General features: G+C 54.9%; 40 protein-coding genes (1 of these 40 running past the window's edge). 20 read left to right on the top strand and 20 right to left on the bottom strand.

The features are described 5' to 3' along the window. Positions 1-117: 117 nt before the first annotated feature. Positions 118-1,062 (top strand): serine hydrolase domain-containing protein, encoded by a 945-nt coding sequence (locus tag F5984_RS04820; protein ID WP_152123089.1) that lies wholly within the window; start codon positions 118-120, stop codon positions 1,060-1,062. Positions 1,063-1,090: 28 nt separating this feature from the next. Here the strand turns inward: F5984_RS04820 and F5984_RS04815 are convergent, their stop codons facing one another. The 4 genes from F5984_RS04815 to lpxK all read right to left on the bottom strand — a co-directional run bounded on the left by F5984_RS04815 (position 1,091) and on the right by lpxK (position 7,999). Next, positions 1,091-4,060, bottom strand: a complete 2,970-nt coding sequence (locus tag F5984_RS04815) for a PD-(D/E)XK nuclease family protein (protein ID WP_152123088.1) — start codon at positions 4,058-4,060, stop codon at positions 1,091-1,093. 1 nt (position 4,061) lies between these two features. After that, a complete protein-coding gene (gene miaE, locus F5984_RS04810) occupies positions 4,062-4,649 on the bottom strand; it encodes a tRNA-(ms[2]io[6]A)-hydroxylase (protein ID WP_152123087.1) in 588 nt (195 codons plus the stop codon). 81 nt (positions 4,650-4,730) lie between these two features. After that, positions 4,731-6,785, bottom strand: coding sequence for a putative porin (locus F5984_RS04805; RefSeq protein ID WP_246168825.1), 2,055 nt, complete (start codon positions 6,783-6,785; stop codon positions 4,731-4,733). Positions 6,786-6,886: 101 nt separating this feature from the next. After that, on the bottom strand, positions 6,887-7,999 hold the full coding sequence (gene lpxK, locus F5984_RS04800; RefSeq protein ID WP_152123085.1) for a tetraacyldisaccharide 4'-kinase: 1,113 nt from the start codon (positions 7,997-7,999) through the stop codon (positions 6,887-6,889). A gap of 52 nt (positions 8,000-8,051) precedes the next feature. Between lpxK and F5984_RS04795 the strand changes: the two genes are divergently transcribed. Continuing rightward, complete coding sequence (locus tag F5984_RS04795; RefSeq protein ID WP_152123084.1) at positions 8,052-9,146, top strand: o-succinylbenzoate synthase; 1,095 nt, start codon at positions 8,052-8,054, stop codon at positions 9,144-9,146. 153 nt (positions 9,147-9,299) lie between these two features. Here F5984_RS04795 and F5984_RS04790 read toward each other — a convergent pair whose 3' ends face one another. Continuing rightward, the gene (locus tag F5984_RS04790) at positions 9,300-9,881 is read right to left on the bottom strand and encodes a hypothetical protein (RefSeq protein WP_185155416.1); all 582 of its coding nucleotides are present in this window, start codon (positions 9,879-9,881) and stop codon (positions 9,300-9,302) included. A gap of 131 nt (positions 9,882-10,012) precedes the next feature. Here F5984_RS04790 and F5984_RS04785 point away from each other — a divergent pair, with 131 nt between their 5' ends. After that, complete coding sequence (locus F5984_RS04785) at positions 10,013-10,450, top strand: nuclease A inhibitor family protein (protein ID WP_152123083.1); 438 nt, start codon at positions 10,013-10,015, stop codon at positions 10,448-10,450. Positions 10,451-10,576: 126 nt separating this feature from the next. Here the strand turns inward: F5984_RS04785 and F5984_RS04780 are convergent, their stop codons facing one another. The 4 genes from F5984_RS04780 to radA all read right to left on the bottom strand — a co-directional run bounded on the left by F5984_RS04780 (position 10,577) and on the right by radA (position 15,877). Next, positions 10,577-11,452, bottom strand: a complete 876-nt coding sequence (locus F5984_RS04780) for an alpha/beta fold hydrolase (RefSeq protein WP_152123082.1) — start codon at positions 11,450-11,452, stop codon at positions 10,577-10,579. Between the two features lie 261 nt (positions 11,453-11,713). After that, entirely contained in the window at positions 11,714-12,850 is a 1,137-nt protein-coding gene (locus F5984_RS04775; protein ID WP_152123081.1) for a glycerate kinase, read from the bottom strand. A 199-nt stretch (positions 12,851-13,049) separates the two neighbouring features. After that, positions 13,050-14,408 (bottom strand): sugar porter family MFS transporter, encoded by a 1,359-nt coding sequence (locus F5984_RS04770; RefSeq protein ID WP_152123080.1) that lies wholly within the window; start codon positions 14,406-14,408, stop codon positions 13,050-13,052. Positions 14,409-14,500: 92 nt separating this feature from the next. Further along, the gene (gene radA, locus F5984_RS04765; protein ID WP_152123079.1) at positions 14,501-15,877 is read right to left on the bottom strand and encodes a DNA repair protein RadA; all 1,377 of its coding nucleotides are present in this window, start codon (positions 15,875-15,877) and stop codon (positions 14,501-14,503) included. Between the two features lie 250 nt (positions 15,878-16,127). Between radA and F5984_RS04760 the strand changes: the two genes are divergently transcribed. Further along, entirely contained in the window at positions 16,128-16,829 is a 702-nt protein-coding gene (locus F5984_RS04760; RefSeq protein WP_019987222.1) for a porin family protein, read from the top strand. A gap of 180 nt (positions 16,830-17,009) precedes the next feature. Here F5984_RS04760 and F5984_RS04755 read toward each other — a convergent pair whose 3' ends face one another. Next, a complete protein-coding gene (locus tag F5984_RS04755; protein WP_152123078.1) occupies positions 17,010-17,423 on the bottom strand; it encodes a LytR/AlgR family response regulator transcription factor in 414 nt (137 codons plus the stop codon). A 228-nt stretch (positions 17,424-17,651) separates the two neighbouring features. Next, positions 17,652-18,083, bottom strand: coding sequence for a LytR/AlgR family response regulator transcription factor (locus F5984_RS04750; RefSeq protein WP_019987224.1), 432 nt, complete (start codon positions 18,081-18,083; stop codon positions 17,652-17,654). A gap of 416 nt (positions 18,084-18,499) precedes the next feature. Between F5984_RS04750 and pheS the strand changes: the two genes are divergently transcribed. The 5 genes from pheS to F5984_RS04725 all read left to right on the top strand — a co-directional run bounded on the left by pheS (position 18,500) and on the right by F5984_RS04725 (position 23,881). After that, on the top strand, positions 18,500-19,552 hold the full coding sequence (gene pheS, locus F5984_RS04745; RefSeq protein ID WP_152123077.1) for a phenylalanine--tRNA ligase subunit alpha: 1,053 nt from the start codon (positions 18,500-18,502) through the stop codon (positions 19,550-19,552). 94 nt (positions 19,553-19,646) lie between these two features. Then, the gene (locus F5984_RS04740) at positions 19,647-20,852 is read left to right on the top strand and encodes an exodeoxyribonuclease VII large subunit (protein WP_152123076.1); all 1,206 of its coding nucleotides are present in this window, start codon (positions 19,647-19,649) and stop codon (positions 20,850-20,852) included. Positions 20,853-20,856: 4 nt separating this feature from the next. Continuing rightward, positions 20,857-21,045, top strand: a complete 189-nt coding sequence (gene xseB, locus F5984_RS04735) for an exodeoxyribonuclease VII small subunit (RefSeq protein WP_019987227.1) — start codon at positions 20,857-20,859, stop codon at positions 21,043-21,045. Between the two features lie 139 nt (positions 21,046-21,184). Next, complete coding sequence (locus F5984_RS04730; RefSeq protein WP_152123075.1) at positions 21,185-22,540, top strand: OmpA family protein; 1,356 nt, start codon at positions 21,185-21,187, stop codon at positions 22,538-22,540. A gap of 258 nt (positions 22,541-22,798) precedes the next feature. Next, positions 22,799-23,881, top strand: coding sequence for an SDR family NAD(P)-dependent oxidoreductase (locus tag F5984_RS04725; RefSeq protein WP_152123074.1), 1,083 nt, complete (start codon positions 22,799-22,801; stop codon positions 23,879-23,881). Between the two features lie 107 nt (positions 23,882-23,988). On the opposite strand, the gene F5984_RS04720 is transcribed toward F5984_RS04725, so the two are convergent. Next, the gene (locus F5984_RS04720) at positions 23,989-26,268 is read right to left on the bottom strand and encodes a B12-binding domain-containing radical SAM protein (protein ID WP_246168824.1); all 2,280 of its coding nucleotides are present in this window, start codon (positions 26,266-26,268) and stop codon (positions 23,989-23,991) included. Positions 26,269-26,418: 150 nt separating this feature from the next. Continuing rightward, positions 26,419-26,841, bottom strand: coding sequence for an inner membrane protein YiaA (yiaA, locus tag F5984_RS04715; RefSeq protein WP_152123073.1), 423 nt, complete (start codon positions 26,839-26,841; stop codon positions 26,419-26,421). A 139-nt stretch (positions 26,842-26,980) separates the two neighbouring features. On the opposite strand from yiaA, the gene F5984_RS04710 reads away from it, so the two are divergent. The 3 genes from F5984_RS04710 to F5984_RS04700 all read left to right on the top strand — a co-directional run bounded on the left by F5984_RS04710 (position 26,981) and on the right by F5984_RS04700 (position 29,256). Then, complete coding sequence (locus tag F5984_RS04710; RefSeq protein WP_152123072.1) at positions 26,981-27,388, top strand: hypothetical protein; 408 nt, start codon at positions 26,981-26,983, stop codon at positions 27,386-27,388. 99 nt (positions 27,389-27,487) lie between these two features. After that, entirely contained in the window at positions 27,488-28,786 is a 1,299-nt protein-coding gene (locus F5984_RS04705; protein ID WP_152123071.1) for an alpha/beta hydrolase family protein, read from the top strand. A 71-nt stretch (positions 28,787-28,857) separates the two neighbouring features. Further along, complete coding sequence (locus F5984_RS04700; protein WP_152123070.1) at positions 28,858-29,256, top strand: Dabb family protein; 399 nt, start codon at positions 28,858-28,860, stop codon at positions 29,254-29,256. A gap of 153 nt (positions 29,257-29,409) precedes the next feature. Here the strand turns inward: F5984_RS04700 and F5984_RS04695 are convergent, their stop codons facing one another. The 7 genes from F5984_RS04695 to F5984_RS04665 all read right to left on the bottom strand — a co-directional run bounded on the left by F5984_RS04695 (position 29,410) and on the right by F5984_RS04665 (position 36,692). Then, the gene (locus tag F5984_RS04695) at positions 29,410-30,231 is read right to left on the bottom strand and encodes a mechanosensitive ion channel family protein (protein WP_152123069.1); all 822 of its coding nucleotides are present in this window, start codon (positions 30,229-30,231) and stop codon (positions 29,410-29,412) included. A 17-nt stretch (positions 30,232-30,248) separates the two neighbouring features. Continuing rightward, on the bottom strand, positions 30,249-31,199 hold the full coding sequence (gene corA / locus F5984_RS04690) for a magnesium/cobalt transporter CorA (protein WP_152123068.1): 951 nt from the start codon (positions 31,197-31,199) through the stop codon (positions 30,249-30,251). A 135-nt stretch (positions 31,200-31,334) separates the two neighbouring features. Next, positions 31,335-31,580 (bottom strand): hypothetical protein, encoded by a 246-nt coding sequence (locus tag F5984_RS04685; RefSeq protein WP_019987238.1) that lies wholly within the window; start codon positions 31,578-31,580, stop codon positions 31,335-31,337. Between the two features lie 176 nt (positions 31,581-31,756). After that, on the bottom strand, positions 31,757-33,061 hold the full coding sequence (locus F5984_RS04680) for an amidohydrolase family protein (RefSeq protein WP_152123067.1): 1,305 nt from the start codon (positions 33,059-33,061) through the stop codon (positions 31,757-31,759). Between the two features lie 5 nt (positions 33,062-33,066). After that, positions 33,067-33,351, bottom strand: coding sequence for a type II toxin-antitoxin system RelE/ParE family toxin (locus F5984_RS04675; protein ID WP_152123066.1), 285 nt, complete (start codon positions 33,349-33,351; stop codon positions 33,067-33,069). After that, complete coding sequence (locus F5984_RS04670) at positions 33,336-33,590, bottom strand: hypothetical protein (RefSeq protein WP_152123065.1); 255 nt, start codon at positions 33,588-33,590, stop codon at positions 33,336-33,338. Before F5984_RS04670 ends, F5984_RS04675 begins: the two co-directional genes overlap by 16 nt. Before the next feature lie 24 nt (positions 33,591-33,614). Beyond that, positions 33,615-36,692, bottom strand: a complete 3,078-nt coding sequence (locus tag F5984_RS04665; protein ID WP_152123064.1) for an amidohydrolase family protein — start codon at positions 36,690-36,692, stop codon at positions 33,615-33,617. Between the two features lie 184 nt (positions 36,693-36,876). On the opposite strand from F5984_RS04665, the gene F5984_RS04660 reads away from it, so the two are divergent. The 8 genes from F5984_RS04660 to F5984_RS04625 all read left to right on the top strand — a co-directional run. After that, positions 36,877-37,623 (top strand): hypothetical protein, encoded by a 747-nt coding sequence (locus tag F5984_RS04660; RefSeq protein WP_152123063.1) that lies wholly within the window; start codon positions 36,877-36,879, stop codon positions 37,621-37,623. A gap of 295 nt (positions 37,624-37,918) precedes the next feature. Further along, positions 37,919-39,241 carry a glycosyltransferase family 4 protein gene (locus F5984_RS04655; RefSeq protein WP_152123062.1) on the top strand — a complete coding sequence of 441 codons (1,323 nt, stop codon included), beginning with the start codon at positions 37,919-37,921 and terminating at the stop codon, positions 39,239-39,241. After that, complete coding sequence (locus tag F5984_RS04650) at positions 39,238-39,804, top strand: D-glycero-alpha-D-manno-heptose-1,7-bisphosphate 7-phosphatase (RefSeq protein WP_152123061.1); 567 nt, start codon at positions 39,238-39,240, stop codon at positions 39,802-39,804. The genes F5984_RS04655 and F5984_RS04650 overlap by 4 nt, the downstream gene beginning before the upstream one ends. Further along, on the top strand, positions 39,801-40,949 hold the full coding sequence (locus F5984_RS04645) for a glycosyltransferase family 9 protein (protein WP_152123060.1): 1,149 nt from the start codon (positions 39,801-39,803) through the stop codon (positions 40,947-40,949). The genes F5984_RS04650 and F5984_RS04645 overlap by 4 nt, the downstream gene beginning before the upstream one ends. Positions 40,950-40,979: 30 nt before the next feature. Then, positions 40,980-42,848, top strand: a complete 1,869-nt coding sequence (locus F5984_RS04640) for a carbamoyltransferase family protein (protein WP_152123059.1) — start codon at positions 40,980-40,982, stop codon at positions 42,846-42,848. Between the two features lie 33 nt (positions 42,849-42,881). Next, a complete protein-coding gene (locus F5984_RS04635; RefSeq protein WP_152123058.1) occupies positions 42,882-43,850 on the top strand; it encodes a glycosyltransferase family 2 protein in 969 nt (322 codons plus the stop codon). A 14-nt stretch (positions 43,851-43,864) separates the two neighbouring features. Continuing rightward, on the top strand, positions 43,865-44,893 hold the full coding sequence (locus tag F5984_RS04630) for a glycosyltransferase family 9 protein (RefSeq protein WP_152123057.1): 1,029 nt from the start codon (positions 43,865-43,867) through the stop codon (positions 44,891-44,893). A gap of 111 nt (positions 44,894-45,004) precedes the next feature. Further along, positions 45,005-46,472, top strand: partial view of a carboxylesterase/lipase family protein gene (locus tag F5984_RS04625; RefSeq protein ID WP_152123056.1) — the 5' portion only. The gene runs 194 nt beyond the window's last position; only the first 1,468 of its 1,662 coding nucleotides appear in the window; the start codon lies at positions 45,005-45,007; its stop codon lies off the right edge, out of view.

The raw sequence follows: 46,472 nt of genomic DNA, 5'->3' as shown, positions 1-46,472 counted from the left end.
AAAGTGGGAAACAAAAACCTACAACTGGAAGGAGGTCATCAACGACCTGACAAGTATCTTTGAAGAACGCATCAAACCGCATCGCTTCGACTAAAGCCCGCCTGACACAGTTTAAAAATCACTCCCGTTGGTCTCCCAGACACCGCCACTCTAAATGACCGATTTCATATCGGTTCTAATACCAAAGCAATGACAGCATTTATTATTGCTAAGTATGTGGAAAAAGGCAAATTGAATTGGTCTACCAAATTTTTTGATTTGTTTCCCGAATGGAAGGCCAAAAGCAAGCCTGATTACGAAAATATCACTCTGCAAGATTTACTTTCGCACAAAGCAGGCATACAACCATTTCAAGGAGAGGGCGACCCTCAAATACCCGAATTTAAAGGGACAAACCAAGAAAAGAGAAAGCAGTTCGGACAGTTTGTCTTAACGTTGGAGCCCATTAAGCTTGATGCCCAAAATCCATTTATTTATTCAAATGCTGGCTATACATTGGCAACATTAATGGTAGAAAAAGTAACCACAAAAAGCTGGGAACAGTTGGTTGAAAAAGTATTTAACAAAGATCTAAAGCTAAATGTAAAATTATCCTGGCCAGAAAATCAGAAGAGAAAGGACACGTGGGGACATAGCTTTGACCAAGGAAAACTAACGCCTGTCCCTTCAACTTTTGATTATCATTTAGATTACACCGAACCAGCAGGAGACATAAACATTAAGCTGAAGGACTACATCAAATTCATCCAACTTAACTTAAAGGGGCTTGAGGGCCAAGACAACTATCTGAATTCAGAAACTTATAAATTCATCCATACAGGTGTAGAAAATTATTCGATAGGCTGGTTTAACCTTTATGACAACGGAGAAGAGTTGTCTGTGCATTCGGGGACTGGTGCATTCACGTATTTCACCATTGTGCATATAGACCGACTAAAGCATATAGCCTATATTATTTTTACAAACTCATTCAATGAAGATACCCAAAAAGGAGTAAGACTACTGATGAGAAAACTGAAAGAAAATTACAAATTTAATCTCCACCCTGACCAAAAGCGTTGAAGCCCTACGTAGCATTTACTAATCTCCCTTACTCCCTTCCGCAGATCCGGCGGAAATCGCAGTAGGTGCAGGTTTCGAGCTTTTCGGTTTTGCGGAAGGGCTCGCCTGGGTCCAAAAGTCGCCGGAGCAGGGTGCGCAGGGTTTCCTCGCTCGCCCGGATAAATTCGTCGGGGCTCTCGGTGTTGCTACTAAACCAGACCGGGTTTTCCTTGAGGCCACCGTTGATGTCGCGGAACGAGTAAAATCCGGCCGTTACGGGCAAATCATGCGGATTTTTGCGTTTCCCCTGCTTCAGAAACAGGTATTTGTACAGCCACAACTGTCGGGCTTTATCCCATTTAGAGCCGGTTTCGAGGGGTAGCATCGTCGCCATGTCGGCCGATTGGCTGGGCAGTTCCACTTTACCAGTCTTGTAGTCGATAATGCGAATCTGGCCCTCCACCTGTTCAATCCGGTCTATTTTACCCCCAATCCGTACCGGTACTACCTCGCCCGTTTCGAGCGGAACATTTAGTTCTACAATGTACCGGTCTTCAGTGCCAATTACTTTAAGATCGGTGAGTTGGGCCTGCCGTTCCTGAAAATCGAGCATCAGACGCTGAGCTACATCGTAAAGCAGCAGATTAATACCAGACTCCATCACCCGGCCCTTCATTACCTCTTTGAAGGTTTCTTCCAGCTCGTCTTTCACCATCTGGAGCGATACCGCCCGGCCGTCCATGCGGTATTTTTTATCCAGATTTTCGAGCGTTTTGTGGAGCCAATCGCCAAATTCGGCCGCGCCCATTTTCTCTTCTACCTCTTCTTCCTCGGCGATACCCGCCACCCGGCTGAAGTAAAAGCTGAGCGAGCAATTGATAAACTGGTTCAGCGCGGTGGGGTAAATGCCCCGGGTAGCCAGATTAGTCCGCAGCTTTTCCATCACCTCCGGCGATTTGGCTACCTCCCAGTTGTGCATGAGCCCATCCTGACCGGTACGTTCGCGGCCGAACCGCACCAACGGGGTGCTCAGGGTAATGGCACCGGCCGACCGGGGCACAAGTTCGTGTTCGATCTGGCGGATAAACCGGCTTGGCTCACCCTTGCCATTGCCGTAGGCGTCGGGCGAGGTAGTATGAATGAGCACCACCTCACGGGCCCGCTGGAGCAACCGGTAAAAGTGGTAGGCCGTCACGGACTCCTGGTCGCGGTAGGTCGGTAGCTGAATCTGCTTGTCGATGCTGATGTCAAGCGGAATCAGCGAGCTTTGTTTGCGTGCCTGCGGCAACACCCCTTCGTTGACCGACAGGATAATGACCCGTTCAAAATCGAGCGCACGGGTTTCGAGCATACCCATCACCTGCAACGGGCTATCGCCCTCGCTCGTAAACGGGATACTCGTTTGCCGAACCAGCTCGTACAAAAACTGGCGCAAACTCCGCAGAGTAATGGGCGTACCATTAACAATCTGCGCCTGTTGCTCAATGGTGGTTTCGAGCTGCTGCAACAGCGTGTAGAACACGTACAGATACTCAATCTCGACGGCATCCTGCGTGTCGCTGTACACGGCCCGCAGCAGGTCGATCAGGCGGTACAGGTTGCCGATGATTTCGGTAGGCTGATCGGTAGGCCACCGCCAGAACAACGTCTTGAGCAGCCGGTCGTTATGACCCAACTGCCGGAGTTCACCTTCGGTGAGGTACACCCATTGTCGGGTCAAAATCTGCTCCTGAATATGCAGGAGCAGGGGCCGGGGTTGCTCCTCAGCCGACTCAGGCGCACTCATGAGGTTATTGAGCCGGGCGTAATGCTGCACAAATGGATGGTTGAGCACCTTCACCACATGCCGGTAATGGAACTTCGGAATCCGCAAGTCGCGTCCGTCGCGGGTTCTGAACTCGTGCACCGTCCGCTGCATCTCAAACAAGGTATCAACGAGCGTGAACAAGAGCGAGTCGCGCAGCGAAAGACCCATGGTGATGTTCAAGTCCGTCACCGACTCATCGAGGGCGTACAGCATGGGCACCAGCAGCGACTCATCAGCCAGAATAATAGCCGTTTTGGGCTGGGGAAGTCCACCCGGCCCGTCTCCTTCGCTCGTCTGCCGCCATTCCTTATAGATTTGCCCGGCCACCTTGGTTTGCATACTCGCGTTGGGTACACCCACCACCCGGATATGCTTGGGCAAGGTGGTCAGATTCGTACCGATCTGAGCGCGGTTTTCGCGGGTGAACAGATACCCATTTTCAGTGTAGCGACGCAGAAACAAACCCGCTTCCTGCTTTTTATCGTCGAGGTAATACCGGTCAATATCCCAGATCATTTCGGCCTTATTGGCCCGCAACAGCGACTCCATGATCTGCGATTCGGCCTTGCTAAGCGCGTTGAAACCGACAAAATAAACCTTCTCGTAGGCCGGGTTATCGAGTATTTTTTCGCGGACCTGCTCGGCCAGCAAGCGGTAAGCCATACCCCGATACGCCAATCCCTGACCGGTCAGCCGCTCGTGCAGGGCGTGATACGCCGTCTTGAGGTTTTCAAATAGCTTAAAGTACCGCGACATGGCGGGGGTGGGCGTCAGGCTCCGGCTGCCGGGCGGCAGTTCGAGTTGCCAGCGTTCGAGCGTTTTAGCCTCGGTCAGATAGTCGAACAGAAAATCAGCCTTGACCAGATACTGATCGATCCGGTCGAAGTCGATCAGCAGCACCGACGCCCAGCCGATAAACTGCTCAAACTCCACCTGCGGATCTATAACCCGGAACACCTCGAACAGCTCAAACAACAGCCCAACCTGATCAATCAGTTGTACGCCGGCGGCCTCGGTCACAAAGTCGTCGATGGCCATGGCGTGGGGCGCCAGAAACGGCTCGCCCGACAGTTTGCCCAGCTCATCGAGAAATACCGAAACGGCCCGGCGGGTGGGTAAAATGACCCAAACATGATCGAAACGGGCCGATTGACCCGCCTGTTTGGGGTGTTTATCGAATACGCTGCGGGCAGTTTGTTGAAGAAAATTCATGTTAATGCATTCGGTCCCCGCGCGTTTCGAGCGTTGCCATAATTCCGGCTTCTATATCCAGAATCTCTTTCCAGCGCTGGCGCACCCGCTCTTTGGGAACATACTCTTCGGCCAGTTCGATAAAGTTACGATAATGCCCAGCTTCGGACACCATCAGCTCGCGGTAGAATTTGCGCAGGCTCTCATCGGCAATGTTTTCCGAAAGCAGTTTGAACCGCTCGCAACTACGGGCTTCGATGAGCGCATTGAGCAGCAAGCGCTCCATCAACTGCTCATGGTAGTCGCTGGAGGTGCGCAATTGCGCCTGTAGGGCATTCACGTATAGGTCTTTGCGTTGGCGACCCAACGGAATATTCCGTTTGCGCAGCTCTTTGAGCACCCGCGTAAAATGGCCCCACTCCTCAGCTACAACGGGCGTGAGCACCTCCACGAGTTTTTCTTTTTCGGGGTACTGCACAATGAGCGAAATGCACGACGAAGCTGCTTTTTGCTCACAGTACGCATGGTCGATCAAAATCTCGCCGATGTTCATCTCGGCAACGTTGACCCAACGCGGGTCGGTAGGGAGTTCAAGTCCGAGGGTTGTCATTTTTCGTGGGAGAAAGGAACAGGGAGAAGGGAGTGTCCTGTTGCGGCTCTTTCACGCATCCCTTCTGTCCGTTCCAATTTTTTAATCAAACAAGTACCAATCGACCCCGAAGGCAAACGACCGGCGCATGGCCAGGTAATCGGGCGTTACGTAATAACCGGGCGCAAACACCCCCTGATTGGCATGGGCCATTTTAACGAATAACCGGGTTCGGTTGATACGCAGGTTAGCAAACACGTCGGCCACAACGTAGCCTTCGACCCGCTGCCGGTTTTGCAGGTAAAACTGCTGGGTGAGCGGCATGTAGGCGTCGGCATAGTACGCCGATTTGTAGTGCAGCTCCACCCCGGTCTGGATAAATAGCACCTTCCGGAAAATAAAGTCGTAGGTAGCCCGTGCATTCAGAAACAGCTGAGGTACCCGCAGAATATCGTCGCGCGAGACAAGTGTGTAATAACCCTGGGTTGTGGCTCGCCAGCGTTTTTTCCCGGCCGATGCCCCCAAGCCCACGCGCAGAATACTGAACGCGCTGCTCAACTGCCGGGGCCGGGCGTCTTCGTCGAAATAAATGTAGTTGTTCAGCAGATGATAATCGAGGCCCGGCTGCACCAACACGCCTTTGTAGCGCAGGTTGAGCATTCCGTAAGCGTGTTGTGTTCCGCGGAGCCCGAAGTTATTCGACCAGCTGTAGTTGTTGCTCTCAAAACGCTGCTGAAGCAAGGTAGGCGAGGCAAAAATACTCCGGTACCCTACCGTCCCGAAACGGGTTTCGAGCTGCCCCTCAAGCCGCAAATCCCGACCAACCAGATATTCGCCCTCGGCCGTTAAACGCGACAGGCTGTCGGGAAAATAATACCCCAGCCAAAGCCCCAGAAACGTTTCCTGCCGCAGTCGGGGGTTGTTATAACGCCCCCAGAACGACGAATCAGTCACGGAAATTTGTCGGTTGTAGCGACCCTGCTGCCCGTACAGGCGGTTGCGCAGGTAAGCCCGGTAATTGAAGCCCCGAAAATCACCTTTGAGGCCGAACTGGTTTTCGAGCAACCGATAGCTGTTGGTCTGAAACGTAGCCGAGCTGTCAAGTTCGGCCCGCCGAACCGGGTCGCCAAACTGGGTTCGGTCAACAAACGGATAGTAGCGGGTCAACGTCGAATCCTGCTGCAGGCTGTAGTCATTGAAACTATTGATCTGCCGCAAGTAATCCATTTTGTGAAATACCTGAAATCCTTCGGCCAGTTTGTACTGCTGGTAGAGGTGCCACATGTTGCGCCGTTCGTTGCCGTCGGCACGGGGCAGGCGCGGGTTTCCGTCGTAATAAAAAAGGTCGCGGGTGCCGTCGGCGCGGAGGTTTGGCACCAGCCCCCCCTGCTCGGGTTGGTCGTGGTTGAGGTGGTTAAAATGCAGCAGGAGCGTGTATTTCTCGTTTTTGGCCCGATAGCTGGTATGCCCCACAAAGGCCCAGCTCTGAATCAGAAAAATCTGGTTCGAACTGGCCGCAATGAGCCCGGAAGGTGGGTTGAGACCATACTGCTTCCGCGACGTAACCCGCTGCATGTTAAAACCGAAATTCCAGCGCGGGTTGATATTCTGACTAAAGTCGAAATTCAGCACGTTCTGGTTGCGGCCACCCAGCACAAAGTACATCCGGGTAAACGGCGACTTGGTATCATAGTACTTTACCTGATCGGTCTGGTACGCGTATGGCGCAAATACCGAATAGCCTGTTTGGGCACCAATCTGCGTGGGCGTCTGGTAAAATACCGGCCGCAGGGCTGTACCCAGATTCCCGAGGTCCTGATACAGGTTCTGGTTACGCTGCACAAAATTGTATTGATGTACCCCATCGAGCAGGGTATCGGTCGTGTACAGCGTTTTGCGGTTGTTCAGAATATCGTTTTCCAGAAAGTAGCGGGTGGTACGCGGGCCGTAAATGGCTTTGGTACTGTCGTCAATACCAGCCCGCCCCGAGCCTCCGCCACCACCACCGCCCGGTCGGCCGCCACTCTGCCCGCCAAAGCCCCCCATTCGGCCAGGTATCGTTGATCCGGGAAAGCTTTGCGCCTGTGCCAGCCCAATACCCGCAAGCAGCATGAGCAAAAGCATAGCCGTCGGCCCCGCAACAGGGCGTCGATTCATCATCAAAAAATAGAATGCTGGGGTGGTACGCAACGGAAACTACAGTTTATAGATCGCAAAAATAACCCAAAACGGCAGACGGGCCGTCCCGTGGGGTCAGGTTAGGAATTTTTAAGGAAGGCCGCCTGCTCAATTCGATCCCAAAAATCGGTTTCGTTGCCCAGGAGTTGCACCGCTATGGGCAGATAGAACACCCGCTCGCCCGCATCGGCCGGGAGTAGCGGCCGGAGTTTCACCCAGTCCTTTTCAGTAGTCATCAGTACAGCGTCGGCGGGCAAGCTCCCCAACAATTGATCGACCTCGGCGCGGGTGTACTCGTGATGGTCGTTGAATCGATGGTGCGCCCGCAGATTCCAGACCCGCCGAACATAGGCGTCGAGCGGATCGGCGTTGGCCAACCCCGACACCAGCACCACCGCCCGGTCGGCTGCCGCCGTCAGCGATTGGCCCAATCCGTTGCGGGGCTCACCATACCGAAGCCCGGCAAAGAAAACAGGCGTATCGGGGGCCTTGTAGGGCTCAATGGCCGCCCGAATGTGCCGTTGGTTGGCCTCAGACAGCCCATCGGGGCACTTGGTCACAATAATGAGGTCGGCCCGGCGGGCACCCTGACGTCCCTCGCGCAGACGGCCTTCAGGAAACGGGTGATCGCGGTAAAAAGGGCGGTTGTAGTCGGTCAGCAGAATATTCAGCCCCGGCTGCACGGCCCGGTGCTGAAAGGCATCGTCGAGCAGCACCAGCCGTATGTCGGGGTGCAGGCGGGCCAGTTCCTGCAAGCCCAGCGCCCGGCGTTCGGCTACGGCCACCACCAGCCGTTGGCCAAATTTTTGATACAGTTGCAGCGGCTCATCGCCAATGGTCTCGGCCGTATCGGCAGGGGTTGCTATGCGGAAGCCCGCCGTCCGGCGACCGTACCCCCGACTGAGCGTAGCCATAGGCCAATGGGTGCCGGGTTGGGCCAAACTGGCCGGACCAGTTAGTAACTTACCGGCCAGAAATTCGATCAATGGCGTTTTGCCAGTTCCGCCCACGGTAATGTTGCCAACGCTTATTGTACGCTGAACAGGGGCAAAAACGGAGTAGATCTCTTTATCATACAACCAGTTACGGACCGCCAAAATACGGCCATACAGGATGCTAAAAGGTCTGAGCAGGCGGGTCAGCACAAACAGAAAGTTACAATTGTGAGATTTCTTGCTTTTATTCGCGTTCAAAAGTAGTAGTTTTCGTCCCCACAAATACCCACTGACACCAGGTTCCGTTCGTATGGCTTTAGTTTCCGACTACCTGAAATATACGCTTCATTTTCGATTTGAAGCGGGGACGTCGAGGGGCGTATTGACGGAGAAAACCTCCTACATTGTTCGTATCTACGACAGCGAGAACCCGGCCGTGATGGGTTTGGGCGAATGTGGCCCCCTACCCGGCCTCAGCGCCGACGACCGGCCCGACTTTGAGCAGCGGCTCTCCGAACTCTGTCAGTATTTCAGCAAGCTCGATTTACAGCTTTTCTCCTGGAACGTGCCTATCGTTCTGAATCAGCTTATTAGTCAGGAGTTTCCGAGTATTTTGTTTGGCTTTGAAACAGCCATGCTCGATTACCTGTCGGGTGGTCAGCGGCTCATTGTCGACAATGAGTTTGCGCACGGCAAGCGTCCTTTACCCATCAATGGCTTGATCTGGATGGGTGATCGGGGGTTTATGCAACGGCAGATCGAAGAGAAACTACAGGCAGGCTACACGACCTTGAAACTGAAAATCGGGGCTATCGACTTTCAGCAGGAACTGGATTTGCTGGCTTCCATTCGGGAGCGTTTTTCGCCTGAGCAGATTACGTTGCGCGTCGATGCCAACGGGGCTTTTTCGCCCGCCGAGGCCATGCACAAGCTCGAAAAACTGGCGGCCTTTCAGTTGCACTCCATTGAGCAACCCATTCGGGCGGGGCAGCACGAACAAATGGCTGAGCTATGTGGACACTCGCCTATTCCGATTGCCCTCGACGAGGAGTTGATCGGACACATGGAATACGTCGACAAGTTCAAGCTGCTCAAAAAAATTAGTCCACAGTTTATAATCCTGAAACCCACGTTACTCGGCGGGCTACGTCATTGCGACGAATGGATCGAACTGGCTAACCGCCTGAACATTGGTTGGTGGGTTACCTCGGCGTTGGAATCCAATATCGGCCTGAATGCCATTGCGCAGTACACGGCCAAGTTCCGGCACCTGATTCCGCAGGGACTTGGTACGGGCCAACTGTACCACAACAACTTTCAAAGCCCACTCAATATCGATCACGGCACTTTGTTGTACCGCCCCGACGAACGCTGGGCATTGGAAGCCCTCTCGGCAGGTCAGTAATTCTCTTTTTCTGAAAATTCAGCGGATTTTATCCATAGCAAAAGGCCGTAACCGGGTGTCATACCGGTTGCGGCCTTTCTGATTTTATTCGTTTAGGAGATTCTGAAAATGGCTGGCACGAGAGCTTTCGGCAAGAGCCTTCCAGAACCCATCTTATTTGCCAAACAAGCCGCCGAGCATACCACCCAGACCGCCACCCGCCTGTTGATTGCTCCCTGAGCCACCACCCAGAAACCCACCAGCTACGCGCATTACGTCGCTCATGTCAAGCTTACCGTCGGCCATAGCCGTTGATGCCATGCCCATCCAGTCGACATTCGCTGCGGCCTGGTTACCCGTTACCTGCCCCATGATGCTCCCTACGTCAACGCTCGAATCATTCGGGTCGGTTGCTTTCGAAAACAGTTGATTCAACACCACCGGCACCAACGCAGAGGCAATGCCCGTAGCAACTCCCTGTGATACGCCCAGACGGCCCATCAGGTTGCCCACTACGTTGTTGACAATGCCGCCCATCAGGGGATTTTGCATATTCAGGCCACCGCCCTGAGCACCCATGATTGAGCTAAGTAAGCCGCCAATGTTTCCACCCTGTGCCTGCTGCTGTAAGCCACCCAGAATACTATCGGTTACAGTTTCGATGGCGGTATCGTTCTTCTCGTTAGGGATTGCCGGATTTGTTACAATTGCGTCGCCAGCTTGCTGACGAACCAGGTTCATGAGAGTTTCTAACATGATTAAAGCCTTTTTTTAAGGGGTGAAAGTAAAGGAAGCCAGCTTTGCTGGAGCCAGCACTAAAAATAAGCGGTTTTTGTGAATGGCTACTTACTTAGCTTGTATTTTCGCCTACTCCAAAACCGGACACTATGACGAGTCAACCTGACAATAGTAACACATCTGAACAGCCTTCCGAACTGGAATTGCTGATTCAGCCCCTGCTCCCTGACCTGTGGTACCCCAGCGAATCCGACGAAGCAATTGAGTTTGTGACGTGCTACCTCAAAACAGATGAACCGCTCACGGTGAGTCACATAAAAGATTGGCTGATGCTTCCACCCGCCGTGTACGTGGAAGAAATCCCGGAGGCTGACTTCTGGGCACCCGTCACTGAAGAACAGGAATGGTTTGGCGACGAAGAAAAGCAACGCACAGCTCAGTTTGTCAATCTTAAAACCTTGCTCGAAACGCACACCACCGGCCGTCAGGTATTCAGGGTAGGCGACACCGAAATTGATGTTTACCTGCTGGGCCGTACTGCCGAAGGCAGCCGGGCTGGCCTTAAAACAAAGGTTATTGAAACGTAACCATGTGAAACGCCCCGATTTACCTGTATAAATCGGGGCGTTTCACATGGTTAGCGTTTTTGGTATTTCCTATCCAGAAGTCTAACCGTATGGCTTCCGGTAAGGCACCAATAAAACCAAAACTTCTTAATACGTAACGGTCGACGTGCGGTTAGATACCGACGATGGCTCCAGAATAAACTCGAGCAGGTCGCGGTTAAACTGCTCCCTCTCGGTGTAAAACAAGCCGTGCGGGGCCCCTTCGTAGATCTTGTACGAAGCGTTCATCATCAGATTGGCGGTTTGCTCACCCGACGATTCGATGGGCACCGTTTTGTCGGCATCCCCGTGAATAATCAGAGCTGGTACGTTGATGGTTTGCACGTCGGAACGGAAATCCGTCTCAGAGAACGCCCGTACACAGTCGATGGTCGCTTTGGGCGAAGCCAGATAAGCCCGCATGAAATCGCCATCAAGCATGGCCTGACTTACGGGTTTACTGAGCATACCAACGCCATAAAACTGCTTACCAAATGTTTGGAGGAAGTCGGCGCGGTCGGTGCGGATTTTATCAACCATGTCATCAAATGTTGACCGGTCAACGCCATCGGGATTATCATCCGTTTTGAGCAGATAGGGCGTAACCCCGCTCGCCAATACGACTTTGGCTACCCGAGCCCCGCCATGACGGCTCATGTACCGGGCTATCTCGCCGGCCCCCATCGAGAAACCAACGAGCGTAACATTCTGCAGGTCGAGTTGATCCAGAACGGCCTTCAGATCGTCGGCAAACGTATCATAATTGTATCCATCGTAAGGCTTTGATGATTTGCCAAACCCGCGCCGGTCATAGGCGATGCAACGGAGACCCCGGCCCGGCAGGTCGGTGAGCTGATACTCCCACATCTGGTGGTCTAAGGGCCAGCCGTGGACAAACACAACAGGTTGTCCCTGTCCGTAATCCTCGTAAAAAAGATTTACTGCTTCATTTTGGCGTTGATCGCCGGTCTTGATGTAAGGCATAACGTTTGAAGTTGAATTGGCAATATTCTACCAACTCTACCTTACGACAATAGTTTATATTTGGATTCAGCAGTTACATTTTTCCTATGCAAAACGAATCAATACGAGCCATCGGGCCATGCCACACAGGCCAGCCTCGAATGCGTTAGGTTATCAGTACTCGACATTCGGACTTCAGACATTAGACTTACTACCTTTATAGATGGAAGTCTAATGTCTAACCAGTACTGAGAGTTGGGCTATAAAGTAAGGGTATACGTCTCAGGTAAGCAGATAAGTGCGCTCACGAACCCAGTCGCCTACGGCTTTTTCCAACAGGTGCGGAGCCTGTTGCATTGCTTCGGGTAGTGGCATACCCGACGGGGTAATGGCAATAGCCTCGTGCAGACCTAATTGAGTTACCCGATAAGTCGGCAGTGCCAGTTGGCCACAAAAGGCTACCACCGGAATGTTACGGGCTTGCGCCATGCGCACCAGTCCGCCAATTACTTTCCCGTTCAGCGTTTGCTCATCGAGGCTCCCCTCGCCCGTAATCACCAGATCGGTATGGTCTAACTCCGATTCGATATCCAGGTACGACGCAACCAGGTCGAAACCGGGTTCCAACCGTGCTTTCAGGAACACCCGCGCACCAAAACCCAACCCACCGGCGGCTCCGCTACCGGGCAGGTCGGCCTCATCGATGTCGAAGTCGCGCAGCAGAACCGCGGCCAACCGACGCAGCCCCAGGTCAAGCTCCACTACATCGTCGGGACTGGCTCCCTTCTGAGGTCCATATACGTAGGCGGCTCCCTGATGGCCATACAACGGATTGGCTACGTCGCAGGCAACCCGAAACGTCACTTTCGAGAGGGGTACATCGAGCACGGCCCGCTTGAGGGCCGTAATGTGCCGCAGCGATTTCCCAATGGCAGGCAAAGTCCGGTAGTCGCGATCCAGAAATACATACCCCAACGCCGACGCCATTCCGATACCACCATCGTTGGTCGCGCTCCCCCCGATACACAGCAGTACCTCGCTCACGCCACGCAAAATGGCATCCCGGATAAGCTCGCCCGTACCAAATGTACTCGTTTCGAGGGGATTCCGCTCGTGTGCTTTCAGGTGTTGCAGCCCCGATGCCTGCGCCATTTCGATAAAGGCAGTCCGGCCATCGCCCGAGATACCGTACGTCGCTTCAACGGGCCGAAACAGCGGGTCATTCACCGTCAGCGTAACGGTATGTCCACCGGTAGCCTGCGTCAGTACGGCCGCAGTCCCCTCTCCCCCGTCAGCAACGGGGAGGGTTTTTACCTGCCATTCTGGCTCAGCATCCAGCAGTGTGTGTTCGATACGTTGAGCAACCTCTACAGCGGTCAGCGATCCCTTGAATTTATCCGGGGCAATCAGAATGCGCATGGCTCTATGGTCCTAAATCCTCAAAATAAACTGACGATTATTTTACTTAAGCATATTCATCAGTTTGGCGACAAGCTTAATAAAGCTTTCTGACCCTACTCCTACCAGAAATCGCGCCAAAGTCTGCCGGAATTATACCACCCGGCAGACCTATAGCAACGACTATCTCTGATTATAAACCGATTAAGTTTAATAATTTCTACTTACTGGCCCATTTTCTTTCGATATCCTCCAAGCTCAGCCCTTTGGTTTCGAAGACGATGTAACGAGCAAAAAGCAGGCCTAATAAAACTACCAGCGTGTAGATCATAAAAATACCCCCGTTGGTTCCCAGCGAACTTGCCGCCAGAATCGGGAAGGTGAAGCTGACCCAGAAGTCGAAAAACCAGTGATAAAAACTGCCTAAGCTGGTGGCAAAGCCCCGAATCCGCAACGGATAGACCTCCGAAATAAGGAGCCACCCCAGTGGCCCGAGACTAATGGCAAAGAAGAGAATGTACACATACACCCCACCGACCGACAGAATTTTAAGCAAATCGACCCCGAGCGAATCTTTGAAATAAAAGGCAAAACTGATGGTCGCCAACGACACCGCTGTACCAATCAAACCCGTGTACAGCAAGGGTTTACGTCCCCACTGATCCAGAAACCGCACGGCCAACAACGTGCTGAGGGTATTAACCACTCCTACCCCTACGGTAGCCATGATAGCCGTATCGCCCGAACCGAAACCCGCCATTTCGAAAATACGGGTCGAGTAATAAATGACAGCGTTGATTCCCGAAAACTGCTGAATCAGAAAGATACCGATACCGATGAACAGTGGTATGCGGAGCCGGGGCGAAAATAGCTCGCGCCAGTCGGGTCGGCGGTTTTTCTCATCCTGCATGGCCCGGGTAATATCGGCCAGCTCCTGCCGGGCGTGGGCCGACTCATGAATACGCTCCAGCACCACCATAGCTTCGTCCGTGCGGCCTTTGCTCACCAGCCAACGCGGACTTTCGGGTACCAGAAACATACCTACCAGCAACATAGCCGCCGGTACAAACCCGGCCCAGAACATGAGTCGCCAGCCATTTTCATAGTCGGCAAAGGCATACCCACACAGGTACGACACCAAAATGCCGATAGTGATGGCCAACTGAAAAAACGTAACCAACCGCCCGCGCATGTGGCTTGGGGCAATCTCGGCAATGTAAAGCGGCACCGAAAACGACACAATACCGATAGCTAAACCCAACAGCAACCGACCCGCAATGAGCCACGACGGAGCCGGGGCAATAGCCGTCAGCACCGAACCAGCCACAAAAATGAGCGAAGCCAGAATATTGATCCGCTTACGGCCCAGGCGGTCGGCCAGTTGCCCGCTCAACAGCGAACCCGCCATGCCGCCCATCAGTACGGCCGACACCGCCCAGCCTTCGGCCGTTTCGGAAAGTTGCCACTCCTGTTTGATAAACGGCAGCGCCACATTGATCACGCCCGTGTCGAAACCAAACAGCAACCCGCCGGTGGCCGCAACGGCCGCAATGAAATACAGTAAAAGTGTTTTACTCATGACAGATAAGGTTAGAGGGCACAAACTACAAAAAAAGCTGTCGGCGAAGATACGGCCGACAGCTTTCGTATGACTACCTATACGTTTCAATCTTACATCAAAACGCCCTGAAACACTTCGTCGAGCTTAGCAACCGGGCGGATTTTTATTGAAAACCCGGCTGTATCTAACCCTTTCAGGCTGTATTTCGACACAAAAATCTCTTTGAATCCGAGTTTTTGAGCCTCGGCAATACGCTGCTCAATCCGGCTCACGGCCCGCACCTCGCCCCCCAGGCCAACCTCGGCCGCAAAAGCTACGGTTGAGGGAATCGGAATGTCTTCGTATGACGACACAATGGCCGCGCACACCGACAAGTCAATGGCCGGGTCTTCTACTTTGAGCCCACCGGCAATGTTTAAAAATACATCTTGCTGCCCCAGCCGGAAACCGCCCCGTTTTTCGAGAACAGCCAGCAGCATCTGAAGCCGCTTATTATCAAAACCAGTGCTGCTCCGTTGCGGGGTGCCGTAGGTCGAAACGCCCACCAGTGCCTGAATCTCAACCATGAGCGGCCGGTTGCCTTCGAGCATCGACCCAATGGCTACGCCACTCAGCACCTCGTCGCGCTGTGAAATCAGAATCTCTGATGGGTTGGTCACCTGCCGCAGGCCGGAGCCCAGCATTTCGTAGATCCCCAGTTCGGAGGTGCTGCCAAACCGGTTTTTAGTAGTGCGCAGAATGCGATAGGTCGTGTGCCGATCCCCCTCAAACGTCAGCACGGTATCCACCATGTGTTCGAGCACTTTGGGCCCCGCAATGGTGCCCTCTTTGGTGATGTGCCCAATCATAAACACCGGCACGCCCGACTCTTTCGCGTACTTCATGAACTCGGCCGTACACTCCCGCACCTGCGATACGCTACCCGCCCCCGACTCCACGAGCGAGGAGTGCATGGTCTGAATCGAGTCGACAATAAGTACCTCCGGTTCAAAATGCTCAACTACCCGAAAAATATTCTGGGTCGAGGTTTCGGTCATGATGTGGCAGTCACTCGTCGGGGCTTCGAGTCGTTCGGCGCGCATTTTTATCTGCTGTTCGCTTTCTTCGCCCGACACGTACAAGACGCGGGTACCGGGCAGCGTCAGGGCAATCTGAAGCAACAGAGTCGATTTGCCAATGCCCGGCTCTCCGCCGATGAGTACGAGCGAGCCCGGTACAATACCCCCTCCCAACACCCGGTTGAGCTCGGCATCCACAGTCAACACGCGGGGTTGTTCTTCGTAATTGATGGCATGCAGGGCTTGGGGCTTGGGCGCGGCCTTGGCGGCCCCTGTAGTTACGCGCCAGCCGCCCTTTTCGGGTTCATCTTTCTGAACCAGTTCTTCTACGAAGGTATTCCACTCGCCACAAGCCGGGCAGCGCCCCAACCACTTGGGCGATTGCTGCCCGCAATTCTGACAGAAGTACGACGTTTTGATTTTAGCCAACGTAACGAATGCGTAATGTGTAGTGCATAATGAGGAATGAAAATTACACGGACGATTAAACTTTGGTAAGCGGACTACATCCAAGCGCCAGGATGATGCAAAACGATTTGCATTGCTTTTCGCGCATTATCCATTCATCATTACACATTAAGTAGAACGCCATTCACTCAAAATTAGTTGGCCTCGGCACACCGATTAATGGGGGGATGCGTTAGTTCAGTTGTCAACACATAAACTATACGACCAATCCATGAAGAAGTCCCTTCTGTTCGCTGCTATAGCCTTAATGCCTGCCGTATCGGTTGCGCAGGATTCGTTTCAGTTCGGTATAAAAGGTGGGGTTAACCTGTCTAAATTTTCTCTCGGTGAAAACGTTGTGACTACCCGGCTCAACGCCAACGGCTCCCCGGCCGTGGGTGTCGATGGACAACTTATTCGCGACAATCTGCGCGAGAGTCTCAACAGCCGAACGGGTACTGCGTTTGGGGTATACGCCCGCTTTGGCCGGAACCTGTATATTCAGCCGGAGGTGTTGTACTCGACTAAAGCGAGCTCGTTCGATATTGTGCGAACACAAAATGGACAGACGCAAACCGAAACCGTTAATATCTCAACCACCAGTTTCGACGTACCCGTATTACTGGGCCTGAAAGGCGGCCCGCTACGTGTAGTTGCCGGCCCGGTTGTCTCGTTCCGAATTGGGGACAATCAGCGGTTTGGTGAGGCCCTACGGCAGTACACGACCGGCTCACTCAACGATGCCTGGGCCAAAGCCTATTATGGGTATCAGATTGGGGGTGGCCTCGACCTCGGCCGGATTGGCATCGACGTGCGCCGTGAAGGCAGCTTTTCGGATATTGCCGCCGTTGACCTCGGTACGGCAGGCCAAACCACTCAGTTTAGCCAAAAACTGAAGTCGTGGCAGGTTACGCTTGCCTACAAAATCTTTTAACAACGAACAGTGAACAGTTTTGCGTAGAAAGGTAATTGTTCATTGTTCATTGTTCATTGTTCATTGTTCATTGTTCATTGTTCATTGTTCATTGTTCATTGTAAAAAATAAACCGTTGCCCTGCATCCCGAGGAGTTGGGCAACGGTTATCCGTCCAATTAACCCACTATATTGTTTGCTTTAGTTCAGAAGATTCTGATAATATTCGTTCAGGCGATCCCAGATCTCTTTCATCCGCCGACGCGACACCGACACTTCGCGGCCATCGGCCATACGCAGCATCCGGTCGGCACCCAGTATTCCCCGGCGTACGTAGCCTAAGTTGACAATATGCGATTTGTGAACGCGCAGAAACACGTTGCCGTCGAGTGTCCGCTCGAATTCTTTGAGCGTTTTTGAAATCAAATACTTCTTACGATCCCGCGTGTACAGAAAGGTGTAGTTACCCTCGCCTTCGAGGCAGGTGATGTCATCTACCGAAATCATAACCGTTCGGTTCAGGTATGGCAAGGCAATGCGCTGGGTTCCCCGCTGGTACGAAGCTGGGAAATGAGGCATAACGGGCATTAACGGATTGTTGGTAAGTGATTCCATCGGTCGAAAGTGGTTTACGATTGAGATAGTGACAGAACAAAACTACCGCTTAGTCGAGCCGAAACCATAAAAAACCAACTGCCAATCGGGAGCTGATTTAGAATCAACCTTTTGATTAACAGTTGGTTATATACAATCCAATGCTTTATTTTGGGTATATCTCCTTGCACGAATACGTAAAACTACGTATGCCTCAAACAGGGCCTCCCCGTGCCTCCTCTACCCCAATTAGTTGATATCGGCTGGCTGACGCTGCTGCATCCGATCCATAAACATCTGCGCACGCCGACGTGAGATCTTTACCTGCTGACCGTCGGTCAGTTCGAGTTCACCTTCTTTCTTCACATAGAACTTGCGAACAAAGCTCAGGTTAACAATGCACGACTTATGAACCCGCACAAAAGCCTGTCCATCAAGCAATGTTTCGTACTCTTTCAAGGTGCGTGACACCAGCATTTTGGTGCCATCTTTCAGGAAGAAGTTTGTGTAATTCCCACAACCTTCCAGCCGGACAATCTCATCGACAGAAACCGTGCGTTTACGGTCGTAAAACGGAATCAACAGTTTCTGCAAACAAGGCGAACTGGTATTGTTTTCCACACTCTTGGGAAAAGGCATTGACATGCTGTCTAAGAAAGCTTCTGACGTCATAGTGTTCATAGCGTTTTGAGTTTGCGCGGTTAAGACTGGCAGGAGCTTTTCCAGAGAAGGTAGCTGGTGAGCCACCAACTTTATCCAGTCTCATACTCCCGGAGATGCTTTACCTTAGACAACAATCAGACCTTTTTGTCACGCAAGCTTCATATTGTTTTTCGGTTGTAAGTAATAGTACTTATCATCAGTAAGTTAGCCTACGGGCATTAAAGTAATCTACTGAATTAGTCGACCAATAACAATGAATACCTTTGTGTGTATACGTCGCCAATGTGTGTAATTTTCGCCACACTAATTCCCCACATTCCCCAAGATTGGTTCTGTTTGGCCGGGCCACAGGCATCAGGGTATAGCAGGGCCGTGGTTAAGTTTACCTATCTTTGCAGGCTCATCATGAAGTTTTAGTCAAGTTCAATTGCGCCATGCTGGATAAAGTCAGGGAATTAGTACAGGAAATCGATCAGGCTACCATTACCACCAAAGAAGATTTAGAACTGTTTCGGATGCGGTTCATTAGCCGCAAGGGGGTACTGACCGAATTGTTTGACAATCTGAAAACCGTGGCCGCTGAAGACCGCCGGGCGGTGGGCAAGGAGCTTAACGACCTCAAAAACAAGGCACTCGCACGGTTTCAGGACTCGTCGGAGGCACTGGAAGCGAGCGGAGCAGGCCATCAGGGACCGGCCGTTGACCTGACCTTACCTAATGTGCCGGGCCTGACGGGTACACAGCACCCCCTTTCGATTGTCCGGCAGCGCATCATCCAGATTTTTGAGCGGATCGGCTTCAATGTGTCCGACGGCCCTGAAATCGAAAGCGACTGGTACAATTTCGGGGCGCTCAACTTCCCCGATAATCACCCCGCGCGCGACATGCAGGACACGTTTTTCGTCCAGAAGTCAGCCGAAAACCAGTCGGCCGATATGCTCCTGCGTACGCACACCTCCAACGTGCAGATTCGGTTGATGGAGCACCGCAGCAAAGAAGAAACTTTCCGCCCGATTCGCTCCATCATGCCGGGTCGGGTGTACCGCAACGAAACCATTTCGGCGCGGGCGCACTGCCAGTTTCACCAGGTTGAAGGGCTGTACGTAGACCGCAACGTGGGATTCCGTGATCTTAAAGACACGCTGTACCACTTCGTGAAAGAGATGTTCACGAAAGACACCAAAATCCGGTTCCGGCCATCGTATTTCCCATTTACGGAGCCGAGTGCCGAGATTGATATATCGTGCCAGATTTGCCACGGCTCAGGCTGTAATATCTGCAAGCATTCGGGCTGGGTCGAAATTGCCGGTTCGGGTATGGTTGACCCACAGGTGTTGATTAACAGCGGTATTGATGCCGAAGAATACACCGGCTTCGCGTTTGGTATGGGTATCGAACGCATCACGATGCTCAAGTACGAAGTCCGCGACCTGCGCCTTTACTTCGAAAACGACGTCCGGTTCCTGAAGCAGTTTGAAGGACTATAATCTAATGAGTGAATGAGTGAGTTAGTGAATGAGCGAATTGCTGATAAAGCTTATCATTCACTAATTCGCTCATTCACTCAATCGCTCATTATCCATGTCTCCCATCCGTTTAGCCGATTTAGCCTACGCCATTGAGGCCGTTGTTGAGGAACGATTTTCGGGCCGGGCATTCTGGGTGGTAGCCGAAACGAGCGACATCAAGAATTACCCCGACCGTAATTACTGTTTCCTGACCCTGGTCGACCGGGACAGCAGCTCACCGGGTGGCCGCGATACAGTAGCCAAGCTGGAGGCCGCGATCTGGCGCAAAAATTACGGCATTATCCGGGCGTTTGAGCAGGCAACCGGAGTGGCTTTTGCCCGCAATATCTCCCTGCTGCTGCAGGTGACGGTGGGGTTCCATGCCGTGTACGGAATGCGGCTTGAGATTCACCAGATCGACCATTCGTACACACTCGGTAACCTTGAACGCGAACGACAAGCCATTCTGGATACCCTCGTGCGCGACCATGCCGACCTGGTCTGGCAGGAAGGGGGTGCCTACGTAACCGCCAATCAGCTGCTGCCGCGCCCATCGGTTTGGCAACGCATTGCCCTCATTGCCGCCCCCGGCTCTGACGGCTGGCGCGACTTTCGGCACGAACTCACCAACAACCTATTCGGCTACCAGTACCAAATTGACGAGTACCTGACGCAGATACAGGGTCAGGGAGCCGACCGGGCCATTTGCACCCAACTCGACCGGATTCGGGAGAGTACCGTAGCCTACGATGCCGTCGTGATCGTGCGGGGCGGGGGCTCACAGCTCGACTTTGGATCATTTGACACGCTGCGGGTGGGGCTGGCGGTGGCTGGTTTTCCGGTGCCAGTACTTACGGGCATCGGGCACGAACGCAACGTCAGCATTGCCGATATGCTCTGCCATCAGAGCGTAAAAACACCCACCAAAGCGGCCGCTTTTCTGATCGACCATAACCGGCAGTTTGAGGAACAATGCCTGCGCCTGTTCGGTCGGCTTATTGAGGCAAGTCGGCAGTCGATTCAGCACAGTCGGCAACGCCTAACCGCCGAAACGGAGCGGTTTCGGTTCGTTACCAATGATTTTTTAAAGCAGAAGCAACTCGATCTGGTTGAGAAGAGTGTAACACTGAAACACCTCGACCCGTCCAATGTGCTTCGGCGCGGATACGCGATTATCCAGCGCGATGGACGTATTATCACCAAAACGTCGGCACTGGCTATTGGCGATTCCGTACAAATTCAACTTGCCGACGGCATCACCGATGCTACAATTCGTTGACCCTATGTCTTACCAGGAAGCCTACGACCAACTGGTCGAACTGATTGACGATATTGAGAGCGAAGCTACCCCGCTCGACGAACTACCCGCCAAGATAAAGCTGGCTACCGACCTCATTGCGTATTGCCAACAGCGGCTCCGTTCGGTAGAAGGTGACTTCCAAGAGGCCTTATCGAGAATTAAAAGCCAATAAAATTTTACTTTTGCACAGGGGTTCTCTGTGGGAGTACCCGGCTTTCCCTTAATTTTAACGATTCGGGCATGCCGGGTACGTGTTTTTGGTAGTGAGGGATAGAGAAGTACCTGATTCAATGATTAAGAAAACAGACAATATGAATTTTTTTGCCGCGTTTAACGACATTGTAACGCCGGACGTCATCAATAAAGCAGCCGTTTTTGTCGAGGAGTCCGCTCCGAAAACGCAAAAAGCAATCGAAGGTCTCGGCCTGACGGTACTGGGTGGTTTGTTGAAGCGGACGACCTCCGAAATTGGGGTCAACCAGCTCTTTAACTACATTCAGAAAGGCAATTACGATGGTTCGCAGACGGCAGGTCTGTCCAGTGCCCTTAAAGATCCGGCGCAAACCAATTTGCTCATTGCACACGGTAACGATACGATCAGTCATCTGTTGCCTGCCATGAAAAGCTCCATTGCCAACATGATTTCGAGTTATGCGGGTATTCGCAACTCGTCGGCGGTGTCGTTGCTGGGACTAACGTCGGGCATTGTGCTCGACGTGCTGGGCAAGCAGGTACGTGAGCAAAAAATGGATGCCGACGGACTGGCGGCTGCTCTGTTTGAACAACGCGAAGATTTTGTCCAGAAAGTGCCCGAGAGCCTACTGCCCAAACTGGTTGAAAAACTTGGGTTGCAGCAGGTTATGGCAGGTATTGCTGGCCCGGCCCGCCGGGGAGAACCGGCAGCTACCCCCGGCCGACCCATCTCAGCGCCCGGCCCGGCCGTTACGGCTCCGGTCTACGACGCAAGTTCTGACTCCGACAATACCAATGGATTGGTGGGTAAAATCGGCATCGGGCTGGTATTGGCGGCCATTATCGGTGCCGGTGCGTATATGGTTTACCACAACAGCCGCACCGGCCAAACCGACGATGCAGGCGAAGTAGCCGAGACGACCGTAACAACCGATGCAGGTCAGGCCGATACGGTTGCCCGGTCCATGGCGGTTCCGGTAGATACCAGCGCCATGCGAACTAAACCCGCTACTACATCGGCCGTAGCACCGGTAGCCCCTTCGGCTGCCTCTACGACCGCTACAGCCGGAGCAGGCACCCTCACCACAGCGCTCAACGGCTACATGGCCGATGTTACGGCTCCCAAAGGACGAACGTTTTCGCTGTCGGCCGTATCATTCCAGCCGGGTTCAACCAGTCTGACGCCTGGTTCGGAGGCAACCGTTACCGAAATTGCTAATTTCCTGAAAGCCAACCCAGCTGCTCAGATTCGGTTGGTAGGCTACGCCAACGATGCTGGGGCCGGCACTACCAACAAAGCCCTATCGTTCAAGCGTGTTAATACCATCAAATCGATGCTCGTAGCGCAGGGCATCAACTACATCCGGGTCGATGCGGTTGGTTTGGGAACTGGTTCGAAACCCAAACCCGGCGATTCAACCGGTACGCGCACCCCATCGTTGCGTAAAATCGACATGAAAGTGGTGTATAAATAAAAGGAAAAGGGGAGAAAAGAAGGAAGGAGGAAAGGACGTTTGCCCCCTCACCGAATTTATATCACCCAGACTTAGAAAAACACCCAAAAGCAGAAAGGAACCGAGGCTCCCCCTCGCCGTCCTTTCTGCTTTTTTATTTTAATTGCTTCTCCTTTCCTCCTATCCTCCTTCCTCCTTTCCCCCCTCCCTTTCCCTCCTTTTTCCAAACATCCCGTTAGTAGGCGTGTTGACCAATGAAATCAATTGTAAACTCACGTTATGACAACGCAAACCGGGAAAACCGCACTCATTACGGGCGCATCCAGTGGAATTGGCAAAGAATTAGCGACCCTTTTTGCCCAGGACGGCTATAATCTGGTACTTGTGGCACTGAGCGATGAAAAGCTCAACGCCGTCGAACAGGACTTCAAAAGTGCATACAGTGGTCAGCAGATCACCGTGATCGGTAAGGATTTGGCGGCTGTGAATGCCCCGCAGGAAATCTACGACGAAGTAAGCGGACAGGGTATTCAGGTCGATGTTCTGGTGAATAATGCCGGGTTTGGTGAGTACGGTATGTTTGCCACCGAAACCGATCTTCAGAAAGAGTTAGACATTATTCAGGTCAATATCTCGGCGTTGGTGTACCTGACTAAGCTCTTCAGCAAAGACATGGTGCAGCGCAATTCGGGTAAGATTCTGATGCTTGGGTCAGTAGCTTCGGTGATGCCGAACCCCATGATGGCGGTGTACGGGGCCACCAAGTCGTTTATCTACTCATTCTCCGAGGCCCTGCGCAACGAATTGAAAGACAGCGATGTGACGGTGACCGTGCTCATGCCCGGCGCTACCGACACGGACTTTTTCAACCGGGCCGGCGCCATGAACACCAAAGCGCAGGAAGAAGCCCGCAAAACCGACCCGGCCAGTGTGGCTAAAGACGGATATGCCGCCCTGATGGCCGGAAAAGACAAAGTAATTTCGGGTATGAAGAATAAGCTGTCGGTGGCCAGTTCGTACGTACTGCCCGACGGGGCTGTAGCGGCTAACATGCGCAAGCAGATGCAGGATAAGAACTACGCAACCGATCAGGAAGAAGAGTCGCAGATGAACAGCCTGTTGCTTGGCGTAGGTGTAGCGGCCCTTGCAGTGGCAGGGCTCTTGCTATTCCGGTCGTATAACAACCTGAGCACGTACGACAAGTTACGGTATCGGGCTAAGGCCAAACGTCTGAGCTGGAAAGCACAGCAAATGGCTAACGAGTACACGGGTCAGGCTCAACACGCCGGGCAGTCGGTAGTTGACTCCCTCAAAGGGGCTTACCAAAACGGCAAAGCCCGTGTAGAAGAGACGCTGGCGTAAAAGAGACGATTAAGAGATGACATCTCTCTAAACAAGATGTCATCTCAGCTTGCCCTTTAGAGGTGTCATCTCGTTTTGGAGAGATGACACCTCTACTCTTTTCAACCCTACACTACCAGTAATCCATTCTCGCGGAGTTGTTTCCAGACTGCCGAGGCCTTGAACAGCTCAAAATCGCCCAGGTCAGCTTCTTCGTAGCGAGCCTGAAGCCGCTGCATCGACATAGGCGTTAGCGCGTCGATATCCATGTCGGGTAAGACCGCCACCAACCACTCTCCTACCGGCAGTTCTGTTTCAAGCAGCCAATGGTTTTGCTTGCTATAAAATTCAAGTTCTGCCATTTCGACCACCCGTTGCCCGCGCCGGGACCGGGGTACAGCCGCTTCGAACACTTCAAGCGTAGGTTGGCCACCCGTCCAGACCACCAGGGCGTTGGCCCGTTGGCTATCGGCCGGGCGCTGCCGGATAGCCTTTTCGATGTATCGGGGTGGTATAGTTGTGGGCGGAATCGGGAAATCGAACCACTCCTGCAACGGGAAATCAAAGCATACCCCGTGCATGTAATTAAAGAGTGATTTACGCAGCCCTTCGGCAAACAAATCGTGGTCGGCCCCGAGGGGGTCGGCATGGTCAAGGTCGTTGTCGGCAAACAGTGCCCCGTTTTCGGCCGATACATCGGGGCCGATACGCTGCACATCGAACGCGGCCGGATGTTGCCCCACCGGGCTATGCGACGTCATGGCAAACCGGTGCCAGAAACCCGACTGCACCACACCCTGCTGAAACAGTTGCCGCACCATTTCGAGCGAATCGACCGTTTCCTGCATGGTTTGGGTCGGGAAACCGTACATCAGGTACGCGTGTACCATGATGCCGGCCTGCGTGAAGGCGTCGGCCACGCGGGCTACCTGCGCTACTGTCACGCCTTTTTTCATCCGGTCGAGCAACCGGTCGGAGGCCACTTCAAGCCCACCCGACACGGCTATGCAGCCCGATGCCTTGAGCAATCGGCACAGGTCGGGCGTGAAACTCACCTCAAACCGGATGTTAGTCCACCAGGTTACGGTTAGCTTGCGCCGGACAATTTCGAGCGCCAGATCCCGCATGAGGGCGGGCGGAGCGGCTTCATCCACAAAATGAAAGCCCGTTTGCCCGGTTTGCTCGATAATTTCTTCGATGCGGTCGCACAGCAGCGAGGCCGTAACGGGCTCATACCGTTTAATGTAGTCGAGCGTGATGTCGCAAAACGAGCATTTACCCCAGTAGCAACCGTGCGCCAGAGTTAGCTTATTCCAGCGGCCATCGCTCCAGAGCCGGTGCATTGGGTTGACGACCTCAATCACCGACAGGTAATCGGTCAGGGGCAGGTCGCGGTAGTCGGGTGTACCGGTTTCGCGCTGTGGCACGTCTTTCTCGGGCGCACCGTTGTGGTATTTCACCACTCCATCAACGCGGGCAAACACCCGCTTCACCTGCGTGAGTGGGCGGTTGCCGGCAATATGGTCAAGCAACGTAAGCAGGGGAGCTTCGCCATCGTCGAGGCTGACAAAATCGACACAGTCGAACAGACGAGGCTCCTGCACCGACCGAAGTTCGGTATTGGCGTAGCCGCCCCCTAGCACAACCCGAATGTGCGGATAGTGGGTTTTAAGGTACTGCCCGCAGGTTAGTGCCCCAAACAAATTACCCGGAAACGGCACCGTAAGGCACACTACGTCGGGGCGGGTCCGCTGCACATGGGCCTCCAGCTGTTCGAGCAACAAGGTGGTGATGCGTGTAGGCGGAGCCTGCAAAGCCTCCTGCAGGGGATCAAAGTGCGTAGCCGACCGGCCGAGTCGCTCGGCATACCGGCTAAAGCCAAAGTGTGGGTCAACGGCTTCCTGAATCAGGTCGCCGAGGTCTTCGAGGTAGAGCGTAGCCAGATGCCGGGCCTTGTCGTGCAGGCCCATTGAACCAAAGGCCCAGTCGAGCTCGTCGAGTTGGGCAAACCGCGAGGCTTCGGGTAGGTAAGTACGGTCGCAGATGCTATGGGCCAGCGTCGGGTTCTTGTTTTGCAGAAACCGAATCACCGGCCCAATGGTGCTGATGTAGGCCCGTTGCAACCGGCAAATTCGGTAGCTATTGTCGGAGAGGGCCACCTCGGCCGCATCGAGCTCGGCAAACATGGCGGCCAGTCCCTGAGCTGAAAACAGTTTCAGGATCACCTCGATACCCAAATCAGCCTGATGCGCCACAACGGGCATCCCAGCCTTGGCCTGCGCGTTCAGAAACCCCTTCAGGTACGCGGTAGCCGGGTAAGGCGTGTTCAGTTGCGTAAACGGAGGGGTCAGAAGCAGAACTGTTTGTGCAGGCATACGTAGCAGATCGAGTTGGTCAGAACGAAACATTCGTCAGCGATAAAAAGGCATCAGCCAACGATTGGGTTCCCTACCGGGTCAACAAAAAACCCGGCACGAAGGTCCCAAAATTACGCCAAATCGAACAGTTTGAAGGCGAGACGTTTCAGGTAAGCTACGATAAGCGCTCCGGACATCGCGTTACACAACCGAACGTTTACGGGCCGTGTCGGCTTCGTTGGGCACCTGACTATCGCGGGTGTTTTTCTGCACCGCAATGGCTCCGAACAAAGCCAGCAGAAACGCAAAGGCATAAAACCCTTTCTCGCTGGGCAGCATAGTCGCGTTCCACAGGCCCACCGTTAGGAGAACAATGGCCAGAACCGTCGAAAACCAGCAAATACTGTAGTAAATGTCCGTCACGGGAATGCCCTCCAGACGGTCGCGGACACTTTTCTGTACCGACACCACGGCAAACAAGCCGTACATCAGAATGGTGAAATAGTACCCCTTTTCGTTGAGGAGCAGGTCGGAACGCCAAAGCCCGATCAGGTAGCCAGCCATACCGGCTCCTAAGGCTACCCACGAGGCTCCGACAAAAGCGGCAGAGGGTTTCTGGTTCATACAATATTGGTAAAGGGTTTTGATTGGCCGCTAAACTCCTCATTTTCTGAATACTCGACAAAAAAGACTTTCTGAACGGCAAAACGAACAAGAGACCTCTATTTTTCGGTTAAACTACACGGACCAATTAACCACGTCTATGACTCACAACGACATTTTCAACGTACTGACAGACGCTATCAGCTCGGCTATACGCGACGAATGGCTCATTGCCCGCCTGAACGTGCAGATCCTGACCGATGGCACCGATATTGAGTTTGATGGAACCTACCTGACCGCAACGAATGAGCTGAAGGTGCTCGATACCGATTTCCCGGACGAGGTAACCGACGTAGTGCGGGCCTTGTATCTGCTCCGCAAAAACGCCAATGAACCCCGCGCCAACCGGCTCCAGATCGACCTGACGGCACAGGGTAAATTCAAGGCCGAGTTTAGCTGGGATCAGGAGTTGCAGGACGAAGACGACTTTTTTGCGGCTGGTGGTAGCGCCCGCGATTGGGTGGCTCTGCGCGATGCGAAATACGGCCCACCCGACGTAAAAGAATAGCACGAAGCGCGCAAGCAGACCGACGGAATCGCTCATTTTACGCTATTTTAGGGGCCAGTTTGGCCTCAATGGCCCGGTTTCCTAAATCGTACCTGCTTCATGCTACTCTCTTCCCGTTTCATCGGCCTGCTACTGGGCCTTGTGTTCTATTCGGCGGCAGCCTGGGCGCAAGCCTCCAACGATGCGTTTGTTTTTGGTGACCTCTTGCCCGACGCCCCCGAATTGGCCGCGCGCGGCAATCACTCAGTCGGGGTCCGAACCCTGACCGTCACCCACCCCGACCAGCTCGACGTGCTTCGGAGCAAAGGCGGTCAAACTCCCCGTTACGACCGGAAACTGACGCTCGAAATCTGGTACCCGGCCCGGATTCCGGCGGGCAAAACCGAACGCGTCGTGTATGATCAGGTAATGGGTAGTTCTAACGACCCCAAGCGCCCGCTTATTCCGTTTACGTTTGCCGGACGCGCCCTGCGCGATGCCGAGCCTGACCCCGCCACAGGCGCATACCCGCTCGTGATTGTGTCGCATGGCTACCTGGGGTCGCGGCTGCTGTTTACCTACCTCACCGAAAATCTGGCCTCGAAAGGCTACGTGGTGGTGGGTATTGACCATGCCGAATCGACCTTCCGGGATGCGGGTGGCTTTGCCAGCACACTCCTCAACCGCTCGCTCGACGACTTGTTTGTACTGAACGAAATAGCCCGGCTCGGTGCTAAAAACAGCCAATCGTTTCTGGCGGGCCTGGTCGATTCGGACAATACGGCCCTCATTGGCTACTCGATGGGCGGTTACGGAGCCCTCAACGTAGTAGGAGCTGGCTACAGCGCACAGGCAGCTAAAACGTTTGGGCAGTTGAGCGGTGGAAGCAACGCCCTCGATATTCGAACCACGGCAAACCCGGCCTACAAAACATCCATTGACCCGCGCATCAAGGTAGCCGTAGCGTTTGCCCCCTGGGGTATGGAACGGGGGGTGTGGGATGCCGAAGGTCTGGCTGGTCTGAAAGTGCCGACCCTGTTTATTGCTGGTAGCAAAGACGATATTTCGGGCTACGAAAAAGGCATCAAGGCTATTTATGACGGGGCCGTCAACGCCGACCGGTACCTGCTTACGTATCTCAACGCCCGGCACAACGTAGCTCCCAACCCACCGCCAGTCGAATCGCTCAAACCGGGGCTGCATTTTGATGAGTACTACCGCTATGCCGAACCCGCCTGGAACGAGCGACGCATCAACAACATCAATCAGCATTTTGTAACGGCCTTTTTGGGGTTACACCTCAAAAAACTCGACTACGCCAAATACCTTACCCTGCCCTTATCGCCCAATGAGGGTGCCTGGACGGGTTTCAAACCCCGTTCGGCCGTGGGTCTTGAACTGCGACACGATAAGCCCTGAGTCCAACACTTGGCCCGCTACCATCTGATGGCTAACTTGTGGGCCGATAACTCAGTTAACCAATCTTTTCTATGCGCAAGTTTCTGTTTACGGTTCTGATGGCCGCCCTAAGCCTTTCTGTTTCGCTCGCATCTGACAACGATAATCCTCCTAAAAAAACTGCCCGTATGCTCCGTCACGCTGTCTTTTTTAAGTTTAAAGACTCTGCCACGCCGGCCGACATTAAGAAAGTGGAAGATGCTTTCCGCGCCTTGCCGAGCCAGATTAAGGAAATCAAAGATTTTGAGTGGGGCACCAACAACAGCCCCGAAAACCTCAATCAGGGATACACCCATGCTTTTTTCCTGACCTTCGACAGCGAGGCTGGCCGGGCGGTTTACCTGCCCCACCCTGCCCACAAGGCATTCGGTAAGGTACTTGGCCCCCACCTCGACAAAGTGTTTGTAGTCGATTACTGGGCGGAGAAGTAAAGAGTATAATTGTAAGTTAGTAAAGCTCCGAAGGGGCGTAACTGAGACAGCTTATCAATGGTTACGCCCCTTCGGAGCTTTTGTATGTATTGGGTAAGGCTGGTGACTGATACCAGGCCCGGACAGAGCACTTCAAAGATCGCTCTCTCTCAATTACTCCGTTTTGAACCGGAGTACATTGATTTCATTGCGGGGGCCTTCGATACCCTCGCGGGCAAATGCCCCGGCAATGGCCTCCTGCACAGCATAATTGGTTTGCCCAATGTGGTCAATTTTGCACCACACCCGCACATCAAGCTGGATACCGCTATCGGTCAGCTTATTCACCAACACATCAGCCTTACGATCAGGCAAGGCCTGCGGACAGGTCGCAACGGCGTCCTGAATGAGCGTTCGGATTTGGGGCACGGAGTATGAGCGGTCTACCACCACCTGCGAGTCGATACGAATAGTACCCATACGCGAATAGTTGGTGATTGGGCTGGTTGTCAGAACGTTGTTCGGGATAGTAATGGTCCGGTTATCTGTAGTGACCAGAATCGTATTGAGCAGATGTACTACCTCAACATACCCCGTAAACGTTTGAACGGCAATCAGGTCGCCGACCCGAAAAGGTTTAAAAGCCAGAATCAGCAGGCCACCGGCAAAATTGGCCAAACTCCCCTGCAAGGCTAATCCAACGGCCAAACCCGCTGTACCAATCACGGCAATAAATGACGTCGTCTCAACGCCGAGCGTACTGAGTACACTCAAGACCAACGCTATTTGCAGGCCAATCTTCAGCAACGAAATCAGGAACGGCTGAATATCCCGGTCGACCTTTTGCCGGTTGAAAACCCGCCCGATTGCATTCAGAACCAGTTTGATGAGCCAATACCCGCCTACCGTCAGCAGGCCAGCCATGAAAAGGCGACTACCGTACTGCGTAGCTAACTGGGTCAGATTCTGGTTGAATGGATCGGGAAAGCGAAGCATGGTACAAATGTGTTGGCCTACACCCAATTACGCTTACGGAAATACAAATACGTACCCACCGACGACAACACCATCAGCCCGAGTGCAAACAGATAGCCGTAATCCCAGCCCAGTTCGGGCATGTGGGCAAAGTTCATCCCGTAGATACTGGCGATGAGCGTAGGTGGCAAAAACACCAGCGACAAGACGGTGAAGATTTTGATGATCTGGTTTTGTTCGAGGTTGATCAAACCCAGAAACGTGTTCTGCAGAAATTCGAGCCGCTCAAAAATGAAGTTGGTGTGTTCAATAAGTGAGTTGATGTCTTTAATCAGGGTTCGGAGCTGCTGCTGTTCTTCGTCGGTGAACCAGCCATTGGAGCGAATCATGGCCGAAATCACCCGTTGCTTATCCACCACGCTCTCGCGCAGGGTCATGGTCAGTTCCTGGTAGTCGTTGATGTTCAGCAGCATTTCGCGGTCAAGCTTGGCATCGAGGTCGAGCTGCTTGTTAATGGCTTTCACTTCCTGCGAAATGCTCTCAATGAGGTCGGCGTCGGAGTCGATTCGGGACTCGAAGATGGAGAGCATGATCTGTCCTCCGTCGCGAAACCGGGCCCGGCGCGACTTAATCCGTTTCACGGTATCGGCAAAAGCTTTAAGGTCGGCGTTGCGGGTGGTAAACAGCTGTTCGTCTTTGAGCATGAAGCTGACCGGCACGTTGGAGTAGCCCCCTTTCCGATCCTGCACCAGAAAATTGGTGTTGGCAATCAGGTAATCGTCTTCTTCGATGTACCGCGAGCTACTCTCAATCTCGGCCTGCTCCTGCTGGCTCTGAAAGCTGACATCAAACTTTTCTTCCACACTCGTCAGCTCGTCGGGAGACGGATTTTGCAAATCCACCCAAAGCGTGCGTTCCGTATCCCGAAACGAGTCAATATCCCGAATTTTCCGAACGGCGGCTTCGTCCTGCTGAAAGATGCGAATCATAGGGCAAAGATATAAAGGAGAAGGCAGAAGGGAGAAGGCCGCAAGGAGAACGGAGAATGAGCTACCCCTCCACAAATCAGGCCCAGCCGATTGAACCGACTGGGCCTGCCTATTTGCCACAAAGTAGGGCTTCCGCTACGCATACGGCCCTTTACCAATGTCTACCTTGCCATCGCGGTTACGATTGGGGTGTGTAGTTGGCTCGTTATCGTCTTCGCCCACGACCTCGTCGGTGGGGGTCACGTTCATGTCGTCAATGGGCGTATCGGTCGGGCTGTCGTTGCCGGGCAATTGGGTTGCCTTGTCAGAGCGGTCGCCCAGGCCCGCAGGCGAAATAGCCTGTTTGGCCCGCAGGATGTCTTCTTTGTCGGGATCTTCCATAACGTTGGTTCGATTCGGGTTGATAATCTACTTTGCAGGTAGAACACTCCCCCAAGGCGATTGTTTCGGAAGCCAGAGAAAACGATGAATTATCAACGATGAGTGATGAACGATGAGTGATAAACTTGCTGACGCCCGAAAACATTCATCGCTTATCACTCATCGTTCATCACTCCTTATTCCTGTCCGTACTTGGTCTTGAACTTCTGGTACAGACGCTTGTGCTTATCGTCGAGGTTTACCTTGCGACCCTGAATAAACGCGTGCTCAACAACATTGGTCCGCATATCCAGCGCATCGCCAACCGACACAAACAGGGTGGCCTGCTTGCCCGTTTCGAGCGTGCCCACCACATTGTCGATTCCGAGAATCCTGGCCGTGTTGGAGGTCACCAGTTTGAGGGCCTCTTCACGGTCGCCGATGCCGAAACCAGCAGCCGTACCCGCCAAAAAGGGCAGGTTACGCGTACGCCACCACTCTTCGGCATAGCTCAGGCCCACCAGTACGCCCGCTTTTTGCAGAATACCCGGCAACCGGTAAGGCAGGTCAACAGCTTCATCCTGCCGGTTGGGCAGGCGGTGCAGAGCGCTCAGAATCACAGGCACGTTGTTTTCTTTGAGGAAACCAGCTACCCGGTCGGCCTCTTCGCCCCCAACAATCACCACTTTAGGCACCCCGGCAGCTTTGGCAAACCGCACAGCCTCGATAATATCCTTACCCAGATCGGCCCGCACATAAAGATTTTGCCGACCCGTAAACAAGCCACGCATAGCCTCAAACTTCAGGTTCATGGGCGTGGGCGACGGCAGAGCTGCGTAGGCTTTGGCTTCGGCAAACACCGTTTCGATAGCGCGCATGGCCTCATCCCGTTTGTCGTTCTTCTTGATGCTCACAGAGAACGTGTCGAAGTCGAAATTGCGGGCGAAATAGCCCGGCCAGTTGAGCCAGATACCGTCGTCTTTGCGCAAAACGGCATCTTCCCAGTTCCAGCCATCCGTATGCATAATCGACGACGAGCCCGATACCGTACCGCCCAGAGGCATAGCCTGCGTGAGAAGTACCCCGTTGTTGCGAATCGTCGGGATGATTTCCGAGTCGGTATCGTACGCAATCAGTGACCGCACGTTGGGGTTCAGTTCGCCAATCTCGCGGGAGTCGACGGTAGCGCGTACCGAGGCTACCTCCTGCAAACCCACCAACGACGCGGGCGAGATTAGGCCGGGGTAAATGTGCTTGCCGGTGAGGTCAATCACATCAACTTCGTTGCGGTTGACCCGAACGGTGCTTGCATCGCCCACGGCTGTGATCACGCCCTTGTCGAACGTAATCAGTCCGTTCTGAATCACGCGGCCATCGCCAACGTGAATGGTAGCCCCCATGAGGGCAATGGCCCGCGTCTGCGGTTTGGCCGGGGCGGGGTTTTGCGCCCATACCTTCCCGAAGGTGGTCAGAGCTAATATTGAAAGAAAGAAATGTCTCATGATGGTTAACGCCCCCCTTTGCGCGAGTCTTTCAAATTAACAACGACTAAAAATTCCTCCACCACCGTGTAGCACACCACCGTATAGGGTCGTACTACCTGTTGTCTGATAGCCGGAACTTCGGCGTGTCGTTTTCCAATGAAAGGCATCTGCGACAAGGTTTCGAGCGTATGGTACAGTTTATCTGTGTGTTTTTCGGTCACTTCATCCCCAAAGGCGTCCAACAAATAGGCAACCGTCTGTCGGAACTCCTCTTTGGCTTCATCGGTCCAGATTATTTGGAGAGCCACTCTTTTGTCAGTTGTTTCATTTGCTCGTTGGTGGTGTACTGACCTTGATCAATGCGACCCGGAACCTGTTTCAGTCGCTCTTCCAGAAGGGCGGTGTCGGTGTCCAGGGGCAAATCCTGCTGCTCCACCACCAGGGCGACCAGCTCGTACAAATTCACCAGCGTACGCTCGTTATGAACACTGTCGACCAGTTGGTGAATTGTGTTTTTGAGATCAGTGGCTTCCATAGTCTGTTTCAACGTGCTTGCAGATGAAAGTTACAATTATTTTCCGGCATTGTCGGCTTCTTCGCCTTCAGCCATGAGCCCTTCGATATCCTCACAGTGCCACATACGCTGCCGACGGAAATTGGGCCGCTGCGTCGGCGAACCACCTGCTTTTGAGGCAATCATTTTCTGGATAATCCGGGCACGCTCAGCCTGTAGGGCATCGCGCTTGGCGTCTTCGGCCTGCAAGTCGAAATACACGGCTCCTTCGATGATGGTTTTCTCAGGACGCGCGTAAATCGACAGCGGATGCGCATTCCAGAGTACCAGATCGGCATCTTTACCCGGCCGGATACTGCCCAAACGGTTGTCGAGGTGCAGCAGCTTGGCAGGGTTCAGTGTGACCATTTTCCAGGCATCCGCTTCGCTTACCCCACCATATTCAACGGTTTTGGCAGCCTCCTGATTGAGTCGGCGGGCCATTTCGGCATCGTCTGAGTTGATAGATACCAATACCCCCTGCCGGTGCATAAGGGCTGCGTTGTACGGAATGGCATCTTTCACCTCCATTTTGTAAGCCCACCAGTCGGCAAACGACGAGCCACCTACCCCGTGCTTGGCCATCTTATCGGCTACTTTATAGCCTTCCAGAATGTGCGTGAAGGTGTTTACCTTGAACCCGAGCGAGTCGGCCACTTTCATGAGCATGTTAATCTCCGACTGCACATACGAGTGACAGGTGATAAACCGCTTCTTCTCCAGAATTTCGCCCAGCGCATCAAGTTCAATGTCCCGGCGGGGGGCTACAGCCTGCTCCTTCGCCTTGCCTTTGAGGGCGTTGTAAGCGGCCCAGCTTTTCAGGTACTCCCGCGCCCGGATGAAGTGATCCATGTACACCTGCTCCACGCCCATACGGGTCTGTGGGAAACGCACTCGGTTAGCATCGCCCCAGTTCGCCTGCTTCACGTTCTCGCCCAGGGCAAACTTGATGAAACCATCAGCCCCTTTAATCAGCATGTTCTCCGGCGACTCACCCCACTTCAGTTTTACCAGCGCCGACTGCCCACCAATGGCATTGGCCGAACCGTGCAGCAGTTGCGACGCGGTAACGCCACCCGCCAGTTGCCGGTAAATGTTGATATCTTCGGAATTGACCACGTCGCTCATGCGCACTTCGGCCGTCGATGACTGCGAGCCTTCGTTTACCGATAAGAGGGCGATGTGCGAATGTTCGTCGATGATACCGGTGGTCAGGTGCTTACCTGTTCCGTCGATAGTCCGGGCATTAGCCGGGGCCGCAAGCCCTTTGCCTACCTGCTGAATTTTGCCGCCCGTCACCAGAACGTCGGCATTTTGCAGAATCCCGTCGGCTTCGTTGGTCCAGACAGTAGCGTTCCGAATCAGAATCGTCTCAGCCTGCGGCTTTTGGGCATTGCCCATCCCCACAAACGGATACAGCATAGACGCTGCGGCTGACGTGGACACGGCAGACGTGCTCCGGGCGGACGTGGTAGTGCTTGCCGGGGCGTCGCCCGTGCGGACGGCCGTCCAGGTTACGAGCTTACCATCGGGCAATTCGCCATCACCACGGAACGAGGTTTGGTCCCGGTAGCCGGTCAGGCGGGTAAGGGCACCCGGTTGCCGACGGTCGAGGGCCACCTGCATCGACACCACGTTGTTATCTACAGCCACTTTAGGCGTCAACTTAACGGTATCGCTCACCACAACCTGGTACTCCGGTTTCTCGGGGGTATTGCCCGAAATGTTCAGCTTCAGATTCCGGGGGGTACCACCGGCTGTGGGCGTCAGCGTCAGGTTATAACTACCGCGCAGATCAACCACGTTGCGGTTGTTTACCACATACTGCTTACCCCGAATCCAGTTTTCATAGATCACGTTATCGGCCGAAAACAAGCTGCCCGACGTGATGATGAAGTTGGCGATCCGGCCCGGTTGCAGCGTACCCACCATATCTTCGGCCCGAATCAGGCGGGCGGGTGTCGTGGTGAGGGCTTCCAGGGCTTGTTGCTCGGTCAGGCCGTTTTCAATCGCCTTCCGAACATTCGCCATAAACTCGGTGCGGTTGCGCAATCCCGCACTCGTCAGGGCAAACGGAACACCTGCTTTGGCCAGCATTCCGGGATTCATTGGGGCCATTTCCCAATGCTTCAGCTCCGAGAGAGCCACATTATCGGCATCCCAGGCGTCTTCCACATCGTAAGCCTGCGGGTAGTTCACGGGAATAATCAGCGAGGCTCCCGTACCTTTTATTTCGTCGATACGCTGATACTCATCGCCACCACCCCGGATAATGAACTGAGTCTTGAACTCATCGCCAATTTTGTCGGCCCGGAGCACACTCAGTTTGTCGCCCGCTTCAAAAATGGCAGGCAGGTTCTGAATTCGGTTGAGAGCTTCGAGCGAGAGGTTGGCCTGCTCTTTAGCCCCGGCCCGCTTGTACCAGTCGGCATCGTACATAGCCTGCCGGATCAGGGCCACCGACCCCATCATCGAGTTGGGATAGTTCTGCCCTGAGCTACCTTTATTGAACGAGTAATGCGCCGACACGTTGTTTTTCAGCACCACCGTGTTTTCGCGGTCGTCGGCCAGGGTCACGAGCGAGCCCGTGCCGCGCACAATGCCATCGTGCGGGTGAGTAAGCACCGCGCCAAAACCCAGTTTACGCAGTTCGTCGGCTTTGGGGCCGGTTACTTTAAACAGCTGACCCGCTTCATTTTCGGGCTGCACAGCCTGATTCCAGTAGTACGGCCCTTTTTTGGCGGTTTCCAGCTGCGGGGCCAGCCGGTTGTTGCCGGCTGCCCGTCGCACTTCGGGCATCCCGTAGTCCGAGTCAAGATCAATGAGTGAAGGGTAAATGCGTCGGCCTTTGAGGTCGGCCACGACCGCACCAGCCGGTACCGACACCGACGTACCAACGGCCTCGACACGCCCGTCGCGGATGAGCAGGGTCGCGTTTTGCAGCGTCGTTTTGGGGTCTACCACAATGGTGGCATTCGTAAAGGCATACACCCCCGGCCGCTCATCGTAAACCCCGTTTTGCGGGAACGTAGTCTGAGCCCAACCGACTGCCGTTAGTCCAGCGGCTAACAGCCCCGTCAGTACGAGTTTTTTCATAAAGAAATTGTTAGAAGTGATAAGTAGCAAAGCCCCAAAAGTACAAAACACGACCGGACGCTTCACGCCATCTGCCAAATAAAATTTGGCTCACAACGACAGACACCGTTTTGTCGTTTTTAGGTATGAATCACTTATCCGGTGCCTTCTGGGTCAGTATCAGCCCAAAAACTTCCTTATTCCGATGCGTCAACTGTCTATTTTCTTCGTATTCATATTGCTAACAAGTCCCGGCTTCGCCCAAAGCGGAGGGATGCTTAGTGCCACCCGCGACCGGGTCAACTTCAGCGGGCTCCTTGTTCCGTCGACCGGTGTCCTGTTTGGAGTAGCGGGCGAACGGGGCAAACTCCTCGGCGATGCCTATTACGACACCACGTTTCAGGCGGGCAACATCCGGTTTTACGGTCGCATCGGGGCTGTCGACTCACTCGGTGGGGTGCCTATTCGGCTCAATCTGCTCCATCAGGAGGTAGAGGTACGGGCGGGGGCCAACGACGTTCGGGCGGCCAAAGCACCCAGTATTCGGCAGTTCGTGATGAACAACCGGGCGGGGTCGGTGAGTCAGTTTGTCAACGTGCGCGAGTACAAGGGCGAGGCCGACAAGCTCGGGGGCTTTTTTGAGCAGGTCGTACCCGGAAAATTACAACTTCTTCAGCGGCACAGCATTACTCTCCAGCGCGCCAACTACAACGCGGCCCTCAACGTGGGTACCAAAGATGAAGAACTGCTCAAGAAACGGGAATGGTACGTAGCCCGCGGAGCCGAGGCTACCCGGTTTGCAGGCACCCGAAAGGCGTTGCTGGAGCTGATGGCCGACAAGCAAACCGTCATCGAAACCTATCTAAAAACCCGGAAACCGGACCTCAAAAAAGAAGCCGGTATGGCCGACGTATTTGCGTATTACAACTCGCTCATCAGTACTGGACATTAAATGTTATTAGACTTCTCTACAGAATGGTAGTACGTCTAACGTCTAGTATCTGAAGTCTGAATGTCAAATACTGAAAACTCGCTCAACTGACATCAGGCCCAAAACCTCATTCAAGGACCGAATCCTCACTCGAACTACCTAATCTATAACCCAAGCAGACAAACAGGTAACATAAACGGAAGAAGTGGGTTCATCGAAACACGAGCGATGCTGACGAACAGCAACTCCACCCCGCTTTTTCGTTTCGGAGTACGCCTTACCGCCGGGTTGGGGGTCGTTCATAGACGACTCATCGATGAATCTTACTGTTGCTTTACTCTCCGAACACGCGTCGCCCCTGGCGGCCGTGGGCGGGGTCGATGCGGGTGGCCAGAACATTGCCGTGGCCGAACTCGCTCTCCACCTGACAAAGCTTGGAGCAAACGTCGATGTGTTTACCCGTTGGGACGATCCTTCACTACCTACCCTCGTTGAGTGGCAACCCGGTATCCGGGTAGTACACATCGAGGCCGGGCCGATAGCCCCCGTTGCTAAAGAAGATATGCTCCCGCACATGGATGCGTTTACGGAGCAAATGATTCGGTTCATAGGCACACAGTCGCGCCCGTACGACCTCATTCACGCCCACTTTTTTATGTCGGGCTACGTAGCCTGCCAAATCAAAGCCCGGCTGGGGATTCCGTTTGCGATTACCTTTCACGCGCTGGGTGAGGTGCGCCGACAGCTACAAGGCACCTCCGACCGGTTTCCGGCCGAACGGTTCAGCATTGAGCGGCAAACCATGCTCGAAGCCGACGCGGTAGTGGCTCTGTGCCCGCAGGACCGGCAGGATATGATGAGTCTGTACGGAGCTAATCCGCGAACCATTGTTACCATTCCGAACGGGTTCAACCCGGAGCAGTTCTACCCCGTTGATAAAGCACTGGCACGATTGATGATCGGCCACGACACCCCCGAACCCATGATTCTGCAACTGGGCCGCATGGTACCCCGCAAGGGCGTCGACAATGTGATCCGGGCGCTGGGGTACATGAGCCGCCACTACGGTATTCAGGCCCGGTTGCTGGTGGTAGGGGGCGATTCGGAAACACCTGACCCAAGCCGTACCCCCGAAATTGGCCGACTGGCGCATCTGGCCGACGAGGAGGGAATATCGCACCAGGTCACGTTTACGGGTAGCCGTAAGCGCGAAGAACTACGCTACTACTACAGTGCCGCCGACGTGTTTGTGACCACGCCCTGGTACGAACCGTTTGGCATTACCCCGCTTGAATCAATGGCTTGCGGAACCCCCGTGGTGGGGTCGGCGGTGGGTGGTATTAAATGTACCGTGCTCGACAATGAGACGGGGTTTCTGGTGCCGCCCAACCAGCCCGAAGCCCTGGCCGCTAAACTGGCGGTGCTCATTCACAGCAAGCACCTCCGCACGCTGCTGGGCGAAGAAGCCATCCGGCATGTGGGGCAACACTATACCTGGCAACACGTAGCCGAGCAAACGCTCGCCCTTTACAGACGAATCGGGCCAAGCAAGTCCGTTGGTCCCTCCCCTATTCATCTGCCCCTACTACCCGCTATGGCCTCCGCCGACAAAACCATAGTACTGGCCCCAAAGGCATGAACAAAGCTATTTTTCTGGACAAAGACGGTACCCTCATCGTCGATGTGCCGTATAACGTCGACCCCAACCGGATTACGTTCTACCCCGATGCGGTAGGGGCGCTGCGGACCTTGCAAACGGCGGGCTACCGGCTGGTGGTGGTCTCTAACCAGTCGGGGGTGGCGCGGGGGTACTTTGCCGAATCCGCCCTGACGGCCGTGTGGCAGCGGCTGGCCGACGAAGTAGCGCCGGCGGGAGTGGTTTTCGACGGGTTTTACTACTGCCCCCACCACGCTCCCGACGCGGAACCCGGCTGCAATTGCCGGAAACCCCAACCGGGCATGCTCCGGCAGGCTGCCAACGAACTGGCCATTGACCTGAGCGCGTCGTGGATGGTGGGCGATATTCTGAACGACGTGGAAGCCGGCAACCGGGCGGGCTGCCGAACCGTTCTGGTAGACCGGGGTCACGAAACCGAGTGGCTGGCGGGGCCGTACCGAACCCCAACGGTTCGGGTCAGCAGCTTACAGGAAGCCGCCGGGCAGATTCTTCGGTATCAGCCCACCTCCCAGCCATTACTATGAACAGAGCTACGCACCAACCCTGGGCCGACGGCTGGCGCATTTTGTGCGCCCGTCCCGATAATCTGGGCGATGTACTCATGACGACCCCCGCTTTTCGGGCCCTCAAAACGTCGTTTCCCGGCTGCCATCTCACTCTGCTGACCTCATCGGCCGGGCGGGCGGTGGCCGGGCTTATCCCCGACATCGACGAGGTGCTGACGATTGACCTGCCGTGGGTAAAATCGGAGCAGACACCGGCCGACCCGCAAGCTTTGTTCGACATAGCCCAAACGCTACGGGCGGGCCGGTTCGATGCTGCGGTGGTGTTTACGGTGCAAAGCCAGAACCCCCTCCCGATGGCGATACTGTGTTACATGGCGCAGATTCGGCGGGTGCTGGGCCATTGCCGCGAGAACCCTTACCACCTGATTACCGATTGGGTACCCGACCCCGAAGTGCTCGTAGCGACCCGGCACGAGGTGACGCGCCAACTGGATTTGGTCAGAACCATTGGTGCCACCACGAACAACGAGCAGTTAACACTCCGAATCCCAGCCGAAGCACCCACGCAGGCCCGGCACCTGCTCGGACAAATCGGCCTCGACCGAAGCCGTCCCTGGGTGTTGCTTCATGCGGGCGTCAGCGAAGAAAAACGACGATACCCAGCCGGGGAATTTGCCGAAGTGGGCCGCCAACTGACGGCACAAGGTATTCAGGTAGGGCTGACCGGAAGCGCCGACGAACGGGCTTACGTGCAATCAATCGGGGAGCAAATCGGGCGGGGGGCGTTTAATCTGGCGGGCACATTGCCCTTACCGGCTTTTTGCGCCCTCGTAGCCGACGCCCCGGTGCTACTCGCCAACAATACCGGCCCCGTGCATATTGCCGCGGCCGTGGGTACGCCTGTGGTGGTAGCCTATGCCAAAACCAACCCCCAACACACACCCTGGATGGTACCCAACCGGGTTCTGTACATGGAGGTGCCCCCCCATTTACGAAGCAGCAACGTGCTGTTACAGCAATTTCCCGAACCGGCCCTGCCCAAAGCAACCCCCAACCGGCTGGTGCAGGCCATCGCCGAGCTACTTACCGACCGGCAGCGAGATTGGGGGCCAAAAAGCGCCCGTTTGCCCGAAATAGCCGGTTTGCAACCGACAACCTTTTAACCAAAACTACGGGCTCGACCCGCCAACGTTATGTACACTTTAGGAATCAACGCGGCTTTTCACGACCCGGCAGCGGCCCTCGTCTGCGACGGGGTGGTGCTGGCAGCCGCCGAAGAAGAACGGTTCACCCACATCAAGCACGGCAAGCGACCCGTGCCTTTTTCAACTTGGGAACTGCCCTACCATGCCATTGATTTTTGCCTCCGAAAAGCCGGTATTCAACTCACCGATGTCGACCATATTACGTACTCTTTCGACCCCATGCCGTTGCTGGGCGGGCAGCCAGATACACTTACTGTTCAGATTCCGTTTCGACCGGAAGCGATTGGGCAACGCATCAACCCAGACCACGCAGGCGATAACTGGCAGAACCCTTACGAGGGTCTGTTTCTGGCTTCAATTCTGAATGCGCCCGGCCACCTGGTCGATGGCGTGCCGCTTCACCTGGCCAAACGGTTTCGGGGAGCCTCGCTTTCTACGCTCGGGCCGTGGCATTTTGTGAATCACCACCTGGCGCACGCGGCCAGTGCCTTTTTACCCAGCCCCTACACCAAAGCCGCCGTGCTGGTGATTGATGGGCGGGGCGAAACGGCCACCACCAGCTACTGGCTCGGCGAAGGCAACAGGCTTGACCTCATCGGCGACGTGAAACTGCCGCATTCGCTGGGCCTTTTGTACGAAGACATGACCGATTACCTGGGCTTTCTGCGCTCGTCGGACGAATACAAAGTGATGGCGCTGGCGTCGTTTGGCCAACCCCGCTATACCGACTACTTCCGTAACCTCATTCACCTCGGTCCCGACGGGCAGTACACCATCAACAAACCCGATTTTGTGGCTCAGTTTGGCCCGGCCCGCGACAAAGGGAGCGACCTTGGTTCGCTGCATTTCGACATTGCCCATTCGCTGCAACAGGTCCTTGAAGAAACCGTACTACACCTGATTGAGTGGCTTCACCAACGTACCGGTGCCGACACCCTTTGCCTGGCGGGGGGTGTCGCGCTGAACTGTGTGATGAATGCCCGGCTGCGCGACGAAGGGCCTTTTCGGAACATCTGGATTCAGCCAGCCGCGGGCGACGCCGGTACCGCCCTGGGGGCGGCCCTGCACATCGACGCCCAGCGACGACAGACCGACACCCGCGCCTACCAGATGGAGCACGTGTACCTCGGCCCGGCTTACGCTGACGCTGATATTGAACGGTTTTTGCAATGGTCGAAGCTCCCCTACCGGCGGCTCGACAACGTAGCCGATGAGGTAGCCGACTATCTGGCCGATGGGCATATAATCGGGTGGTTTCAGCAGGGTATGGAGTTTGGTCCACGGGCGTTGGGGGCACGCTCTATTCTGGCCCCGCCGTTTCCGGCCCAGATGCAGGCCCGGCTCAACGACCTCAAAGACCGGGAAGATTTTCGACCCGTAGCCCCGGTTGTACTCGAAGAAGCCGCCGACCGGTATTTTCTGAATGTCCGCCGGTCAGCCAATGGTACCGCACCGGATATATCCACGTCCGACGTGGATACGCCGGAAGCATCTACACCAAACACGTTTATGCTGTTTGTAAACGAGGTCCACCCCGAACGACGGGACGACATCCCGGCGGTAACCCATACCGACGGAACCGCCCGGATTCAGACGGTTAACGCCCGGCAAAATCCGCCGTATTACGCCCTCCTGAAAGCGTTTGAACGCAAAACGGGCGTGCCCGTACTCATCAACACCTCCTTCAACACCCGGGGCGAACCGGTCGTGTGCTCCCCCCGCGATGCGATTGAGTCGTTCTGGACCTCTCCGCTCGACGCGCTCGTGATTGGGTCGTTTATGCTCATTAAAACGGGGGGCGCTTTCGCCCGCCAAAGCGAAGCGGTTTCCAAAGAGTTTATGCCGTTGTACGAATAACGACCTTACCGCCCACGTTTTACCGCTGCCCTTATGACACCGCTTATTTCCGTTGTAATTCCGACGTTTCGGCGGCCGCACCTGCTGCAACGTTGCCTGAACGCCCTCGGCAAGCAAACCTTTGCTCACGATGCGTTTGAAGTTCTGGTTGTAGACGACGGCAACGAACTGGCCACGGCCGATCTCGTTGATGCCGCGGCCGACGCTACCGGGCTTGCTATTCGATACCTGCCGCAAGTACAACGTCGGGGTCCGGCTGCCGCCCGGAACCGGGGCTGGCAAGCCGCCGAGGGGTGCATTATTGCCTTTACCGACGACGACTGTATTCCGCAACCGGGCTGGCTAGCCGCAGCCAATGCGGGTTTTGAAGCGGGGGCCACGGTACTGACCGGCCGGGTCATTATGCCCCTCCCCGACCGCCCTACGGCCCACGACCGCACCACCGCCCTGCTCGAATCGGCCGAGTTTGTGACGGCCAACTGTTTCTGTATGCGGTCGGCGCTGGAGCGCGTTGGCGGGTTTGACGAATCGTTTGATCTGGCCTGGCGCGAAGACAGCGCCCTTCAGTTTGCCTTACTGGAAGCCGGTATTTCGATTGAACCCTGTCCTGATGCGGTCATCGTGCACCCACTGGAACCCGCCCGCTGGGAAGCCCCCTTGCGTAACGAGCGCAAAAACCAGTACGATGCGCTGCTGTACAAACGCTACCCCCATTTGTTTCGCAAACGCATTCCGCAGTACCGGGGGCTGGTAGTTGCCTATTACGGTGCGGTGGGTAGTGCCGTACTGACCGCCGGGGGAGTGGCAGTAAATAACCGGGCGCTGGTGCGGGCGGGTGGCCTGAGCTGGCTGGTTCTGACCGCCTTTCTGACGGCCCAACGGCAGGCAGGACAACCCGTTGCGCAACTACCCCGCAATGCGCTTATCAGTGCCGTAACGCCTTTTCTGTCGGTGTACTGGCGTCTCTATGGGTCGGTCAAACACCGGGTCTGGTTTTGGTAAAAGGTCTCTACCCCGTGAACACGCTCACCCAAATGCTCCAATCGCCCCCACAACGAATAGTGGTGTTCCGGGCGCTTAAACTCGGTGACCTGCTGTGTTCGGTGCCGGCCTTTCGGGCGTTGCGCCGGGCGTTTCCGCAGGCACATATTGCCCTGCTTAGTCTGCCCTGGGCGGCCGATTTTGTACGGCTTTTTCCGGCCTATTTCGACGAATTCATTTCGTTTCCGGGTTGGCCCGGCTTACCAGAGCAGCCCGTCGACCCGGCAAAAACGGTGGCATTTCTGGCCCAGATGCAGGCCCGGCAGTGGGATGTAGCCCTTCAGATGCAGGGTAACGGCACGTTTGTCAACGCTATGTTGAGCCTGTTCGGAGCCCGACTGGTGGCCGGGTACTACCCTCAGCTCCTACCCGCCGAACGAATGGGCAGTCCCGACCTCTGGATGCCGTACCCCCAGCCCGAACACGAGGTAATCCGGCACGTGCAACTTATGGAATTTCTGGGCCTGACACCGGCGGGTTACGAACTGGAGTTCCCCGCTACTCCAACGGACTTCCCCCTGCCCGACGCCCTGAACGCCCTCCACGAGCCGTATGTCTGCATCCACGCTGGTGGTATTTCGGGCCGACGCTGGCCCGCCGAGCAGTTTGCCCAGGTGGCCGACCGGCTGGCAACCGCAGGTCTACCCGTTGTCCTGACTGGGACCGGGGCCGAGTCGCCCATTGCCCAAACCGTGCAGCAACACATGCACCATCGGGCGGTTGATTTGACCGGCCAAACCGACCTCCCCACACTGGCGGCTGTACTCCGGCAGTCGGTTGGACTTGTGAGCAACGATACGGGCGTGTCGCACCTGGCTACGGCCTGTCAGGTACCCAGCGTGGTGATTTTCACCTCTGCAGACCCCGCCGAATGGGCACCCCTCGCGACCCATCGGCACCGGGCCGTTCGGGAAGCCGACACTACTCCCACCGCCCTTGCCGACCTGCTGCTTTCGCTTGTTCGGGATAGGGTCAACCACCCCCTAACCCCCTCCTTGAACTAAGGAGGGGGTTAGGGGGTGGTCAGGCCGCTGCCGCTGCTCCCTGGCCCCGAAATTAGATTCGGGCCGTTTTATGCTTCCAGAAACAGACCTGTACGCGTAACCCTTTATTCCATGAGCCCCATTCACCGAAGAGATTTTCTGGCACAACTTGCCCTGACCACTTCAGCCCTTGCCCTGCCTTCGCTTAGCTCGGGGCACCCGGCCACCGCCGACGAATTTATCGTAACCGACACCGCCTACGGGCGCGTTCGGGGCATGCGTCAGGATGGCGTCAATGTATTCAAAGGCATACCCTACGGTGGCCGGGTTTCGGGCGACCGCCGGTTTCGGCGATCGGCCCCGCTGGAACCCTGGACGGGTGTGCGCGATGCCCTACAGGTAGGCCCGCCCGCCATGCAGGCACCCCGCCGGAACGAGCCGGCCCCGAGCGAAGACTGTCTGTTTCTCAACGTCTGGACGCCCGCCAACGACACCCGCAAACGGCCGGTCATGTTCTACAACCACGGGGGTGGTTTCGTGATTGGCTCGGGCGCATCGGCCAGTCAGGACGGGGCTAATCTGGCCCGTAACTTCGACGTGGTGGTGGTCGAAACCAACCATCGGCTGGGCTTATTGGGCTTTTTGTACCTCGACGAACTGGCGGGCCCCGACTATGCCGGGTCGGGCAATATGGGAATGCTCGATATTGTTGATGGTCTGAAATGGGTGCACGAAAACATTGCCCAATTTGGGGGCGACCCGGCCAATGTGATGGTCTGGGGCGAGTCGGGCGGAGGGGCCAAAACCGCCTGTTTGTACACCATGCCCTCGGCGGCTCCGTATTTCAACAAAGCGTCTATCGAAAGCGGGCCGGGTGTCCGCATGACCACCAAAGACGTAGCCGCCGAAACCACCACCCGCCTGTTGCGCGAGCTGAACATTGCCCCCAAAGACTGGCGGAAGCTGCTCGACGTACCGGCCGCCGACTTGTTGGCCATACAAGCTAAACTGCCCTTTGTAGCTCCGTTTCTGGAAAAGAACAACGCCAAACCACCCATGGACCGGAAAGCGGGCGGCTTCGGGCCGGTGGTCGATGGCGTAGCGCTGCCGCATCACCCATTCGACCCGAAGGCACCGGCTATTTCGCGGAATAAACCGCTGCTGGTGGGCTGGAACGAAGACGAATACACGTTTTTTGCCTGGGAGCGTAAAGACACCGAGTTTACCAAACTGACCTTCGAGACGCTGCCCGCCAAGCTGGAACCCACCTACGGGGCCAACGCCCGGAACATTGTCGACACGTACCGGAAAGCCAACCCCGACGCGTCGGCCCCCGATATTTTCGTGGCTATTTCGTCGATTACCATGATGGGCCTCGGCTCAGTCGACATTGCCGAGAAAAAAGCGCAGCAGGGCGGGGCGCCGGTGTACCTCTACAATTTCGGGTATAAGTCGGAGAAAAAAGTACCCGGCACCGACTACGCCATGGGCACCCCGCACGCTATGGACATTTCGTTTAAGTTCAACAACGAGATTATGCCCCGCGATGGGTCAGCCCCGCGCGAGAGCTTTTTTGGCGGCAACCGGCCCGAACGGTTTG

The sequence above is a fragment of the Rudanella paleaurantiibacter genome (assembly GCF_009184635.1).
In the GTDB taxonomy this organism is placed as follows: domain Bacteria; phylum Bacteroidota; class Bacteroidia; order Cytophagales; family Spirosomataceae; genus Rudanella; species Rudanella paleaurantiibacter.
The sequence above is the reverse complement of the archived record's forward strand: the minus strand, read 5'-3'. Positions and strand labels throughout refer to the sequence as shown.

Coding starts and splice junctions, on each gene's coding strand:
- F5984_RS04815 (WP_152123088.1), bottom strand. CDS start 4,060: ATGAATTTTCTTCAACAAACTGCCCGCAGCGTATTCGATAAACACCCC.
- miaE (WP_152123087.1), bottom strand. CDS start 4,649: ATGACAACCCTCGGACTTGAACTCCCTACCGACCCGCGTTGGGTCAAC.
- F5984_RS04805 (WP_246168825.1), bottom strand. CDS start 6,785: ATGAATCGACGCCCTGTTGCGGGGCCGACGGCTATGCTTTTGCTCATG.
- F5984_RS04795 (WP_152123084.1), top strand. CDS start 8,052: ATGGCTTTAGTTTCCGACTACCTGAAATATACGCTTCATTTTCGATTT.
- F5984_RS04790 (WP_185155416.1), bottom strand. CDS start 9,881: ATGTTAGAAACTCTCATGAACCTGGTTCGTCAGCAAGCTGGCGACGCA.
- F5984_RS04785 (WP_152123083.1), top strand. CDS start 10,013: ATGACGAGTCAACCTGACAATAGTAACACATCTGAACAGCCTTCCGAA.
- F5984_RS04780 (WP_152123082.1), bottom strand. CDS start 11,452: ATGCCTTACATCAAGACCGGCGATCAACGCCAAAATGAAGCAGTAAAT.
- F5984_RS04775 (WP_152123081.1), bottom strand. CDS start 12,850: ATGCGCATTCTGATTGCCCCGGATAAATTCAAGGGATCGCTGACCGCT.
- F5984_RS04770 (WP_152123080.1), bottom strand. CDS start 14,408: ATGAGTAAAACACTTTTACTGTATTTCATTGCGGCCGTTGCGGCCACC.
- F5984_RS04760 (WP_019987222.1), top strand. CDS start 16,128: ATGAAGAAGTCCCTTCTGTTCGCTGCTATAGCCTTAATGCCTGCCGTA.
- F5984_RS04755 (WP_152123078.1), bottom strand. CDS start 17,423: ATGGAATCACTTACCAACAATCCGTTAATGCCCGTTATGCCTCATTTC.
- F5984_RS04750 (WP_019987224.1), bottom strand. CDS start 18,083: ATGAACACTATGACGTCAGAAGCTTTCTTAGACAGCATGTCAATGCCT.
- pheS (WP_152123077.1), top strand. CDS start 18,500: ATGCTGGATAAAGTCAGGGAATTAGTACAGGAAATCGATCAGGCTACC.
- F5984_RS04740 (WP_152123076.1), top strand. CDS start 19,647: ATGTCTCCCATCCGTTTAGCCGATTTAGCCTACGCCATTGAGGCCGTT.
- xseB (WP_019987227.1), top strand. CDS start 20,857: ATGTCTTACCAGGAAGCCTACGACCAACTGGTCGAACTGATTGACGAT.
- F5984_RS04730 (WP_152123075.1), top strand. CDS start 21,185: ATGAATTTTTTTGCCGCGTTTAACGACATTGTAACGCCGGACGTCATC.
- F5984_RS04725 (WP_152123074.1), top strand. CDS start 22,799: ATGACAACGCAAACCGGGAAAACCGCACTCATTACGGGCGCATCCAGT.
- F5984_RS04720 (WP_246168824.1), bottom strand. CDS start 26,268: ATGTTTCGTTCTGACCAACTCGATCTGCTACGTATGCCTGCACAAACA.
- yiaA (WP_152123073.1), bottom strand. CDS start 26,841: ATGAACCAGAAACCCTCTGCCGCTTTTGTCGGAGCCTCGTGGGTAGCC.
- F5984_RS04710 (WP_152123072.1), top strand. CDS start 26,981: ATGACTCACAACGACATTTTCAACGTACTGACAGACGCTATCAGCTCG.
- F5984_RS04705 (WP_152123071.1), top strand. CDS start 27,488: ATGCTACTCTCTTCCCGTTTCATCGGCCTGCTACTGGGCCTTGTGTTC.
- F5984_RS04700 (WP_152123070.1), top strand. CDS start 28,858: ATGCGCAAGTTTCTGTTTACGGTTCTGATGGCCGCCCTAAGCCTTTCT.
- F5984_RS04695 (WP_152123069.1), bottom strand. CDS start 30,231: ATGCTTCGCTTTCCCGATCCATTCAACCAGAATCTGACCCAGTTAGCT.
- corA (WP_152123068.1), bottom strand. CDS start 31,199: ATGATTCGCATCTTTCAGCAGGACGAAGCCGCCGTTCGGAAAATTCGG.
- F5984_RS04685 (WP_019987238.1), bottom strand. CDS start 31,580: ATGGAAGATCCCGACAAAGAAGACATCCTGCGGGCCAAACAGGCTATT.
- F5984_RS04680 (WP_152123067.1), bottom strand. CDS start 33,061: ATGAGACATTTCTTTCTTTCAATATTAGCTCTGACCACCTTCGGGAAG.
- F5984_RS04665 (WP_152123064.1), bottom strand. CDS start 36,692: ATGAAAAAACTCGTACTGACGGGGCTGTTAGCCGCTGGACTAACGGCA.
- F5984_RS04660 (WP_152123063.1), top strand. CDS start 36,877: ATGCGTCAACTGTCTATTTTCTTCGTATTCATATTGCTAACAAGTCCC.
- F5984_RS04655 (WP_152123062.1), top strand. CDS start 37,919: ATGAATCTTACTGTTGCTTTACTCTCCGAACACGCGTCGCCCCTGGCG.
- F5984_RS04650 (WP_152123061.1), top strand. CDS start 39,238: ATGAACAAAGCTATTTTTCTGGACAAAGACGGTACCCTCATCGTCGAT.
- F5984_RS04645 (WP_152123060.1), top strand. CDS start 39,801: ATGAACAGAGCTACGCACCAACCCTGGGCCGACGGCTGGCGCATTTTG.
- F5984_RS04640 (WP_152123059.1), top strand. CDS start 40,980: ATGTACACTTTAGGAATCAACGCGGCTTTTCACGACCCGGCAGCGGCC.
- F5984_RS04635 (WP_152123058.1), top strand. CDS start 42,882: ATGACACCGCTTATTTCCGTTGTAATTCCGACGTTTCGGCGGCCGCAC.